The sequence below is a fragment of the Candidatus Villigracilis vicinus genome (genome assembly GCF_016702885.1).
Lineage (GTDB): Bacteria > Chloroflexota > Anaerolineae > Anaerolineales > Villigracilaceae > Villigracilis > Villigracilis vicinus.
Window position 1 is genome coordinate 115,344 of the sequence record NZ_JADJDD010000007.1, and the last position, 55,758, is coordinate 171,101.

Annotated in this window: 60 protein-coding genes, 3 tRNA genes and 1 pseudogene (2 of these 64 running past the window's edge); 35 read left to right on the plus strand and 29 right to left on the minus strand. The window is 51.4% G+C overall.

Translation table 11 applies throughout. The features are described 5' to 3' along the window. Both IPG80_RS07585 and IPG80_RS07590 read left to right on the plus strand, forming a co-directional pair. Positions 1-550 carry the 3' portion of an ABC transporter permease gene (locus IPG80_RS07585; protein ID WP_345104692.1) on the plus strand. It extends 410 nt beyond the left edge of the window, so 550 of the gene's 960 nt are visible here — the last part of the coding sequence; the start codon falls outside the window, past its left edge; its stop codon occupies positions 548-550. A gap of 13 nt (positions 551-563) precedes the next feature. Next, positions 564-1,526 carry an ABC transporter permease gene (locus IPG80_RS07590; protein ID WP_345104694.1) on the plus strand — a complete coding sequence of 321 codons (963 nt, stop codon included), beginning with the start codon at positions 564-566 and terminating at the stop codon, positions 1,524-1,526. 62 nt (positions 1,527-1,588) lie between these two features. On the opposite strand, the gene IPG80_RS07595 is transcribed toward IPG80_RS07590, so the two are convergent. The 3 genes from IPG80_RS07595 to IPG80_RS07605 are packed head-to-tail and all read right to left on the minus strand — an operon-like array spanning position 1,589 to position 3,001. Beyond that, a complete protein-coding gene (locus IPG80_RS07595; protein ID WP_345104696.1) occupies positions 1,589-1,723 on the minus strand; it encodes a hypothetical protein in 135 nt (44 codons plus the stop codon). Beyond that, positions 1,701-2,390, minus strand: coding sequence for a rhomboid family intramembrane serine protease (locus IPG80_RS07600; protein WP_345104698.1), 690 nt, complete (start codon positions 2,388-2,390; stop codon positions 1,701-1,703). The genes IPG80_RS07595 and IPG80_RS07600 overlap by 23 nt, the downstream gene beginning before the upstream one ends. Further along, entirely contained in the window at positions 2,387-3,001 is a 615-nt protein-coding gene (locus tag IPG80_RS07605) for a guanylate kinase (RefSeq protein ID WP_345104701.1), read from the minus strand. Before IPG80_RS07605 ends, IPG80_RS07600 begins: the two co-directional genes overlap by 4 nt. A 72-nt stretch (positions 3,002-3,073) precedes the next feature. Here IPG80_RS07605 and IPG80_RS07610 point away from each other — a divergent pair, with 72 nt between their 5' ends. From IPG80_RS07610 to nrfD, 7 genes are all read left to right on the plus strand, one after another. After that, the gene (locus IPG80_RS07610; RefSeq protein WP_345104704.1) at positions 3,074-3,445 is read left to right on the plus strand and encodes a hypothetical protein; all 372 of its coding nucleotides are present in this window, start codon (positions 3,074-3,076) and stop codon (positions 3,443-3,445) included. A 223-nt stretch (positions 3,446-3,668) separates the two neighbouring features. Further along, a complete protein-coding gene (locus tag IPG80_RS07615; RefSeq protein WP_345104706.1) occupies positions 3,669-4,148 on the plus strand; it encodes a collagen-like protein in 480 nt (159 codons plus the stop codon). Further along, a complete protein-coding gene (locus IPG80_RS07620) occupies positions 4,096-4,692 on the plus strand; it encodes a hypothetical protein (RefSeq protein ID WP_345104709.1) in 597 nt (198 codons plus the stop codon). Before IPG80_RS07615 ends, IPG80_RS07620 begins: the two co-directional genes overlap by 53 nt. Positions 4,693-4,912: 220 nt before the next feature. Continuing rightward, entirely contained in the window at positions 4,913-5,452 is a 540-nt protein-coding gene (locus IPG80_RS07625; RefSeq protein WP_345104711.1) for a hypothetical protein, read from the plus strand. 7 nt (positions 5,453-5,459) lie between these two features. Next, on the plus strand, positions 5,460-5,771 hold the full coding sequence (locus IPG80_RS07630) for a hypothetical protein (protein WP_345104714.1): 312 nt from the start codon (positions 5,460-5,462) through the stop codon (positions 5,769-5,771). A gap of 24 nt (positions 5,772-5,795) precedes the next feature. Beyond that, positions 5,796-6,623: a sulfate reduction electron transfer complex DsrMKJOP subunit DsrO gene (dsrO, locus tag IPG80_RS07635; protein WP_345104716.1), complete on the plus strand. Its 828-nt coding sequence runs from the start codon at positions 5,796-5,798 to the stop codon at positions 6,621-6,623. Then, entirely contained in the window at positions 6,620-7,882 is a 1,263-nt protein-coding gene (nrfD, locus tag IPG80_RS07640) for an NrfD/PsrC family molybdoenzyme membrane anchor subunit (protein WP_345104718.1), read from the plus strand. Before dsrO ends, nrfD begins: the two co-directional genes overlap by 4 nt. A 183-nt stretch (positions 7,883-8,065) precedes the next feature. Here nrfD and IPG80_RS07645 read toward each other — a convergent pair whose 3' ends face one another. The 5 genes from IPG80_RS07645 to IPG80_RS07665 all read right to left on the minus strand — a co-directional run bounded on the left by IPG80_RS07645 (position 8,066) and on the right by IPG80_RS07665 (position 12,202). Further along, the gene (locus IPG80_RS07645) at positions 8,066-8,779 is read right to left on the minus strand and encodes a zinc ribbon domain-containing protein (protein WP_345104721.1); all 714 of its coding nucleotides are present in this window, start codon (positions 8,777-8,779) and stop codon (positions 8,066-8,068) included. Between the two features lie 341 nt (positions 8,780-9,120). Then, complete coding sequence (locus IPG80_RS07650; RefSeq protein ID WP_345104724.1) at positions 9,121-10,017, minus strand: 2-dehydropantoate 2-reductase; 897 nt, start codon at positions 10,015-10,017, stop codon at positions 9,121-9,123. Then, positions 10,014-10,892: a 3-methyl-2-oxobutanoate hydroxymethyltransferase gene (panB, locus tag IPG80_RS07655; protein ID WP_345104727.1), complete on the minus strand. Its 879-nt coding sequence runs from the start codon at positions 10,890-10,892 to the stop codon at positions 10,014-10,016. The genes IPG80_RS07650 and panB overlap by 4 nt, the downstream gene beginning before the upstream one ends. A gap of 512 nt (positions 10,893-11,404) precedes the next feature. Continuing rightward, positions 11,405-11,920 (minus strand): 5'/3'-nucleotidase SurE, encoded by a 516-nt coding sequence (locus IPG80_RS07660; RefSeq protein WP_345104730.1) that lies wholly within the window; start codon positions 11,918-11,920, stop codon positions 11,405-11,407. 208 nt (positions 11,921-12,128) lie between these two features. Continuing rightward, a tRNA-Arg gene (locus tag IPG80_RS07665) sits at positions 12,129-12,202 on the minus strand. A gap of 91 nt (positions 12,203-12,293) precedes the next feature. Here IPG80_RS07665 and IPG80_RS07670 point away from each other — a divergent pair. Together IPG80_RS07670 and IPG80_RS07675 are read left to right on the plus strand one after the other, a co-directional pair. Further along, positions 12,294-12,366 (plus strand) — tRNA-Gly (locus IPG80_RS07670). Between the two features lie 78 nt (positions 12,367-12,444). Then, positions 12,445-12,517 (plus strand) — tRNA-Ile (locus tag IPG80_RS07675). Between the two features lie 64 nt (positions 12,518-12,581). On the opposite strand, the gene IPG80_RS07680 is transcribed toward IPG80_RS07675, so the two are convergent. From IPG80_RS07680 to hutI, 4 genes are read right to left on the minus strand one after another with little or no spacing between them, the layout of a single operon-like run. Next, complete coding sequence (locus IPG80_RS07680; protein ID WP_345104733.1) at positions 12,582-13,352, minus strand: inositol monophosphatase family protein; 771 nt, start codon at positions 13,350-13,352, stop codon at positions 12,582-12,584. Continuing rightward, positions 13,352-14,254, minus strand: a complete 903-nt coding sequence (gene rocF, locus IPG80_RS07685) for an arginase (protein ID WP_345104736.1) — start codon at positions 14,252-14,254, stop codon at positions 13,352-13,354. Before rocF ends, IPG80_RS07680 begins: the two co-directional genes overlap by 1 nt. 28 nt (positions 14,255-14,282) lie before the next feature. Beyond that, positions 14,283-15,233, minus strand: coding sequence for a GGDEF domain-containing protein (locus tag IPG80_RS07690; RefSeq protein ID WP_345104739.1), 951 nt, complete (start codon positions 15,231-15,233; stop codon positions 14,283-14,285). 5 nt (positions 15,234-15,238) lie between these two features. After that, positions 15,239-16,513 (minus strand): imidazolonepropionase, encoded by a 1,275-nt coding sequence (hutI, locus tag IPG80_RS07695; protein WP_345104742.1) that lies wholly within the window; start codon positions 16,511-16,513, stop codon positions 15,239-15,241. 363 nt (positions 16,514-16,876) lie between these two features. Between hutI and IPG80_RS07700 the strand changes: the two genes are divergently transcribed. The 3 genes and pseudogenes from IPG80_RS07700 to IPG80_RS07710 all read left to right on the plus strand — a co-directional run bounded on the left by IPG80_RS07700 (position 16,877) and on the right by IPG80_RS07710 (position 17,958). Continuing rightward, positions 16,877-17,032 (plus strand): Flp family type IVb pilin, encoded by a 156-nt coding sequence (locus tag IPG80_RS07700; RefSeq protein WP_345104745.1) that lies wholly within the window; start codon positions 16,877-16,879, stop codon positions 17,030-17,032. Positions 17,033-17,176: 144 nt separating this feature from the next. Further along, positions 17,177-17,299: pseudogene (locus IPG80_RS07705) on the plus strand (pilus assembly protein); the annotation flags it as partial. A gap of 503 nt (positions 17,300-17,802) precedes the next feature. Continuing rightward, entirely contained in the window at positions 17,803-17,958 is a 156-nt protein-coding gene (locus tag IPG80_RS07710; RefSeq protein WP_345104748.1) for a Flp family type IVb pilin, read from the plus strand. Positions 17,959-18,022: 64 nt separating this feature from the next. On the opposite strand, the gene IPG80_RS07715 is transcribed toward IPG80_RS07710, so the two are convergent. Continuing rightward, positions 18,023-19,168: an MFS transporter gene (locus tag IPG80_RS07715; protein WP_345104750.1), complete on the minus strand. Its 1,146-nt coding sequence runs from the start codon at positions 19,166-19,168 to the stop codon at positions 18,023-18,025. 7 nt (positions 19,169-19,175) lie between these two features. Next, complete coding sequence (locus IPG80_RS07720; RefSeq protein WP_345104755.1) at positions 19,176-19,784, minus strand: hypothetical protein; 609 nt, start codon at positions 19,782-19,784, stop codon at positions 19,176-19,178. Between the two features lie 567 nt (positions 19,785-20,351). Between IPG80_RS07720 and IPG80_RS07725 the strand changes: the two genes are divergently transcribed. Beyond that, positions 20,352-23,267, plus strand: a complete 2,916-nt coding sequence (locus tag IPG80_RS07725; protein WP_345104758.1) for a cation-translocating P-type ATPase — start codon at positions 20,352-20,354, stop codon at positions 23,265-23,267. Between the two features lie 64 nt (positions 23,268-23,331). Here the strand turns inward: IPG80_RS07725 and IPG80_RS07730 are convergent, their stop codons facing one another. Together IPG80_RS07730 and IPG80_RS07735 are read right to left on the minus strand one after the other, a co-directional pair. Continuing rightward, on the minus strand, positions 23,332-23,754 hold the full coding sequence (locus IPG80_RS07730; RefSeq protein ID WP_345104760.1) for a zf-TFIIB domain-containing protein: 423 nt from the start codon (positions 23,752-23,754) through the stop codon (positions 23,332-23,334). Then, entirely contained in the window at positions 23,751-24,536 is a 786-nt protein-coding gene (locus IPG80_RS07735; protein WP_345104763.1) for a TlyA family RNA methyltransferase, read from the minus strand. The genes IPG80_RS07730 and IPG80_RS07735 overlap by 4 nt, the downstream gene beginning before the upstream one ends. 28 nt (positions 24,537-24,564) lie before the next feature. Here IPG80_RS07735 and IPG80_RS07740 point away from each other — a divergent pair, with 28 nt between their 5' ends. The 4 genes from IPG80_RS07740 to IPG80_RS07755 are packed head-to-tail and all read left to right on the plus strand — an operon-like array spanning position 24,565 to position 27,764. Continuing rightward, positions 24,565-25,434 carry a decaprenyl-phosphate phosphoribosyltransferase gene (locus IPG80_RS07740; RefSeq protein WP_345104766.1) on the plus strand — a complete coding sequence of 290 codons (870 nt, stop codon included), beginning with the start codon at positions 24,565-24,567 and terminating at the stop codon, positions 25,432-25,434. Beyond that, positions 25,431-26,354, plus strand: a complete 924-nt coding sequence (gene mvk / locus IPG80_RS07745; protein ID WP_345104769.1) for a mevalonate kinase — start codon at positions 25,431-25,433, stop codon at positions 26,352-26,354. Before IPG80_RS07740 ends, mvk begins: the two co-directional genes overlap by 4 nt. Positions 26,355-26,360: 6 nt before the next feature. Continuing rightward, positions 26,361-26,972, plus strand: coding sequence for a CPBP family glutamic-type intramembrane protease (locus tag IPG80_RS07750; RefSeq protein WP_345104773.1), 612 nt, complete (start codon positions 26,361-26,363; stop codon positions 26,970-26,972). A 24-nt stretch (positions 26,973-26,996) separates the two neighbouring features. Then, positions 26,997-27,764 (plus strand): hypothetical protein, encoded by a 768-nt coding sequence (locus IPG80_RS07755; protein ID WP_345104775.1) that lies wholly within the window; start codon positions 26,997-26,999, stop codon positions 27,762-27,764. A gap of 39 nt (positions 27,765-27,803) precedes the next feature. Here the strand turns inward: IPG80_RS07755 and IPG80_RS07760 are convergent, their stop codons facing one another. Genes IPG80_RS07760 through IPG80_RS07770 form a run of 3 tightly spaced genes read right to left on the minus strand, consistent with a single transcriptional unit; the run spans position 27,804 to position 31,738 of the window. Further along, the gene (locus IPG80_RS07760; RefSeq protein ID WP_345104777.1) at positions 27,804-29,087 is read right to left on the minus strand and encodes an MFS transporter; all 1,284 of its coding nucleotides are present in this window, start codon (positions 29,085-29,087) and stop codon (positions 27,804-27,806) included. 52 nt (positions 29,088-29,139) lie between these two features. Then, complete coding sequence (locus tag IPG80_RS07765) at positions 29,140-30,363, minus strand: exonuclease SbcCD subunit D (protein ID WP_345104780.1); 1,224 nt, start codon at positions 30,361-30,363, stop codon at positions 29,140-29,142. Positions 30,364-30,376: 13 nt separating this feature from the next. Further along, positions 30,377-31,738, minus strand: a complete 1,362-nt coding sequence (locus IPG80_RS07770; RefSeq protein WP_345104783.1) for a C39 family peptidase — start codon at positions 31,736-31,738, stop codon at positions 30,377-30,379. Positions 31,739-31,910: 172 nt separating this feature from the next. Between IPG80_RS07770 and IPG80_RS07775 the strand changes: the two genes are divergently transcribed. From IPG80_RS07775 to IPG80_RS07790, 4 genes are read left to right on the plus strand one after another with little or no spacing between them, the layout of a single operon-like run. Continuing rightward, positions 31,911-32,435, plus strand: a complete 525-nt coding sequence (locus IPG80_RS07775; protein ID WP_345104786.1) for a hypothetical protein — start codon at positions 31,911-31,913, stop codon at positions 32,433-32,435. A 13-nt stretch (positions 32,436-32,448) separates the two neighbouring features. Further along, a complete protein-coding gene (locus tag IPG80_RS07780) occupies positions 32,449-32,841 on the plus strand; it encodes a hypothetical protein (protein WP_345104789.1) in 393 nt (130 codons plus the stop codon). Next, positions 32,841-33,785 (plus strand): FAD:protein FMN transferase, encoded by a 945-nt coding sequence (locus IPG80_RS07785; protein ID WP_345104792.1) that lies wholly within the window; start codon positions 32,841-32,843, stop codon positions 33,783-33,785. The genes IPG80_RS07780 and IPG80_RS07785 overlap by 1 nt, the downstream gene beginning before the upstream one ends. Continuing rightward, positions 33,769-34,497 carry a hypothetical protein gene (locus IPG80_RS07790; RefSeq protein WP_345104795.1) on the plus strand — a complete coding sequence of 243 codons (729 nt, stop codon included), beginning with the start codon at positions 33,769-33,771 and terminating at the stop codon, positions 34,495-34,497. Before IPG80_RS07785 ends, IPG80_RS07790 begins: the two co-directional genes overlap by 17 nt. Positions 34,498-34,501: 4 nt before the next feature. Here IPG80_RS07790 and ruvA read toward each other — a convergent pair whose 3' ends face one another. The 5 genes from ruvA to IPG80_RS07815 all read right to left on the minus strand — a co-directional run bounded on the left by ruvA (position 34,502) and on the right by IPG80_RS07815 (position 37,446). Next, positions 34,502-35,080, minus strand: coding sequence for a Holliday junction branch migration protein RuvA (gene ruvA / locus IPG80_RS07795; protein ID WP_345104798.1), 579 nt, complete (start codon positions 35,078-35,080; stop codon positions 34,502-34,504). Positions 35,081-35,134: 54 nt separating this feature from the next. Next, entirely contained in the window at positions 35,135-35,530 is a 396-nt protein-coding gene (locus tag IPG80_RS07800) for a GxxExxY protein (protein ID WP_345104801.1), read from the minus strand. Between the two features lie 51 nt (positions 35,531-35,581). Continuing rightward, positions 35,582-36,064 (minus strand): crossover junction endodeoxyribonuclease RuvC, encoded by a 483-nt coding sequence (ruvC, locus tag IPG80_RS07805; protein WP_345104804.1) that lies wholly within the window; start codon positions 36,062-36,064, stop codon positions 35,582-35,584. An 80-nt stretch (positions 36,065-36,144) separates the two neighbouring features. After that, positions 36,145-36,897, minus strand: a complete 753-nt coding sequence (locus IPG80_RS07810) for a YebC/PmpR family DNA-binding transcriptional regulator (RefSeq protein ID WP_345104807.1) — start codon at positions 36,895-36,897, stop codon at positions 36,145-36,147. Between the two features lie 84 nt (positions 36,898-36,981). Further along, a complete protein-coding gene (locus IPG80_RS07815; RefSeq protein WP_345104809.1) occupies positions 36,982-37,446 on the minus strand; it encodes a hypothetical protein in 465 nt (154 codons plus the stop codon). A 123-nt stretch (positions 37,447-37,569) separates the two neighbouring features. Here IPG80_RS07815 and folE point away from each other — a divergent pair, with 123 nt between their 5' ends. Continuing rightward, positions 37,570-38,205 carry a GTP cyclohydrolase I FolE gene (gene folE, locus IPG80_RS07820; protein ID WP_345104812.1) on the plus strand — a complete coding sequence of 212 codons (636 nt, stop codon included), beginning with the start codon at positions 37,570-37,572 and terminating at the stop codon, positions 38,203-38,205. Positions 38,206-38,217: 12 nt separating this feature from the next. Here folE and IPG80_RS07825 read toward each other — a convergent pair whose 3' ends face one another. After that, positions 38,218-38,574 (minus strand): dihydroneopterin aldolase, encoded by a 357-nt coding sequence (locus IPG80_RS07825; protein WP_345104814.1) that lies wholly within the window; start codon positions 38,572-38,574, stop codon positions 38,218-38,220. Between the two features lie 120 nt (positions 38,575-38,694). Here IPG80_RS07825 and IPG80_RS07830 point away from each other — a divergent pair, with 120 nt between their 5' ends. The 3 genes from IPG80_RS07830 to IPG80_RS07840 are packed head-to-tail and all read left to right on the plus strand — an operon-like array spanning position 38,695 to position 43,008. Continuing rightward, positions 38,695-39,771: an ATP-grasp domain-containing protein gene (locus IPG80_RS07830; protein ID WP_345104816.1), complete on the plus strand. Its 1,077-nt coding sequence runs from the start codon at positions 38,695-38,697 to the stop codon at positions 39,769-39,771. Positions 39,772-39,820: 49 nt separating this feature from the next. Beyond that, positions 39,821-41,902: a hypothetical protein gene (locus IPG80_RS07835; protein WP_345104819.1), complete on the plus strand. Its 2,082-nt coding sequence runs from the start codon at positions 39,821-39,823 to the stop codon at positions 41,900-41,902. Positions 41,903-41,955: 53 nt separating this feature from the next. Next, positions 41,956-43,008, plus strand: a complete 1,053-nt coding sequence (locus IPG80_RS07840) for a DUF5050 domain-containing protein (RefSeq protein ID WP_345104822.1) — start codon at positions 41,956-41,958, stop codon at positions 43,006-43,008. Between the two features lie 70 nt (positions 43,009-43,078). On the opposite strand, the gene IPG80_RS07845 is transcribed toward IPG80_RS07840, so the two are convergent. Further along, a complete protein-coding gene (locus tag IPG80_RS07845; RefSeq protein WP_345104825.1) occupies positions 43,079-43,663 on the minus strand; it encodes a hypothetical protein in 585 nt (194 codons plus the stop codon). Between the two features lie 294 nt (positions 43,664-43,957). Here IPG80_RS07845 and IPG80_RS07850 point away from each other — a divergent pair, with 294 nt between their 5' ends. From IPG80_RS07850 to IPG80_RS07875, 6 genes are all read left to right on the plus strand, one after another. Continuing rightward, complete coding sequence (locus tag IPG80_RS07850; protein WP_345104828.1) at positions 43,958-44,494, plus strand: sigma-70 family RNA polymerase sigma factor; 537 nt, start codon at positions 43,958-43,960, stop codon at positions 44,492-44,494. Beyond that, complete coding sequence (locus IPG80_RS07855; RefSeq protein ID WP_345104830.1) at positions 44,481-45,002, plus strand: zf-HC2 domain-containing protein; 522 nt, start codon at positions 44,481-44,483, stop codon at positions 45,000-45,002. The genes IPG80_RS07850 and IPG80_RS07855 overlap by 14 nt, the downstream gene beginning before the upstream one ends. A 43-nt stretch (positions 45,003-45,045) precedes the next feature. Further along, positions 45,046-45,531 carry a hypothetical protein gene (locus IPG80_RS07860; protein ID WP_345104833.1) on the plus strand — a complete coding sequence of 162 codons (486 nt, stop codon included), beginning with the start codon at positions 45,046-45,048 and terminating at the stop codon, positions 45,529-45,531. 246 nt (positions 45,532-45,777) lie between these two features. After that, positions 45,778-46,545 carry a hypothetical protein gene (locus IPG80_RS07865; RefSeq protein ID WP_345104835.1) on the plus strand — a complete coding sequence of 256 codons (768 nt, stop codon included), beginning with the start codon at positions 45,778-45,780 and terminating at the stop codon, positions 46,543-46,545. Next, the gene (locus IPG80_RS07870) at positions 46,538-47,842 is read left to right on the plus strand and encodes a DUF1800 domain-containing protein (RefSeq protein WP_345105026.1); all 1,305 of its coding nucleotides are present in this window, start codon (positions 46,538-46,540) and stop codon (positions 47,840-47,842) included. Before IPG80_RS07865 ends, IPG80_RS07870 begins: the two co-directional genes overlap by 8 nt. An 89-nt stretch (positions 47,843-47,931) precedes the next feature. Beyond that, a complete protein-coding gene (locus tag IPG80_RS07875) occupies positions 47,932-49,143 on the plus strand; it encodes a DUF1501 domain-containing protein (RefSeq protein ID WP_345104838.1) in 1,212 nt (403 codons plus the stop codon). A gap of 69 nt (positions 49,144-49,212) precedes the next feature. Here IPG80_RS07875 and IPG80_RS07880 read toward each other — a convergent pair whose 3' ends face one another. Genes IPG80_RS07880 through IPG80_RS07890 form a run of 3 tightly spaced genes read right to left on the minus strand, consistent with a single transcriptional unit; the run spans position 49,213 to position 53,457 of the window. After that, positions 49,213-50,235, minus strand: a complete 1,023-nt coding sequence (locus tag IPG80_RS07880; protein WP_345104841.1) for a CAP domain-containing protein — start codon at positions 50,233-50,235, stop codon at positions 49,213-49,215. A 53-nt stretch (positions 50,236-50,288) separates the two neighbouring features. Then, positions 50,289-52,487, minus strand: coding sequence for a hypothetical protein (locus IPG80_RS07885; protein ID WP_345104844.1), 2,199 nt, complete (start codon positions 52,485-52,487; stop codon positions 50,289-50,291). Between the two features lies 1 nt (position 52,488). Continuing rightward, the gene (locus IPG80_RS07890; RefSeq protein ID WP_345104847.1) at positions 52,489-53,457 is read right to left on the minus strand and encodes a glycosyltransferase family 2 protein; all 969 of its coding nucleotides are present in this window, start codon (positions 53,455-53,457) and stop codon (positions 52,489-52,491) included. A gap of 51 nt (positions 53,458-53,508) precedes the next feature. Here IPG80_RS07890 and IPG80_RS07895 point away from each other — a divergent pair, with 51 nt between their 5' ends. Both IPG80_RS07895 and IPG80_RS07900 read left to right on the plus strand, forming a co-directional pair. Further along, positions 53,509-54,660, plus strand: a complete 1,152-nt coding sequence (locus tag IPG80_RS07895; RefSeq protein ID WP_345104850.1) for a response regulator — start codon at positions 53,509-53,511, stop codon at positions 54,658-54,660. 14 nt (positions 54,661-54,674) lie between these two features. Next, positions 54,675-55,758 carry the 5' portion of an ATP-binding protein gene (locus IPG80_RS07900; protein WP_345104853.1) on the plus strand. It continues 365 nt past the right edge of the window, so only the first 1,084 of its 1,449 coding nucleotides appear in the window; its start codon is at positions 54,675-54,677; the stop codon falls past the right edge of the window.

Below are 55,758 nucleotides of genomic sequence, written 5' to 3' on the forward strand. Positions count from 1 at the left end.
TATCGGCTTTTCCATGCCAATATTCTTTATTGCATTGGGCTGTATCATGCTCTTTGCAGTGAAGTTCAAACAATGGGGGCTTCCGTATCTGCCAACGGGCGCGGATATTTGGGACACGAAAGACCCGATCGAATTAATTCGACACATGGTCATGCCGGTCTTCTGTTTGGTTACCATTCAGACCGCTGGTTATTCCCGTTTTCTGCGCACAAGCATCCTCGAAGTTTTGAGTCTGGACTATATCCGAACTGCACGGGCAAAAGGTTTGACCGAACGCATGACCCTTTATAAACATGCGTTCCGTAATGCCATCCTGCCGTTCGTCACTATCATCGGGTTGGATATTCCGTTTTTGATGGGTGGGGCGCTTGTAACCGAATCGGTATTTACCTGGCCTGGAATGGGACGATTATTCTGGGAATATGCAGGACGCGGCGATTACCCAGTGGTGCTGGGTGTGCTTCTATTGACATCCACAGGCGTGGTTTTCTTTACTATTATCGTAGACTTGCTTTACACAGTCGTCGACCCAAGAATTCGCTTAAGTTAAGGATATTTTGGATATGGCAGATACTTCTGAACTTACACAAAAAGCCGGTATTGGAACGATTGTTGAAGAACGAAAAGTCGTGCTCACCCCTGGACAGTTGATCTGGCGACGCTTCCGTAAACACCATATGGCGGTTGCTGGAGGCGTGGGGGCGATTCTGCTGATTCTCTTTATCGTTGGTGGTTCAATTATCTACCCCGAATCAAGATCCAATGAGACAGATCTTAAAGCCCGCCTTTCCCCGCCGAGTGCCACACATTGGTTCGGTACAGATAGTGTTGGACGTGACGTTTTCGTCCGTATTATCTATGGCGGTCAGATCTCCTTGTTTATTGGCGTGCTGGCAGTAACCGTATCTGTTTCGCTTGGAACTGTTGTCGGTGGAACTGCGGCTTATTATGGCGGCTGGGTGGATTCGCTCCTGATGCGTTTCACCGAAGCCATGCTGGCCATCCCCTCGCTGTTCCTGTTGATCGTATTGGCAAAATTCATCGGGCGCGAAGTGGGGCAAGTGTCCATCCTTGGGCGCACATTCAGCGGCAGTATCGGCATTGTGATCATCGTGATCGGTTTGACCTCCTGGATGTATCTGGCTCGTATCGTGCGTGCCAGTGTCCTTTCGATCAAAGAGTTGGACTATATCTCCGCCTCCCGCGCCCTTGGTGCCAGCGATACCCGATCTTTTTTCCGACACTTAGTGCCGAATACGCTTGGACCGATCATCGTTTCATCAACATTAGGATTGGCTGGCTCGATCCTCACCGAAGCTTACGTTTCCTTCCTCGGTCTTGGTGTGCAACAGCCGACCTCAACATGGGGTAACATGATGCAACAAGCACAGTCCTTTTTGACCCGTGGTGCGTGGTGGATGTGGGTTTTCCCCAGCCTTTTCATTGTGTTCATTATCCTGTGCGTCAACTTACTTGGTGATGGGTTGCGTGACGCGTTCGACCCCCGCAGCAATCGTCACTTGTAATAGAATTAAGAGACATGGAAAAGAGCCCGTCATTTTTGACGGGCTCTTTTTTTAAAAATTTATTAACCGTTTCCGGAGATAAGCGCCCATGCGGTCAGCCCGCCGAACACGAACAGCACCAGCAGTATTCCACTGATGATCTCGCGCGATTCGCGTTCATCTTGCAGGGAGAACTCAGGCGGGACCCCAACCGGCATCCATTTGGGACCGGCAAAACCAGGCAAAGATCGCACCGCCTAACAAGCCGCCAATATGTCCCCAGGTATCAATATTGGGCGCCAACCCGAGGAATAGGTTGATCACGATGATAAACACAGCATTGCTGATCGCCTGCCGCGCGTGTGAGCCGAATAACTCGCGATTTTGATAAAAGAAAATGGCTTCGGCAGCGATCAACCCGAATACAGCGGTGGATGCGCCCACGGAATATCCTTGTGTAAAAAGGAAGGACATCACATTCCCTGCGAATGCGCCTAGAAAATATAGGAGCAAAAAACGCCCGTGCCCAAAGTGACGTTCCAACAAAGTGCCAACGGAAAACAAGGCGTACATGTTGAAAAAGATGTGGGCAAAAGAGCCGTGTAAAAAGACCGGCGTGATCAGCCGCCACAATTGTCCTTCATAAATGGCTTCGCTGATGCGGGCACCGAAAAGAGTCACCCAATCAATGCCGTAGCTCGAGTCCCCCAAAATTGCCGAGCCAAGAAGTTGTAAGAGATATACGAATACGGTGAAGCCGATAATGATATATGTAGCAGTGGGCGGCAGAGACGGCATCCGCACGTAGGCAGGCTGACGGGTTGGGAGCGGTTCGGGCGGCTGCCCAGTGGATGGGTCTGGTAGAGAAGCAGGAGGCTGTATCACAAGGTCACCTTGCGATGATGTACCTTGTGGTGTTCGGCGTTGATGATCGCACGAACTTTATCCACCGTATCATCCAGATGAAAATCGTGGTTGACAATGACATAATCAAAGGCTTCGAGGCGTTGCAGTTCCTTGCGGGCAGTGGCGATGCGCAGAGTTAGAGAATCAGCTGATTCGGTCTTGCGTTCCCGCAGGCGGTGTTCGAGTTCCTCTTCGCTGTCGCAGGTGATGAAGATTAACAATGCTTCGGGTGCCAGCCTGCGCACGGTTTCGGCGCCTTGCACATCCACACGCATGATCACATCCTTGCCGCTTGCAAAGGCGTTGCGTACCTGTTCCTTGGGAATGCCCTTGTAATCACCGTAGACGATGGCATATTCGATCAGTTCGTTCGCGTCGATCATGCGTGCAAACTCATCCTTGGAAACGAAAAGATAATCGACGCCATGTGTCTCATTTGCGCGTCTCTCACGTGTGGTGGCCGTGACGACAAAATGAAAAGGGAAACCGCGATCTTTCATGCGCTGGACGACAGAGTCTTTTCCCACGCCTGATGGACCAGAGATGACGATCAGCAACGGATTGGGTTTACGGAGATCGAATTCAGACATCTGGGTATTGTACCAAACCCGCCTCTTGCCTGACCCGGCACTGACTCTGTAAAATAGACTGTATGCCTACCTATGACTTTATCTGCAATTCCTGCCAGCAGCGTTTTGATGTTTTTTCTGACTTATGCCGAATACGGTCAAAAAGAAGTGTTGTGCGTTCATTGCAATAGCAGGGACGTGCGCCGCCGTATGACAAAAGTTCGCATTGCAAAAACCGAGGAAGGCAGGCTTGAATCCATGGCAAATGATTTCACCGGGTTTGAAGGGATGGAAAATGACCCGGCGGAATTTGGAAAGATGATGAAAAAGATGGGGAGAGAAATGGGTGAGGACTTGCCCGCCGAATTCGACGAGGTGGTAGACCGCCTCGAAGCTGGTCAGAGTCCGGAAGAGATCGAATCGGCGCTGCCAGACCTGAGTGAGGGTGAGAACCCTCAGGAATAGAACTTTTTTAGCTGTATAATCACCGTAATCTTATCCAAATTGTTGTGACTTTCGTCACACGAAGGTGAGCGTATATTAACTAGGAATTAATCTTAAGCTTAAGTAAAATTCTTCATATCTGCTACAAAATGTTAAAGCAGTCATTTTCTTGATGAGGAGGCGCCTAGCTTATATACCGAAAATCAAGACATGGTTACTCAAAAAGTCAAAAGGAGAATATGCTATGAAATTTAATAAGAAGTTCGTTCTAACAGGCATCCTGATCATTGCCGCAGCATTTATTGCAGCTTGTGGCACCCCGGGTCCCCAAGGTCCTGAAGGACCCGCAGGTCCGCAGGGCGAGCCCGGCCCGGCTATGACAGCCGCCGATCTGACTTGTACCGAATGCCATAATGACACCGCCGTCATCAGCGGTAAAAAGGCGAATTGGCAAGAGTCACTGCACGGATCCGGCACCGCGTTCATCGAAGAAGGCGGAAACAAGAGCTGCGCGGGTTGTCACTCCGGCGCTGCTTTTAGCGAAATGATCGCTGCTGGTGGAAACTTCAGCACCCTCGAATCCGGTGATGCTGACCCGACTCACCAAGATTGCCGTACCTGCCACCAGATCCACGTGACCTACACGGGTGACGATTGGGCTCTCGAGACCAATGCACCTGTGGCTCGTTACCAGTGGTGCAACCTTCGATGGCGGCAGTGGTAACTTGTGCGCCAACTGCCATCAGGCTCGCCGCTACATGGTGAATTTTGTTGCCAAAGATGCCGCTGGAGCGCCGATTCCTGGTCAATATGCTGCTACCGCCCGTTTCAACACTCACTATAGTGTACAGGTCGATGTGCTTATGGGTCTTGGCGACTTTGGTGTGACTGGCGAACCCAGTGGACATTACACAAAGGTTGAAAATACCTGCGCAGGCTGTCATATGGGCGAAAGTGGCTCTCACAGCTTTGAACCTCAGTTAGCTACTTGTACGTCCTGCCATGAAGGCGCCGAAGACTTCAATATCAACGGCTTCATGACTGAGTTCGAAGAACAGTATGCCGAACTCGAAGCGGCTTTGCTCGCCAAGGGTATGCTTTCTAAGGCTGCGGATGGAACGATCTCCACAGTTCCAGGTACATACGAAGAAGGTCCTGCCCAGGCTCTATTCTTCTACAACCTGGTTCACGAAGATGGTAGTGAAGGTATCCACAACCCTGAGTACTTTAAGGCGTTGATGGAAAACGCTCTTGCTGCTCTGAAGTAAGAGAAAGTGCTTTGTTCAAAAAGCCCTATCCTGCACAAGCAGGGTAGGGCTTTTTCATAAAGCCAGTTTGGGAATTCTTAATTTGAAATCCCACAAAATGTGTCATAATTTGAGTGACATTAAACTTCCATTAAAATGACACGTTGCACTTGTTGACAAATTGACTTATGTTTACCATATTCAACAACACTAAAAAAGTATTAATACTGGAGGCTGCAATATGAGTGGACAGTTTGTTACTAAAAAACTCGGTTTGTTTTTCTTTGTGGGGGGATTTTTCATATTGGTTTTCGGTCTGATGGCTTTCCTGCCGAATGGTGAAGTTCAAGCACAACATGTTGACGCTCAGTTTACCGATGATTGCTCGGAGTGTCACAAGCAGGCGGTGGAATTACTTGCAGAGAGCAAGCATGCCGGTGTACCGTTAAGCTGCGATAATTGCCATACACTCATTCCCGGGGAAGAGGGCACGCAACACCCTGATTTATATTTTTCGACCGAAAGCGAAGAAAGCACCTGCGGTACTTGTCATATTGATGTGTACACCCAGTGGACTGAGAGCCAGCATGGTTTCCTCAGCATGACTTGCGCCTCCTGCCATGAATCACACTCTTTGCAGCAGAAACTGACAGAAGATAACAAGTTGATCTGTGAATCGTGCCATAAAGAACAGGTCACTGGCGGGCACGACTCCACGCATACGGCGGCGGGCACCACTTGCGCTACATGCCATCTTGGGAACGAGCGGGCATGCTTTTAATGCAACTTTGGCAACTTGTAATTCCTGCCATGAAGGTTTGCATGAGGCGAATCAATTAGTGGCAGCCGGGTTTGAGTTTGAGCCCATCCCAGCGGCGGAAGGATCGGAAGAAGCAGCCTCCAGCGAGGAATCTGCTGAAGCGGAAGAAACAACGACCCCGATGGATGTGGCGGAAGAATCCACTGCTTCTGAACCTGCCAAAGGTGGCGTCAACCTTCCATCCTGGTTGTTATTGTTTGCCGGTCTGTTGCTCGGCGGTGGTGTGGTGTGGGTGGTTGTTGGTAAAGACCCCGGCATTCCGACCGAAGATGAGAAATAACTTTAGCGAACTTGGAGGTCTATAATGCAGGCAGACTCTGAAAACAAAGCTGGCGAGAAAAACATAACTCGGCGCGACCTTCTGAAAGTGGGTGCAGCGTTGTTAGGCGCCGCCGGGCTGACGCAATTTGTTGGCTTGAATGATGTGCGCGTGCGCGGTAGTGAGACCGATCATGAGGGCGGACGCAAATGGGGTATGTTGATCGATATTAACAAGTGCATTGGCTGTAATTATTGCACCTATGCTTGTCAGGCGGTCAATAACCTGGCGGACGATATGCTTTACAACGTGGTCACTGCGGAAGAGACCCAGTCAGGCGAGGAGTTTTTTCTTTCGCGCCCGTGTATGCAATGCGCTGAAGCGCCTTGTGTGCATGTCTGCCCGGTGCAGGCGACGTACTACCGCCCGGATGGCATTGTAGCGATGGACTACGACCGCTGTATCGGCTGCCGATATTGTCAGGTGGCATGCCCGTATGGTGCGCGTGTGTTCAATTGGAAAGATCCCATCGAGCTTAGCCCGAAATCACCTGATTTCGGAATGCAGGAAGTGGAAAACCGTCCGCGTGGCGTTGTAGAGAAATGTCATTTTTGCTCGCACCGTATTGATAGAGGTTTGGAGCATGGGCTTACCCCAGGTGTGGATCATGATGCCACCCCGGCGTGTGTGGTCGCTTGCCCCACTGGAGCACGCGTCTTTGGCGACCTGAACGACTCTGAAAGTCCCATTGCCATTGCACGTGCCGAAGCGACAGTGACACTGCGGCTGCGTGAGGAATTAAGCACTGAGCCGCGCGTTTACTATATTCCACCCACACCAAAACCTGAGACTGATCAGGAGGCAGGATCATGATCAATAATATTCGTTACCCCAGCCTGCGTCTTGGCAAAGTTTCGATCGACCTATTTCCTTACTGGATCGGTCTCCTGATTGCTGGCTTTCTCTTTGGATTGGTAGGTGCTTTTGTTGTATTGCGGGACGGCTTGCAAGTCACCGGACTTAGCAATGCTGTGCCGTGGGGGCTGTGGATCTCCATTGACCTTTCCTCCATTTCCATGGGCGGCAGCGCCTTTGTGTTTGGTGTGATCGTTTACCTCTTACGCATTAAACGTTTTGAAGTGATCGGTAAACTTGCTGTTTTGCTAGGCTTTTTAGGGTATTCCACTGCTGGTATGGTGCTGCTCTTTGACCTGGGTCAACCGCTGCGTTTTTGGCACCCCATCGTATTCTGGCAGCCGCACTCCCTGTTATGGGAAGTGACCATGTGTGTGGTTTTATATCTCAATGTGCTGATCGCGGAAGTTCTGCCGATCGTACTTGAACACCCCATCTTCAAAACTCACCCATGGCTGACTCGCTTCAAGTTCCTTGGAACTTTGATGAAATGGGTATATGCTTTTTCCAATTGGCTTCACAAGGCGGGTCCAGTATTAGCAATTGCCGGGCTGTCGCTTTCCCTTTTGCATCAAGCCTCATTGGGCGCAACCTATTCCGTCCTTGCGGGACGCGGTATTTGGTTCAATCAAAGTGCGCCGGTGCAATTCGTCTTCTCTGCCATGAGCGGCGGCATTGCCTTGTTGTTCATCACTGGTGTATTCGTCTTTCGCGTCATGCGTCCTGGGTTGGTCAGCGACTCGGCTCTTTACGATGTGGCTCGTCTGGCTGGCGGCATCACCCTATTGCTTACCTACCTGCGTGTGTGGGATTGGGCAGTCACCAACTATTACAGTTTTGACCGCGAGATTTTCCTGCAAACCCAGATACTCGATACCATTGCACCATATTCGCTCACGTTCTGGTTGGGGCAGGCGCTCCTGCCCGTCATTGCGGGTTCCATTTTGCTGGCAGCCAAAAGCGTCAAGAACTTCCGCTACTTAATGGCTGCAGCGGTCATTCCGATCATCGCCGCCATCATCACCCGCTGGAACTACAACTTTGCCGGGTTGATCGCCTCTATCTCTTATGATCCATTTACGCCAAACATCGTGCTGAATTCCTATACACCCACCTGGGTCGAGTTTGCAGTTGGCACCATGGTTATCTGCTATTGGATGTTGGCGTTCAGCCTTGCTGCTCGCTTCCTACCGTTCAAATCGAACGAACACCATTAGGTTGACTTAACCGAACGCCCAAAGGATGTTACATCCTTTGGGCGTTTTTTCATTTTGGATAAAGCGCATCGCTTCCCCGTCCGAACCGGATACACCCACCTAAATTTTTCCCGAGAAGCCCTTATGCACTTAATTGAGCTATGAAAAGACCTCGCCATAGACGAGGTCTTTTCATAGCTTGTTCTAGTTTTCTTCGTGCCTCAGCCGTGCGCCGCAGGTTCGGCAGAACCTATCGCTGGGTTTGGCACGTGACCCGCATTGCGGACAATATACAGAGGTTGCATCGCTATCCACGTTCGCGTGCGAACGGCGGCGTGGTTTGCCGGAAGATCGCCGCCCCCATTGGAAGTAATACATCAACCCGCCCGCGATCATGATGATCCCCAAACCGCCGATGATATATGGCAGGCTGTTCGCCAATGAGACACGCCCGGGCGTATCTTCATTGACAGGCCCGGCGATCTGTACGGCTTGTGCATCAGAGACCAGTGTTTCGGTGGTCTTTTTATAGTTTAAGTTCAAGGTATATTGCTCACCTGCGGCAAGCGGCACTGCTGCGCCTTGATAGTAGTTCAAACCATTGGAGGTTTCTTGTGAAGCCTCAGTGGGCTCGAGGGTCACGTTGGTCACATCCAATGGTTCAAGGAAGAGATATTGGAAATTTTCGACCGCGTATCCATTATCCCAAAGATAGGAAAAGATTCGAGATTCGCCGTCGAATGCCAGGGGCTGATAGTATTCGAAGCGATATGGCTTGTTCTCCTCGACGACGAGGCTAAAGACCAGATATTCTCCATCTGCCACTGGCGCTTCGAAGGGATGATCCAGAAAACTGCCCGTTCCCGCATCAGAAGCAACTGCGATCAGGTTGGCATCGGCAGGGATGCGGAAGCTCAACGTGGCAGGAGTGCAGTATCCGCTGCTGCGTTCGAAAGTCGACGATCACCAGCATGCTGGGCTGGTCGTATTCAGGCATAATTGTACAGTGACAAAGGAAAGAGCCGTATCACCTTGTGCTGATACGGAGAATGGAAATGCCAAAAAGGCACCCAAAATAAATATCATTATCAGTTTGCGCATGAACGCCTCCAACGATAAAGTTTTCTTTTATCTTACCATGCGCCATTTTGAGAGGACAGAAACGAAGTCATGAAGGAAAGTGGATAAATGTCACCCCTTTTATTGCTGTATAAGATTGCATGGGCGGTTTGCAAACTGCCCATGCAATCTCACTGAAATCACATTGCTTTTACCAACTGCCAGCACGAACGGTTGTATGGTGTTGCGATGCCGTGCGCCTCACCACGCCGCGTTACGGCACCACAGATGGCATCGATCTCGGTCGGCGCACCACGGCGCACATCCTGGAACATGGACGAAAGGTTTTTCGCCGTTTTACGTGCTACTTCTTCTACGGCTTCGATCGGGTTGCTGAACGGCAGGTTCACCTGCTCAGCCTGCGCCACCTCTGCTGCTTCACGTGCCAGCGCACTCATTGCTTTGCGAGCCCACGGATGCGACAACAACTCGCCATTCGGCACTTGCAATAACGCCGTCAGCGGGTTGATCGCGGCATTGATGATCAGTTTGCCCCACATCAACGATCGCGCATCGTTCACGATCTGCAAATTAAAGTTGGATGAACGCAATGCCGCCTCAAGCGGACCGAGAGCCTGATTCTGTTCCAGTGAGATGACTCCTTCGCCGCCCACTTTGACGAGACCAGGCCCAAGCAATGTGGCTCCAGCGGTGGTAATGCCAAGGGCGACGCGCCCAGCCCCGAGGTCGCGGGCGAGCGTTTCGCGGTTGCCGAGTCCGTTTTGGAGGGTGAGTACCATTCCATCCGGTGCAAGGATTCCTTTAAGCTTTTCTGAAACACGTTTGGTCTGCCACGATTTGACGAGGATGATCGCGTGCTTCACGTTCGAAAGGTCGCCGGGGTTATCCGTGGCTTCGACATGGAATGCGTGTTCTTTCCCATCTATTTCGGTAACACGCCCACCATTTTGGTTCAAAGCCTGCAAGCCATCCTTCCATGTGCCCAGCATGGAAACGTGATGCCCCGCTGCGCTCAAACGTGCCGCAAATAAAGTTGATAATGCGCCCGTGCCAACTAATAAAATGTTCTCTTTCATTTCACTTCCTTATGGAAGGCTGCCCATTCTTCATCGCTCATTTCAACAGTGTGCTCTGCGGCAGGGAATTGTCTGGTGCTCACATCGTTGAGATATTCTGTAAATGCCTTATCCATCGTTTCGTGCAGATTTGCATACTGCCGGACAAATTTTGGCGTGAAGCGTTCGAACAGACCAAGCAGGTCGTGTGTAACGAGTACTTGCCCGTCGCAGCCTGTGCCTGCACCGATGCCAATGGTTGGAATGGAAATCTGTTTGGAGATGTATTCTGCCAGCCGAGCCGGAACCGACTCAAGCACGAGACTGAACGCACCAGCTTCTGCAAGGATTTGTGCATCTTCAAGCAAGCGTTTCCCTGCTGATGCCGTCTTGCCTTGTGCGCGGAAACCGCCGAGTTGATGCACCGATTGCGGCGTCAGCCCGAGGTGCCCCATGACGGGGATGCCCGCGCCTGTGATCGCACGTACGGCGTCTGCCCGTTCACGCCCGCCTTCGAGTTTGACTGCATCCATGCCGCCTTGTTGCAGAAAACGCCCGGCATTGCGTACGGCGTCTTCCACTGAAACTTGATACGACATGAACGGCATATCGCCAACGAGTAAAGGGGCTTTGGCTCCACGTGCAACAGCGCGCGCATGGTGGAGCATTTCATCCATGGTGACGGGCAGGGTGTTTTCATAGCCAAGCACCACCATTGCAAGCAGATCGCCAACGAGGATGGGATCAATACCAGCCTTGTCTATCGACATGGCGGTGGGATAGTCGTAGGCGGTTAGCATTGTGATCGGCTCGCCGCGTTCCTTCTTCTGACGGAACGTGAGAGTCGTCACCTTTTTACGAGTAGACGTGGTGGTAGCGATTGTGGTTGTTGACAAGGTACCCTCCGATAAAGGTAGAGTCCGAATTCTTGCCCCGTTCATTTCCTTTTCAAAAGATGAACGGGGAGTTGCTGGCTCCCTGATGTGCACACTATTTCGGTTGGTTTGGATTTTATCGTCGCGTTCACGAGGATACGCGCGACTTCAATATTATTACATAATCCTGTTGCTTTGCCTATAATAAATGTATCAGAGCTTTGTCTCAAAACCTATCAAATTATCCGCGCAGGTGTTTCTCGAGTTTATCAAAGTCTACGCGGGCGGTCATATCCAGGTCAATGGGGGTGACGGCGACCATTTTTTTGGTGCGCAGAATGTACACATCGGTGCCTTCTTTTTCATGCGGGAGATTGTTGTCATGGGCGTACCCGATGGGACCAGGTTAGTCCCATGAAGCGCGTTTTGAGGGTGTGGGGACGTAATAGCGAAGGCGTGAAAGCCTGCCAATTTCCCACTCCGTTTCCGGCGTGGCGTGACGCGGCACTTCCACTTTGAGCACATCCACTCCGTCAAAACTTTTCTTCTCTAATAGAATACGTGCAAAGTAGCCAGTGAAATATCCGGCTGTTGAAAATCAATGTCTTCTGAGTGGCTGAGGTGATAATGCGGGTCGGTTTCGAGTGAGATGGCAAGGGCAGGAAGCCAAGGTTGGCGGCTTCCATGGCGGCTCCCACGGTGCCGGAGATGGTGATTCCCAAACCGACATTCTCGCCGTAGTTGATGCCCGATACAACAAGGTCTGGCTTGTGCGGAACGATCTCGAGGACGCCATGTAGAACGGACTGCGCGGGCGAACCTCCCACGGCGTATACACTCCATTCCTGACCATTGACCTGAACCTGCTCCTTATGGATGATCCCGTCGGATGTGCTGGGCAGGCTGCGCCCCATACCGCTGGATTGATGGCGTGGTGCAGCAACAGTGACATAGCCGATCTTGGAGAGTTCACTGGCGGCTGCCCATAAACCAGGCGAGCGAATGCCATCATCGTTGGTAAGGAGAATGTGCGGTTTTTTCTTTGTCATGGTGGAGGGATTATAAACAAAAAGGAGTGGGGAGGTGTATTTCTGTTTCATGGCGAACTTAGTGATTTTCTTTGTGCGACCTGAAAACGAAAACCACCTCTCTGATGAAAGGTGGCTGCTTGTGCTCCCGGCAGGACTCGAAAAGTCCCTCGATGGGGCGTGCGACCTGAAAACGAAAACCACCTCTCTGATGAAAGGTGGCTGCTTGTGCTCCCGGCAGGACTCGAACCTGCGACCTATTGCTCCGCAAGCAAGCGCTCTAATCCACTGAGCTACGGAAGCGTTGTAAGCGGACGGTATTTTACTGTATTGTACCTAGTCGGTCAAGGTGCTTGACGGTCTGCCCGCCTGCATGTAAAATCAGCGTCGCTTTGCGGGAGTCGCCAAGTGGTAAGGCATCAGCCTTCCAAGCTGACATTTCGTGGGTTCGAATCCCATCTCCCGCTCTCATGTTTGGTGTCAAGTGTCAGGTTCTTCAGTGTCACGTGACACTTCTGCACTTGACACCTGATACTTTAAGTCACGGGCTCGTGGCGCAGCGGTTAGCGCAGGGAACTCATAATTCCTTGGTCGTAGGTTCGAATCCTACCGGGCCCACTTCAATGTATGCATGACGATTTTTGATTTACGAAAGCGGACGGCGATGAGCCGTCCGCTTTTATTATTTTAACTGTCCTTTTGTCGCTTCGTAAATTCCTGGTGTTGTCGCTAGAATGGATAAAGGCGAAGCAAGAAAATCTTCCCGCCCGTCAATGGAAGTGACAATTGCTCCCGCTTCGCGGGCGATCAAGCCTCCAGCGGCGACATCCCAAGGTTTGAGTTTGAACTCCCAGAAACCGTCAAAGCGACCTGCGCCGACGTAGCAGGCGTCTAATGCGGCGGAACCGAGGCGGCGCACGCCCTGGGTCTTTTTGGCGAGACGTTCAAAATATTTGAAGTTATCGAGTTCGGTGTTCCAGGTATCGTATGGGAAGCCGGTGACCAGCAGACTCTTTTCCAGTTCGGTTGTATTTGAAACGTGGATCGGCTTTCCATTCAAGGTTGCGCCTTTGCCTTTTTCAGCGAGGAACATTTCGTCACGCATGGGGTCGTAGACAGCACCAAGAGTCAATACGCCGTTCGATGCGAAGCCAATCGATACACAAAAAATGGGGATGTGATGTGCATAATTGACCGTGCCATCGAGGGGGTCAATATACCAGAGGTCTTCGTTGCTGCCTTGAATGCTTCCACTTTCTTCGGCGAGGATGTGCCCGCCAGGGAAATGCGATTTTATTTCGCCGAGCAGAAAGGCTTCAGAGGCGTGGTCGCTTTCAGTAACCAGATCAATTGTCCCTTTGTAATGAACCGTGTGTTCTTTGTTGTAGCCTTCACGGAGGATGGCTCCCGCTTCACGGGCGAGTCGTTCTACGTCAGATAGAGTTGGTTTCATTAGATTCCATTCCAGATGCGGCGACCAAGCGCCGAGAGAGCAAAGTCGGCGGCGAGCAGAGCGGTACGGTTTTGAATATCGAGGATGGGGTTGACTTCGACGATGTCCATGCCGATGAGCTTGCCGGTTTCGCCGATCATTTCACAAGCAAGGTGCGCTTCGCGTTGTGTCAGCCCGGCAGGTACGGGTGTTCCAACACCGGGTGCGTGTTCGGGGTCGAGCGAGTCGAGGTCGAGAGAGAGATAGATGCCATCCACATCACGGCTGACGCGTTCGATGGCTTTCTCAAGACAAGCCACCATGCCATAGCGGTCAATTTGTTCCATGCCCATCACCATCGCGCCTGCATCACGTAAATTTCTTTTCTCGCCTTCATCCAGATCGCGTGCGCCGATGATCGCAATATTTTTAGGGTCAATGACTGGCACGGGTTCGTCCCACAATTGCACGAGGCTTTTATCACCCAGTCCGCACAAGATGGCAAGCGACATGCCGTGGATATTGCCAGAAGGCGTGGTTTCAGCGGTGTTGAAATCGGCATGCGCATCGAGCCAGATGACTCCCAGTTTACGATCGCGCGCCGCGCCGCGTACCGAGCCAATCGATAAGGAGTGATCGCCTCCAATCACTAAGGGAAAGTTGCCAGCCTGGATCGAAGTGGACACTGCGCCGGAAACTCTGCGAGACATGGGTATGATGCAATCGATATATTTCAGTTTTGGGTTGGTGATCTTGCACATTTCTGCAATGGGCACTTCCACATTGCCTTCGTCGTTGACGGTGTAGCCGAGGTCTTCGAGCTTCTTTTGTAAATGGGCGTAGCGAATGGCGCTGGGTCCCATATCCACGCCGCGGCGGTCTGCGCCAAGGTCGATGGGTACGCCGATGATATCGATCTTCATATAATTTCTCCTAAAGTTGGATGGGGATTTACGACTTGATTAAGGATGAATACTTGGTGACGCGATTCCGCCCCTCCGCTTTGGACGCGTAAAGTGCCTGGTCTGCCAACCCGAGCAACGTCTCCCCTGAGTCCGCGTGAACGGGGAAGGATGCAACTCCTGCGGAAAATGTGGCGCGGATCTCTGTCCCCTCGTACATATTCACCATACTTTCAAATTTGTTTCTAAAAAGTTCGGCTCGTTCGTAGGCGTCTTCCAAGGGAGCATCGGGCATGAGCAGCACGAATTCTTCACCACCAAACCGACAGACAATGTCACTTCGTCTGGTGTTTTCCTGAAGGAACTTTGCCAGCGTTTGCAGGACCAGATCACCGCATTTGTGTCCATACGTGTCGTTGACTTTTTTGAAATGGTCCACATCCAATACGACAAGAGAAAAGGGAGAATTCTCGCGTTTTGCACGGGCAGTTTCATTATCAAGCGCTTCAGCAAAATAACGGCGGTTGAACACCCCGGTCAGTGGATCGCGGATGGCTTGTTCCTGCAATTGAATGCGTAGATGTTCGTTCTCTTTCAACTGAGTCTGTAAAGATTCATTGGCAGACTTTAATTCCTTCTCGAGATTCTTTCGTTCGGTCACATCATAGGCGAGGATGACTCTACCTTCCAATTCCTTTTTGCCATTGAAGATGGGCGTCATGATCGTCTCGAGGGTGCGGGGCGGGTCGCCTGGAATCTCAACTTCTTCACGCGTGTATTCCAAAAAGAAAAAGCGTTGAAGCAGTTGGGGCCATTCCTTGAATACATCCAGCGGGTCGCCGCCGAGGATCTGATCCAACGGTTTGCCAAGCCATTTTTGTGCGACGGCATTGGCGTCCACGATGCGTTCTTTTTCATCCAACACGAAGACCATTTCAGGTAATTGTTCCATGACCTTGCTGCGTGCGATGCGGATAATTCCAGTAGTTATAATGCTCATATCAGTTATGCCGTCCTGTAATAACCCACATCCACGGAATAGATTTGTCCACGTTTGATGACTTGTTTGACTAGGTTGGTCCCATAGCGATACCCGACCTGGCGATAATCGTTCACGGAAAGAATTAACATATCTGCCTGCTTGCCCACTTCGATCGAACCAATAGAGTCTGCTTGGCGAATGGCATGGGCGGCGTTAATTGTGGCAGCGGCAATGGCTTGTGCAGGTGTTAACTTCATATAGCGACATGCCAACGCAATGGCAAACTGCATCGACTCGTTCCAGGATGTGCCGGGGTTGCAGTCTGTGGCAATTGCAAGCAGGGCGTCGGCGGCGATTAATTTTTTTGCAGGCGTGTAATGCGGTTCCGCAAGTCCAAATGGAGTACAAGGAAGTGCGACCGCCACCGTGTCGGACTTGCCCAACGCTTCGATATCCGCATCAGACGTAACCACGAGGTGGTCTGCCGACGCAGCTTTTAACTCCGCTGCAAGTGACGCTCCGCCTAGGTTATCGAATTCGTCGGCGTGGATCTTGAGTGGGAATCCTAGTGATTGTGCCTGTGTGAGAATCTGGCGCGATTGATCAAGGGTAAAGGCTTTCGTTTCACAGAAGACATCGACGAAAGGCAGGCTGTGCCGCGGGGCATGGGTCTCCCACCAGCTTTTGAGCATGGGCAGCATGGTGTTGGTAACTTCATCCGTATAGCCTTGGGGGTTGTCTTTGAATTCTGGAGCAATGGCATGGGCGCCCAGAAAGGTAAATGCGAGATCCATTGGACTTTCGTCATTCAAGGCGATCAGGGCTTTTAGCAGGCGCAGCTCAGTCGCGGTTTGAAGTCCATAACCGGTCTTGGCTTCGGCAGTGGTGGTGCCATTGCGGAACATCCTCAACATACGCGGACGAGTTTCTGCCATCAACGTTTCAATACTGGCAGTACGTGTAGCTCTCACTGTGGAAAGAATCCCCCCGCCTGCTGCGAGAATATCCAGGTAGGGTGTGCCTGCCATTTTCTTTTCGAATTCATCTGCGCGATCGCCTGCCCAAATAAGGTGTGTGTGCGGGTCAACGAAGCCGGGCATAAGTACACAGCGCCCCGCATCAAGGGTTGGTTCGTCGGGATACGCATTGCGCAGTTCCTCGGTCGTGCCGACGGCGATGATCGTTTCGTCACGGATGACGACTGCGCCGTTGGGGATCACGCCAAGTGAGCCAAGCGCTTTTCCGCGCTGGGGTCCGCCTGCAAGTGTAATTAGTTGAGAGGCTGAATGAATGAGCATGAGCACCGGTCCAAAGTTGAGATGAATAATTTAACCACAGAAATACCCCTGTGGGCGAACAGCTTGGATGGTGAAGTGTCAATATACAAGACATTACATATTTTGGAGTTCCATATTATGGAAAAGGGTAATTTTGATGGTAGATATTTCCGGATATGGTAAAAATCAGGGATTAAATATGAGATGAGGTAAAATAATCTTGCCTGTTTTTCTTTTGAAGGATATACAGATATCCTCACCTTGCATAATTCTTAAGAATCTATTAATAGAAACAGTTGTAATTTTTTGATTTTTTTGCAAAATAGAAGATGCATTAATCCTGTTGGGGGTCAGGAAATCCATTAAGAAAGGAGGTAGAAAACCATGTTATTTTCACCCAATGAAAAAGGACAGGGCCTTGTTGAGTACGCGTTGATTCTTGTTTTGGTTGCCATTGTTGTTATTGCGGCACTGACGCTTCTTGGTCCATTTGTAGCCGGTATATTCAGTGATATCAATGCCAGTTTCCAAGGCTTTTAGTATGCCCCTTCAACTCTGTAAGGCTAACATAATTGTTAGGGATAACATCATCATACTACTTGCTTAATAATTCAGGACTATGTAAAATAAATTCAATCCTAGGAAATGCTTCCAAGGAAATCTGAAAGAAAGGAGAAATTTGCCATGTTATTCACCCCCAAGGAAAAAGGTCAGGGTCTCGTTGAGTATGCGTTGATTCTCGTTTTGGTTGCTATTGTTGTTATTGCAGCACTGACGCTTCTCGGACCGACCATCAGCGGTATCTTCGACCCAGATCAATACCACACTCGGCACCGTGTAATTGAATTGCCAAGTAATAAAAAGCCCCGTCTTACAAGACGGGGCTTTTTTGTATCCACTAGATGTTATTTTTGTTGCATTTTTCGCAAAGCCAGCACGCCCGCCACATTGAAGAGGATGGCGGTCAGTGCTACCAGGAAGAAGCCAAATCGCTGGTATATGAATGCGGCTAACAATACTCTGAGGGCGCACTAAAACGCATAACCTGAGCCATGTGTTGATTCTTGTTTTGGTTGCCATTGTTGTTATTGCGGCACTGACGCTTCTTGGTCCATTTGTAGCCGGTATATTCAGTGATATCAATGCCAGTTTCCAAGGCTTTTAGTATGCCTCTTCAACTCTGTAAGGCTAACATAATTGTTAGGGGATAACATCATCATACTACTTGTTTAATAATTCAGGACTATGTAAAATAAATTCAATCCTAGGAAATGCTTCCAAGGAAATCTGAAAGAAAGGAGAAATTTGCCATGTTATTCACCCCCAAGGAAAAAGGTCAGGGTCTCGTTGAGTATGCGTTGATTCTCGTTTTGGTTGCTATTGTCGTTATTGCAGCACTGACGCTTCTCGGACCGACCATCAGTGGTATCTTCACCACAATCAACGGCTCGCTCGGCACCGTGTAATTGAATTGCCAAGTAATAAAAAGCCCCGTCTTACAAGACGGGGCTTTTTTGTATCCACTAGATGTTATTTTTGTTGCATTTTTCGCAAAGCCAGCACGCCCGCTACATTGAAGAGGATGGCGGTCAGTGCTACTAAACCAAATCCGAATTGCTGATATATGAATGCAGCTAATAATGCTCCGAGGGCACGCCCAAGCGCATGACCTGAAACGTTCAGGGATAAGAGCGTAGCCCTTGCTGATGGAACAAGTTCTGTGACCATGGGGATATGGCTGACCATCACATATTCAAAGGTGATGTAAAAGAGAAAAAGCCCGACCAGCGCGCCGATCTGTGTTTGCCCGATGAAAGGGAGTAAGGCAGCTGCAAATGAGTTGGCGATCAGTCCGATGGCGAGCGCACGCGGTTTTCCAAGCTTGTCTGTAGTGAGCGCCACTAAACCTTCGCCGCTTAATTCCGAAAAGCCAATAACCGCCGATGCACCTGCCAGGGCTGCGATCTTTAGCCCGAACGAATCTTCAAGCCAAACACCGAAAATCACATTGACTAGTTCGTTTGCTGCACTCGCCCACAAGGCAATGGATATGCCTGCCAAAGCGGGCATCGACTTGAACACAGCAAGGTACCCATCACGCGAATTACTTACTGGCTCATGATGCGGGTCTTCGTTTGGGATAATTCGCCAAATGATGAAGAATGCAATCAGCCCAAGAAGTGTGAACAGCGGGAATGGTGCTGACCAGCCGAAACGGTCGATCAGGAAACCGGCAATGGGCACGCCGAAAATGAAGCTCAATGACCATGCTCCCTCAGTTACTGCCAGAGCAGTACCGCGTTGGTGATATGGGATTCGGTCACCAAAGTAGGCTTGCATGGCTGGGTCGAACATAAACTTGCCGATCATGGCAAGCCCAAGAGCGATGGCAAGCGACCAGAAAGACGGATGGACCGCTACAACACCAATGCCGAAAGTAAAAATGCCCAGTCCTGCCAGCATGCCAAATTTTCTGCCCCGCCGATCTGCTATGGGACCCAACAATGGGCTGGTTGCACCAAGCAATGACCTGCCCGTCATGAGCAGGGACATGGTGGATATATCCACGCCGAGACCGCGGGCGAAGATGGGGAGAAATGGATACACCATCCTGTGTGCTGAATTCAGGATGGTACGCAAAAACATAAAAACGATGAGTTGGAAGCGGATTCTCACGAGTGGCTCAATGATTAGGCTTGAGGTTCATGAGTGCGCGTGTGAGAAAATAGGCGGCAAGCCATGTCAGCAAATTTAAACCGACAAAAAAAGCAATGATCGTGTAGTTACCCGATTTAAAGATAGGCGATGGGGGCGGATGCATTATGTTTTCAGCGGAGGCAAAGATGACGCGCAAGGTGATGATGTAGAGAATGTTTGCCAGTGAGGTAAGCCAGGCGGTGTTGAATACCCACAAACCCAATTGAAGCAGGATGCCGGTAATGGCAAACATCAATGCCAGGCGAAAACGCGGCTCGGCAAGAAATAGTCCGTTCCAGTTGCTTTGCATGGCAAACATGGAGAGCGGCAGGTAACTGACCCAAAAGATGATCCCTGTGCGCCCGAGTGCGGCGCTCCATGTGTGGAAAAGGTCATGTTTCAGGAGCAGCCCTAAAAGTCCGGCAAGAGCCGCTGTGATGAAGGCGATCTCTGCAGTGAGTACCCAGGCGCCATGCAGGTAAACGATGCGGACGTTCGATCCCAGCGAACGTTCTTCGGGTCCTAGAAGAGATAGCAGGGCGATCAAACCAACTGTGCTGAAAAAGTAAACGATCAGTGATTTTGTATTTTTCATGACTTGGATTTTAACATTACAACATGGGTTTGATCACGGTAATTCCAAAGATTGGAGGAAAATCATTCGGGTTTGAGATAGAATCCATTCTTGCGAGTTACTCTAGGTGGAGCAATGCTCTTCTTCACAAGTTTTCTTGTTAACCCGGGGCCCCCCCCAAGGGATTTTCTCCATTTCGTCAAAACCCCCCCCCCCCCCCCTCCCCCCAAGGGAGGAGGAAACCCCCCCAACAAAAAAGGGAAAAAAGGGGGGGGGGGGGGGGGGTGTTGTGGGGGGGGGGGGGGGGGGTTTTTTTTTTTTTGGGGGGGGCTTGGAGTGTTCTTGTTGTAAATGCTCCCGCCCTTCTTTGCACAAACAAAACCGTTATGTCTTTTCCTTGACAGCGACTTTTGAAATCGAGTACACTCATTTCTGGTTGGGGAGTAGCCGCCTGTTCCCCACAGGATGGATTATCGTCAAACCATTGGTGTCTGTCACCATCGGTGATTCATGCGCAACATTGCGTTGGCAAGACCACCACGATGATTCGTGGTGGTCTTTTTTTCACTATATATCTGGAGATAATTAATGACAATGGCGAAACAGGAAAATGTATCTCAGGAAACTGCGTGGCATGCATTGGAAATGGAACAGGTGCTTAACGACCTGAAAGTCCATGATGAAGGGCTGACCACAGTTGAAGCCGAAAAACGGCTCGAACATTACGGACCGAATGAGCTGCAAGAAGCGTCACGCCCCGGCTTCCTGGTCATGTTGTGGGATCAATTGAATAACTTTGTGGTCATTCTTTTGATCGTTGCTTCGGTGATTTCCGCCTTGTTGGGTGATTACGTGGAAGCCATCGCCATTATGTCGATCGTAGTCCTGAATGCTGTTTTAGGCATTGTGCAGGAACAACGTGCAGAGCAGGCGCTTGCTGCTTTGAAGAAACTCGCTGCTCCGGAAGCGCAGGTAGTGCGCGATGGTTCACGTAAATCTGTACCTGCTTACAACCTGGTGCCAGGGGATATTGTCTTTCTTGAAGCAGGCAACTTCATCCCTGCCGACTTGCGTCTACTTGAAGCCGTGAACTTGCGCGTGGAGGAAGCCTCGCTTACGGGAGAGTCGCTCCCGGTTCAAAAGAATGCCGCCACTGTGTTGGATAAGAATGTCCCGTTGGGTGACCGCAAAAATACCGCTTTTATGGGAACGGTCGTTTCTTATGGGCGTGGGCGCGGTGTGGTGACCAGCACAGGTATGAATACCCAGCTCGGATTGATCGCCACGATGCTGCAAAGCGTTGAAACCGAAGAGACTCCTTTGCAGCGCAGGCTCGACCAGTTGGGCAAGTCGCTTAGCATTGGTTCATTGATTCTCGTTTTTGTTGTCTTTATTGTTGCTCTGTTCAATTACACCGAAGTCAGCGGGTTTTTCTCAGATCCGGCAGCTTACTTTAAGACCTTTGCAGAACAAATTACCGAAGTCTTCATCATTGCCATCAGCCTTGCCATTGCTGCCGTGCCGGAGGGGTTGCCCGCCGTGGTGACCATCTCACTGGCGCTCGGTATGCGTGAAATGATCCAACGCCATGCGCTTATTCGAAAGCTTTCTTCGGTTGAGACGCTTGGTTCCGCCACCATCATTTGTTCGGATAAGACTGGAACTCTCACACAAAATGAAATGACCGTTACCCGCATCTGGGCGGACGGGCAGTTTGTCAGCGTTTCAGGGACTGGATACACACCGAAAGGTGATTTTCAGGTGAATGGCAAGCCTGTGGAAGTGAAACAGTATCCTGCCATTCTTTCCACGCTTTGGCTGGGTGTTTTGAATAATGATGCCGAAATCGAAAGCACAGGCGAAACTGATTCTCAGCAGACTTATCGCATCGTCGGCGACCCGACGGAAGGCGCATTACTAATTGCGGCGGCAAAAGCTGGCGCCATCCATGTGGATATTGATGAAGCCTACCCGCGTGAAAACGAAGTCCCCTTCGATTCGGAACGCAAGCGCATGATCACCATTCATGATGTCACCAATCCAAATCCGGAAGATCCTTCGCCATTCTACGATAAGAAGCATAAAGACTGGGATGTCATCGCCATGAAAGGCGCGCCTGACATTGTATTGACGCTATGCTCGAAATATCAGGGCATGGACGATAAACCGCGCGAAATGACCGAAGAGATGCGCAAGAGCATCCTTGCCGCCAATGATGTCATGACCAAAGAAGCGCTGCGTGTGCTTGGTTTTGCTTATCGTGCGGATAAGAACATCCCCGATAATATCGAAGAGGTAAAGACCGAAGACCTTGAGAAAGACCTCGTCTTTGTTGGTCTGATGGGCATGATCGATCCGCCGCGTACCGAAGTGAAACCGGCGCTTGAACGTGCGCGCCATGCGGGCATCCGCACGGTGATGATCACAGGCGATTATCCGAACACTGCCAAAGCGATCGCTGAATCCATCGGGTTGCTGCGACCCGGCAAAGGCGTGATGACCGGAGCCGAATTGGATACCATCGACGATAACAAACTCAAGGTGGTCATCGAAGATACCGACGTCTTCGCCCGCGTCTCGCCGGAACATAAGATGCGCATCGTGGATGCTCTGCAGGCGAACGATGAAGTCGTTGCCATGACCGGTGACGGTGTAAATGATGCCCCTGCCATCAAGCGCGCCGACATCGGCGTGGCGATGGGCATTACCGGCACCGATGTTGCCAAAGGTACGGCCGATATGGTGTTGACCGATGACAATTATGCCAGCATTGTTTCGGCAGTTGAACAGGGACGCATTATCTACTCGAACATCCGCAAGTTCGTTTTCTTCCTGCTTTCCTCAAATGTTGCCGAGATCATGATCATCTTCCTTGCGACTCTTGCCGGTCTGCCTGCACCGTTGACAGCCATTCAATTGTTATGGCTCAACCTCATCACGGACGGCGCTCCTGCTCTGGCTCTTGCCATGGAAAAGGGCGACCCCGATATTATGGATCAGAAGCCGCGCGCCAAAGCGGAGCCGATCATCAACCGTTCAATGGGCGTGGGGATTTTCGTACAGACATTCGCTCAAACTGGTGCTGTGCTGACGGCCTTCGTGATGGGCTTGGTATGGCATCTCGAAGCAGGGGCGAGCATCCCGGATGGCGCAAATTTACTTTCATTCGTCCTCAACCACGACTGGCGCGGTGTGGATGTGCAAACTGCTGAGACGATGGCGTTTGTCACCCTCTCTATGGCAGAACTCTTCCGCGCGTACACTGTCCGTTCGGAGCGCGCTTCCATTTTCAAGATCGGTTTGTTCTCCAATAAATACATGCAATATGCGGTCGGGATCTCGATAACCTTGCTGCTTTTAGTCTGCGCCCTGCCTTTCTTGCAGCCTATCTTTAACACCCACTTCCTAAGCGGACGGGAATGGGGGCTGGTGGTGGGGCTGGCACTTATGCCTGCGATCGCAGAAGAGATCACCAAGTTCTTCATACGAAGAAACAATCACTAAAAAGATAAATCAACCGCCCCTTTCCAAACAGGAAGGGGCGGTTGATTTATTCGTAAACTTAGTCTTATTTCTTTTTTTTCAGGAAAGAATGCATATTTATCAGGGACTGCTTCCATTCCGCTTCGGCATTGACCTTCCTGCGCATTTCCCCTGCCCGCTTTTGCATGATCTCCATTACGCGTTCGTCTTCACCTGCATCCAGCCAGAACCCATGATCGTTGCGGGTGCAGGTATCGAGCCGCAGGTCGTATAAACGGTATTGAAATTCGTCCAGTTTCATTCCGCAGTGCGGGCATGGAAACTCTGTTTGGGTTTGGAAATGAATGAGCGAGCCTTTGTGTTCGTCTTCATCGAAGATCACGTCTTCGAGTTTATCCAGTTCATTGAAATCCAGCCACATGCCGCGGCAGTTTGGGCAGGCATCCACTTCGAACATGCCCTTATAATATTTTTTGGTTAATTCAGAGTTGCATTTGGGACAATTCATTCCTGCTCCAACGGTGGGATAACCCCATTCACCAGTTCTTCCACTTCTCCATCGTTCGGATGCATTTCCAGCCAGACCAGAAACTCTGTATTTCCCTTCGGACCCAGCAGAGTGGATCTCACCAAACCACGTACACCGAAGCCTTCTGCCTTTGCAAAGGTTAATACATCCACCAATACCTGCCTGTGAACTTCCGGGTCGCGGATGACACCATCGCCACGGGAGACCAGTTTTTTGCCAGCCTCGAACTGCGGTTTTATCAGAGCAACGATCCCATGTGCTGCGTTCCATTTTTTTATGACCGGCAGTAACGTTTTCAGTGAAATGAACGAAGCATCCACGGTCACGAAGTCTATTTGTTCGGGCAGTGATTCCACGAAGCGTGCATTGGTCTCTTCCATCACCACTACGCGTGGGTCGTTGCGCAGCTTCCAGTGCAAAATGCCTTTCCCCACATCAATGGCATAGATTTTCACTGCACCATGCTGAAGCAGGCAGTCGCTAAAGCCGCCAGTGGATGCGCCGACATCGGCACAGGTGAAGCCGGTCACGTCAATGGCGAAGCGGGTCAGCGCGCCTTCGATCTTTTCACCACCGCGCGACACGTAGCGCGGACCAGTATCCACCGTCAGCACGGCATCAGGTTGAACCGTCACGGCAGGCTTGAGTGCGACCTGATCCGCGATGCGTACTTGCCCCGCCATGATGAGCGCCTGGGCTTTGGCACGTGAGTCAGCCAATCCTTTTTCCACTAGTAAAACATCCAAACGAACTTTGGGCATGAAAATATTGTATCAGGTAAAATAAGGCATGTTAATTGCCCTGTTTAAAACCATGCGTCCACGCCAATGGACGAAGAATGTTTTCATCTTTGCGGCGCTGGTCTTCGACAAGCAACTGCTGGTCGTTGATTCCTTTTTACGAACCCTGGCGGGTTTTGCGCTTTTCTGCCTTATTTCTTCGAGTGTGTATATCTTCAACGACCTTTCTGATGTGGAAGCCGACCGCCAGCACCCTGAGAAGAAGAATCGCCCGATCGCTTCTGGAAAATTACCCGTGGGTGTTGCCTGGGCTGCCGGGATAATGATCGTGATCGCTACGGTCGCCTTGGCGTACTGGCTTGCGCCTGCCTTCTGTGCCGTGATCGTTGCGTATTTTGTTCTCAACCTTGCCTATACAAAGTGGCTCAAGCATATTCCGATTTTGGATGTACTGATCATCTCGGCTGGGTTCGTCCTGCGTGTGGGGGCGGGGGTTACGCTCATTCATGTTGAGCGGTTTTCACCCTGGCTTTATATCGTCATGTCTTTGCTTTCGCTCTTTCTTGGTTTTGGAAAACGCCGCGCCGAACTTGCCTTGCTCGCTCATGGTGCAGGCTCGCACCGCAAAGTGCTGGATGGTTACACCCTGCCGCTGCTTGACCAATACATCATGATCGTTTCGGGCACGACCATTGTGGCGTATTCGCTTTATACCTTCTCTGCGCCCAATGTGCCTGAAAATCATTCCATGATGCTCACCATTCCGTTCGTGGTGTACACCATTTTTCGCTACCTTTACCTGATTGAGGTTAAACATGCAGGCGGCGCGCCGGAGGAAGTATTACTCTCCGACCGTCCGTTCCAGCTTGCCATGTTCTTTTGGGCAGTCACCGTTCTCGCCATCTTTTACTTTTCATGAAAGCCACTGCACCCGGCAAGATCATCCTGTTTGGCGAACATGCTGTGGTGTATAACCGCCCGGCACTTGCCGTACCTGTGGAGCAAGTTCATGTGGACGTGGATGTTCTGGATGCGAATGAGCCTGGTGTATGGATCCATGCGCCGGTCATTAACTTGCAGGCTGAACTTTCCACGCTTCCATCTGACCATCCAATTGGTTCGGTGATCCTGAAAGTTTTTCAGCATCTCGGCATTTTAACATTCCCCAATATTTCCATCATCATCAACTCGACCATTCCTGTTGCCGCGGGGCTTGGTTCCGGTGCGGCTGTTTCGGTTGCCTTGGTTCGGGCTCTTTCTTCTTTTATGTCGCTTTCGTTGACCAATGAGCAAGTTAATCAACTTGTTTTCGAGATCGAGAAACTTCACCACGGCACGCCTTCCGGTATCGACAATACGGTCATTACCTACAATATGCCGGTCTATTACATGAAAGACAAGCCCATCGAAACCTTTAGATCTGGCAAGCCGTTTACCATTGTTGTCGGTGATACCGGCATTCCGGCGCCGACAAAGGAATCAGTGGGTGATGTGCGCCGTCTGTGGCTGAGGGACTCGAACCGTTTCGAGGTTATCTTCAACGAGATTGCGCAGATATCCCTGATCGCGCGCCGTTCCATTGAAAGCGGCAGACCCGAAATGCTGGGTGAGTTGATGGATCATAACCATGAATTCCTCCAACAAATGACAGTCTCTTCGCCGGAGTTGGATGTTCTCGTTTATGCAGCACGCAAGGCGGGGGCGCTCGGCGCCAAACTCAGCGGCGGCGGACGCGGCGGTAATATGATCGCATTGGTGGACCCAGCCTTGGCGGAGTCGGTTGCGGAGGGTCTTATGTCCGCTGGCGCAAAACGTACCATCATTACCGAGATCAAGTAGTATCAAATGCGTTCGAAATGGATTGTGTTGGTCCTGCCCTATTTCGCTGTTTGGGCGGGACTTTTCGTTCTTAAGAGCGCCTGGCTTGCGCTGATAGGTTTTCATTTGGCGATCTTGCTGACCTTGCTCTGGCTTCGCCAAGCGCTGCCTTTGGGTGTCTTTTTCAAGCCAGTCTCGTGGATGCGCGTCCTGCCGGGCGTGTTTCTCTGTGCCGCAAGCGGATTGGGCTTGTATCTGTTGTGGGATTTGTTTGGGGTAGTCCCTGACCTGCCTGCACGACTTCAGGCTCTCGGGTTGACTGATTCCACCTGGGCAGGGTTCATTACTTATTTTTCGATCATCAATCCATTCTTTGAGGAATATTTCTGGCGGTGCCTATTGGGCTCTGAAACCAGTGGATTTTATTGGGGAGATGCCGCCTACGCGGCGTATCACATCATGATCGTATGGGATAAGGCACACCCTCTTTCGGTTGCGTTCATCTTTTTTGTTTTGGTCTTTATCGGTTGGTTCTGGCGACAGTTATATCGCAGGGATGCCAGTTTGCTCGCGCCGCTGCTGGGACACATGATCGCGGATCTTTCGATCTTGCTGGCGGTCTTCCGCATGGCAGGTTGATCGTATGAATGGAAACTTGTTGATATGAACATACTCGCTCTAAAATTGATCCTTGCCCCGCTTATTATTGGCTCTGCCAGCCTTGCCGGACGTCGTTGGGGACCAGCCGTCAGCGGCTGGATCGTTGGTATGCCGCTGACTTCAGGTCCGGTCGTGTTTTTTCTGGCATTGAGCCATGGTGCGGTGTTTGCAGAAAATTCCATTCTGGGTGTGTTGAGCGGGGGAACATCCCTTGTGTTGTATGCGCTTACGTACTCCTGGCTTGCCACCCGCTTTCGCTGGCAGGTTGCCATTGCGGGGAGTATCCTTGTCTTTTCGCTGAACACTCTTTATTTGCAGACGATCATCATTCCTCTTTATATTGTGGTTCCCCTTGTCCTGCTGTTCAACTTTGCAGGGCTGAAGTTTATGCCGCAGGGTGCATTGGAGATGGGTGAAAGCAGGAAAAGTCAGTGGGATATTCCCGTGCGCATTTTGATCGGTACCAGTTTTATTTTGCTTCTAACCGGTATCGCGCCCTATATCGGTTCGCGCCTGACCGGGCTGCTGACGACCATCCCACTTTATGTCACCATTCTGACTGTCTTTGCGCATCGTGACCATGGTTCTGCTGCGGCGGCACATGTTCTGCGCGGGTTGCTCTATGGGTTGTTTGCCTTTTTGGGCTTCTTTCTGGTGTTGAGCTTGTTGATCGAAAAAACGAGCCTTGGGGTTTCGTTTGGGCTGGCAGCTTTGACGGCACTGGCAGTGCAGGGTTCCTCCCTTTTTATGTTGAGAAAAGTTCACGGCTAAAAACAACGGGCTTGGTCAAAACCAAGCCCGTTGTTTTTATTACATGGATTTCGCACGTTCTGCCATTTGATTGCGCAGGTCATGCGAGTCTTTGTCGATGGTGAAGATCGCACCAAGATAGAAGATAAAACACAAGCCCCATGCCACTGTGCAGATGAGCAGAATGGCGGTCTTGAGATCGTACATATCCGCTATGACGCCGGTGATGATAGGGGCAAAAGCGGCGCCCGCATTTTCTATGAAATACTCCACGGCTTGCGCAGTGGAACGGACTTCCGGTACGGTCACATCGTAGACGGTGGCGGTCACGTTCGTGGCAGAAAGCGGCATGAAGATGGCTGTAAGACACATGAAGACGAAGAACTGGTTCTTTGCTTCAATGGGGGTGGTGATGGCAAGGTACATGAAAAGCGCACCCATCAGAACGCCGATACAAGAGACAATAATGCGTCCCTTATTGGTACGCTTGAAGGCAAAGTCACCCAGTGCGCCGCCGATGAAGTATCCGCTGGCGAGGATCAGGATGACAGGCGCCATGGTAAAGAGAATGCCGTTTGCATCGTAGCCGCGTTCCTTCTCAAGATAGGCAAAGAAAAAGAAGGTAATGACATTCCACGGGAACACCCCTGCGAATCCCTGTAAAAAGACGAACCACATGGTTTTCTTTTTGAATATTTCTTTGGCTTCTGCCCATGAGAACTTGAAGGTCTGCATCTCTGTCATGTTCTCGAACTCGGGCTCGGCTTTGCCGCGCGGCATTTCTTTCACACCAAAAAAAATGAGAAGGGCAATGATCACCCCAAGTGAGCCGGTGATGTAGAACACAGAGCGCCACCCGCCAATGGCGGGTGCGACCATGAGCGCAAGGATCATTCCCAATAAATAACCGAGAGGCTGCGCCAATTGTAGTATGCCGAAGATCTTTCCACGCTGTGTTGGTCCGAAATAATCGGCGATGAGAGTATATAGACCGGGGTAGGAAGAATCATCAATGCCGGTGGAGGCGCGTGTGGCGAGAAAACCGCCAAAGCTGCGTACAATGGCATTCAACCAGGTGGTGGCGCCCCATATGAACGATGCCAGCGAAAGTAATTTGGTGCGCGAATAACGGTCGTATAAATAACCCCAGATCGGATACAAGATCGTGGCGACGATCAACGCGCCCGAATTTATCAGCCCCCATTGTTTATTATTGATATTGAAATCATTGCTGATCTGAACCTGCAGAGAGCCGATCATCAGTTTGTCGGTCTGATGCAGCAGCATGAAAAAAAAGAACACAGCAACGACGAACCAACGATACCTTGATTGTTCACTGGACATGACTACCTCGCGTGATTAGGATGCCCAAGTATCACGTTTCAAGTAACAAGTGTCAAGAGTCCTGCGAATCTTCGGTGATGATCTCCTGCGCCAGAGCTTTCAACTCATCTGCATTTGAAACCTTCGATGCATCAAAATATTGTCCCAGCAGGTCCAACGGACTCAAACTGCTCACCACCTGCCCTTCATCAATGCGCACACGCGACTCGATCTGCGGGCGTTTGACAAAATGGAACTCAAAGGCTTCTGCCGTATATTTTCGCAGGGCAGCTTCGTCAATGAGGGCATCCCATTCTCTTGGATATTCCACCACCAGCCGGATGATCGCTTCGGGCATTTCCTTTGGGCTGGGTAATGCCGCTTTGAGAGTCTCGGTCACGTTCTCGCTGGACTTTAGAACTGCGCGGCGGTCTATGAACCTTCTCACTCCTGTGAGTTGGATCCACTCTACTTCCGTATCCCGCCCTTTTTCCACATCGGCAACAACGAAGAAACGATCTTCCTTCGCTTCGCCAAAGTCCACCCGCTCTATGGAACCTGGGTAGATCACCGGCGGCTGATGTCCTTCGTTCACATCCTGAGGCTTGTGAATATGCCCCATTGCCACATAGCTTAATTTGGGGTTCTTCACCAATGAACCGGTTAGCACCAGATCATTGCCCAACATGACGAGTCTTTCTCCGCCAAACTTTGCCCCTTCAATGGAGGCGTGGGCTGTCAACACGATCGGCAGAGCTGGGTCGCTGTCTTCGATCCAGCTGCTGATCAAGTCACCGATGTTTTCTTCGATGCGTGAGAACGCCTGTGTGGAATCCGTCTCGCCGGTGGCAGCCATTAACCCTGAACGCGCCACCCACGGCATGGCAATGACTTGCAGAGGCAGCCCCCACAGGTCTTCTGGTGTGAGTAGTTGAGGGGCATCCAGCACTTTTACGAACGGCACATTCAGAGTCTTGAATTCTTGCAGAGCATGCGCGCGCCCAATGGATGGGGAAATATCGTGGTTGCCCACCAATAGCAGCGTGGGTATCTTCGCCTGTGAAAGTTTCATGATGCGCCTGCCCCACTCGCGTTGAAAGGTCGGAGCCGGAGAACGATCTTTGTAGGCATCGCCCGCAAAGATGACCAGGTCCACCTTGCGTTCGATGGCAGTATCCACGATCGTGTCGAGCGATTTGAGAAAATCCAACACACGCAGCGGCAGCCCGGAGACCGGGTCATGCCGTCCGTAGTTCGTCATATCGATATGGGCATCTGCAAAGTGTAATAGTTTCATGGTGTAGTGTGGCTTATGGTTGCAATCCCAATTCTTGCAACGCCTGTACCGCCGGGAACCAATCCGCATGGACTTGGAGTGCAGCACGATAATCTGCCACGGCGGCGTTGGTGTCGCCGATCATGGAATAGGCGCGCCCGCGCCAAAGCAGGGATTCTTCCAGAGTGGGCTTCGAGATGGTTTTTGTGAGGGTGGTGTTGGCGAGGTCGATCACATCCTGGTAACGCGCAGAGTAGTAATATGCAAAATAAGGACCCGTTTGATACCACATCATACGAAAGGGTCGGTTGCCTTTGGCTGTGTCCCATTTGGAATATTGATTGAACGCCTGGTCATAGGCGATGGCGGCATCAGCATATTGATTCAGGATGACCTGACTGGTGCCTTTGTTGAAATAAACAAAGAACAAGTCGTTGCCTTTTAGTTCAGTAAGTTCTTGATTTGCGAGTTCGAGGGCGTGAGTGGCAGCCCAGGTCTCATCTTCCCAGGGACCGAGAAGGTTCAGCACCTCTGTTTCACGGTCGGCGGGATATACCACCATGAATAAATAGTTGAAGGAGCGCCAGCCATCTTGATATTCGTCATATTTGCTAAGCAGGTCTTTGCCGGGTTTTAGGTAGGCATCCTGCACAATGAATCCGCCGCGCGCATCGTCGTAGCCGGTGGTGAAGAGATAATGACCAAGCCAGTCGATCTTGCCGGTGTAATCGCGTTCGTAATAGCCTTTTTCTACAATAACGGGGAAACCTGCCGCGATAAGTCGTTTGAGCAGGTCCATGTCGCCGCCGTAGCGTGAAAGGGCGCGGTATTCCGTGGTCTGTATGTTGACGAAATCCACCAACTCGTAGGGCATCACGTTCTTGTCGGGCAGTCCGCGTTCGATGAATTCCAGGTTGAGGTTTGGCGAGCCGGGTTTTACCACTTTGGCAATGTCGTCACGGTCACCGCCCCAGCCCCAGAATTTCAATGCCATCGTTAAATTGGCAGGACCGCAATAGTTCCACCGTCCATGTTGGTCAACGTAGATAACGTCCGGCAGGATCGCTGTATCAGGCACGGGTGTCGTAGTGACCGTCGGCTTGACTGTGGGTCCCGCTTTTGGTGTAGATGTCGCCTTGGGAGTCAATGTCAACAGCATTTCAGCGCGGGCAGTTCCAACTGCGGTTTCAATGGTTAATGGGTTCGGTTCACTGGGTTCAAAAACAGCTTCGCTGGGAGGGTTGAAGAAATAAACAATGCGTGTGCGCAGGAGTTCATATTGTGTTGAGAGTCGGCTTCTCACGGGTGGCAGTAAGGCAATACCAACCCCTAGCACAATAATAACGATCACCGCCAAAATAAACCAACGCTTGTCGATATTTTTCAATTTATTCATATAAAAGATTATAAAGCAAAACCCACGGCTCTTTCTTTGTGATGTATTTCTTTTACAGTCTTTTTGAAGCATTCTCTAATAAATCATTAATTTCATCCCCATAACCAATTCACATCGATTTCGACTTTTCTATGTAGACGGAAATTATCAATTCAGATAAAAGGAGTGTGAAATGAGAAAAAGTACTTTATTCATCTCGGCAATGTTGACCATGTTTCTAATGGCGACCATGTTTGGTGTGGCTTCGGCGTATCAAACCGTAGTGAAGAATGGCGGTATGAGTGTGTTCAACAGTCAGCCGCCCAAGCAGGTTGCATCGCAATCGGTGGATGGGCAACTTGTGAATGTGCCGGTCGCCTCTTCAGAGCCGCAGGTGGTATCTCCTGATCAGGCCACGAACATTGCCGTTGATTTCCTTGGTGACCCGGGTGTGTATAGTGTGGAAGTTGTGAATTACGAGGGCGCTTCTGCTTATCTGGTCACGTTCAGTTCTGGTGATCTGGTGTATGTCAGTTCAACTGGGGTTGTGCTTACAAATAATAAAGTTCAGCCTGTGGTGGTTGTAGCGGCATCTAACGTTGGGGCGGGAGCGGGCTCTGGTACTAGCGGCTCAAACCAAGGTTCCAACTCTGGAAATTCTGGCGGCGATGAATCCAGTGAGCATGAAGGCGGCGAGCATGACGAGCACGATGATTAGGAAGGATATCTAAATGGCTCCCAAATCGAATGGAAATAAATGGTCTGACATACAATTTGCAATTGCTGCGATCTCGATGACATCTGTGATCGCGTTCTGGAACATGTTCGCCGGACCCGATAGGGCAAAAGCGGATCAAAAAGCCGCAGAACAGCAGGCGTTATTGCGCCTTGTGGAGAAATCGTCCACAGCGGCTGAATCTCCCACGCCTGTGGTGACCATGCCCCCGGTCGGTTACACCATTTTATTCGGCGGTAAAGCTCCGCAGCCGCAAGTTGTTGTGATTAGTAAGCCAAAAGGAAATGGTGGTGGAGGGGGCGGTAATGAAGACCCTGGTGATGGTGGCGGCGGAGGTGGTGGTGGACCTGCGGCTGCGCAACCAGCAACATCCACTTCTTCATCCTGATGCTGCACCGATACCCTTTCCGTGCCATGGGCAGCGATATGCTTGCCATCCTCGAACTGGATTCGGATTCTGCGCCGGATATTTTGCAGGATATTCCGCTCTGGTTCGAGGAATGGGAGCAAGCCCTCAGCCGCTTCAGGCTGGACAGTGAACTGTCTCGCCTCAACCGAACCTTCGACCAGCCGACACCGGTCAGCGAGGCGCTCTGGGGCGTCTTCCAGACCGCTTTGTGGGCTGATGAGCTAAGCAATGGACTGGTTACCCCCACTGTGCTGGATGCGATGCTTACGGCAGGGTATGACCTTTCCTTTGATGAACTTCCGCGTGCGCAATTCAACGGCATGACATTCGGTAATTCGGAAATTCATCCGCTTGCCACGGTAGTCGTGGACTCTAAAAATCGCACCCTCACATTACCCCAAGGCGTTCGCCTTGACTTTGGCGGTGTTGCCAAAGGCTGGGCCGCACATCAGACTATCGAACGCTTGCAGGCGCTTGGTCCCTGCTTGATGAATGCAGGCGGCGATATTGCAATTAGTGGTCCACGCCTGGATGGCAGCGCCTGGCAGATCGGCGTATCCAGCCCTTTTGAAGCTGGAAACGATTTTGACATTCTACATGTGTATAAAGGCGGGGTTGCCTCATCTGGAAAAGACCGCCGAAATTGGAAGCGCAACGGCATCTTGCAGCATCACATCATCCACCCCGGTACCGGTCTGCCAGTGGATACGGATGTTGTGCGTGCCACGGTCGTTGCCCCAACGGTGATGGAAGCCGAAGCTGCGGCGAAGACCGCGTTCATCCTTGGCAGTGAACTGGGGCTCGAGTGGGTCGAGTCACATCCATCTTGTGCGGGAATGTTGATCATGGAATCCGGCGAGGTGTATATCAGCCCGTCAATGCCGGAATATTTGCAAGGAGCTATGCATGCAATCTCAAAATGAATTTAACGAATCCTCGGTTAGTATCCAGTCGTTTCTGCTTTTTCTTTTCGCGTCTCTCATGGGGGTATTGATCGCAGCATTGGTGCTGCCTTTTGTATTGCCGAATATGGCGTTCTCGTTAAGCGGCGAAGGACCGAAAGCCTACTGGTACCTTTCGCGCGGCACGGCTTTTGTTTCGCTTTCTCTTCTTTGGCTTTCGATGGCGTTGGGTTTGGGTATCACCAACAAAATGGCGCGGTTTTGGCCCGGCATGCCGGCTACCTTTGCGATCCATGAGTATGTCAGTTTGCTGGGGCTGGCGTTTGCAATCTTCCATGCCGTTGTGCTGCTTGGAGATCACTATATCAATTTCACCCTGCTGCAATTGCTCATCCCTTTTAGCACAGCGGGGTATAAACCTTTTTGGGTGGGGGTGGGGCAGATCGGTTTTTATATCTGGCTTGTTGTAACGCTTAGTTTTTATATCCGCCCTGTGATCGGTCAAAAAACCTGGCGCTTGTTACATTACCTGAGCTTTGCCATGTACTTCGTTGGCATCTTTCACGCCATCTTCAGCGGAACAGACTCAAATATGAGTTGGGCACAGAACTATTACTGGTTCTCTGCAGGAAGTTTGCTCTTCCTGCTCTTTGTGCGCATCGTCAGTGTTGTGGCTGATTCGATGTTTCCTGAAAAAAGATCTGCCCCTGCTTCACGCCCAACACGCGGCTAAAGACTTATCTGCCGATATATTGCAAGGCGAGGCGCAGCCGTTCTTCAACATCCTTGGGGGCGTCTTTGGGTAATGCTTGCAGTGCGGCTTGTGCTTCAACCACAGAATATCCCAGCGCGGTGAGCGCGGCAAGGACTTCACTGTCGTAATCTGTAAGCGCCGCGATCCTGCCAAGGGCATCGGTGGGCTTGAGTTTATCTTTGAGGTGAATGGCGATCTTCTGCGCGGTCTTTTTGCCCACACCGGGAACCTTGCCGAGCAGCTCTTCTTCATCGGCAAAGATGGCGCGCTGAATGGTTTCCAGCGTGAGTGTGGATAACACGGATAATGCAACCTTGGGACCGACTCCGTCCACGCCAAGCAGGATGTTGAAAAGATCGCGGTCTGATTGAGATTCAAAGCCGTAGAGCGTCAACGCATCTTCCCGAACGACGAGGTGTGTGAACAAAAAAAGAATTTCCCCCGCCTTGGCATTCGTACGTACTGGTGCCGGGACAAATACTCTCAATCCCACACCGCCCACTTCGACGATGATGGCATTATCTTCAACATGTGATACTTCTCCGCGCAGGGTTGCAATCATGGGCTTATTTAACCACAGATGAACACGGATAAAAAGGATATTTGGGAGGGATTATTAATTTGAGGCTTTCCAGTTATTGGAGGGGCGAAGACGTTTTAGCTCAACTTTGGTTGCACCAAAGTTGATGAGAAGACAAATTTCTGCACCGGTTGCGCGCAAATAATTCAAAGCTTGCGCTGTGTGCTCATCTTTAAGCATAGAAACAGCCTTTAATTCGACCAAAATCCGATTCTTAACCAATAGGTCAGCAACAAATTCACCTACTACAATCCCATCGAAATTAACTTTGATAGGATACTGCTGAACTACATGTAAGTCTGATTTGCGAAGTAAATGAGCGAGTGCGTTTTCGTAGACTTTTTCGACAAATCCAATCCCTAGTGTATTGCTAACTGTATATGCACAGCCAATGATTTTCTCTGTGATTGCATTACCTTCCATTGTTGGCATGTCAACCTCCCTTTCATAGAAGCCAAGGTTCATCCGTGTTTATCTGTGGTTTTAATCGTATCGAGCTGTATTCAAATGCGTGATGGCAATTGCCAGTGCATCGGCAGCATCGTCGGGTTTTGGGATTTTTTCCAGCTGCAATAAAGCCCGCACCATTTCCTGCACTTGTCGTTTTTCCGCGGAACCGTACCCTGCCACGGCTTGTTTTACTTCGTTGGGGGTGTATTCGTAGGTTCTAATTCCCGCTTTTTCCAATGCCAGCAAGATGACCCCGCGAGCCTGCCCCACGGCAATACCGGTAGTGACATTTTTCGAGAAGAATAATTTTTCGACGGCGGCGGTTTCGGGTTTATGTTTTTTCAGGATCTTGTTGAGGTCGTCGAAGAGCATCACGAGCCGTTCAGAAGCGGTGGCTTCCTTTGGGGTGAGGATCACGCCAAAGTCAACAGCGACCAATTCTCCGTCTGGCATGAGGCGGACGAGTCCGTAGCCTGTGGTGGCGGTACCGGGGTCAATTCCGAGGGCGAGAGTCATAAACCCATTTAACCACAAAGGGCACGAAGAACACGAAGGAAAATCCTTCGTGCTTTTCGTGCCCGTCGTATTTAATCTTCTTATGCGTTTTCGAGGGCTGCGAGGGCTTCGTCAGATACTTTGACGTTGTGATAAACGTCCTGCACATCATCGAGATCTTCGAGGTTTTCGACAACCTTCATGACTGCCATGATCTCTTCCACACCGAGGTCGATCTCTTGCTTGGCGATTAAGCGCAGACCAGCTTCTGCAGGTTGCACTTTGGCTTTACTAAGAGTATCCATGATGGTTTTGAAAGCATCTACGGGACCAAAGATTTCGATCTCTTCGCCGCTGTCCACAACATCATCGGCACCAGCTTCCACACCGAGTTCGAAGGCTTTATCGAATGCCATGGCGCTGGAGGGGAAGGAGAAATACGACTTTCGGTCGAACTGCCAGCCCACGGCTCCCGCTTCTGCCATATTGCCGCCAAATTTGCTGAAAATGTGACGCACATCTGAAACGGTGCGTACGCGATTATCGGTGACGCATGAGACCATCACTGCAGAGCCATGCGGACCGTAGCCTTCGAGGGTGAGTTCTTCGAATACGGCGGCATCTTTATCTTCGCCGGTGCCTTTTTTTATGGCGCGCTCGATATTGTCTTTGGGCATGTTCTCGCCGCGGGCTTTTTCCACTGCCAGGCGCAGGCGGAAGTTGGTATCGGGGTCGCCTCCATCGCGGGCGGCAATGGTGATCTCACGCGCCAGGCGGGTGAAGATGGCGCCGCGTTTGGCATCCGCTACGCCTTTTTTGCGTTTAATAGTGGACCATTTTGAATGACCAGACATGTCGTTCTCCTTCAAATAATAACCAGATTGGTTGAGAAATTATGAGATTTAGGCGGCGAAATTATACCATTCCGATTTACTAACCTAGTGCTTCGCCTTGAGGTTTTCTACGTCTCTTGGCTTGAGGTTACGCCCGCCGACCCAGGCGCCTACAGCGGTGGCAAGGACCGAGAGCAGGAAGCTGATCAGGATCGCCGCTTCGAAGCGCCCGGAAAAGATGACATTCAGGATGAGCACATCCAATGCCAATACACTCTGGCGAAAGGTCTCAGGAATGAAGATACCGAAGATCAGCCCAAGGAATGCGCCGAACGCCATGCCTGAATATGCGCCTGCACTGACCCCGCCTGTTGTCCCTGCTGTGCGGACGACGAGCATGCCCGTCAGTGCGCCGGTGACGGCTCCGCTTACAGCCCCGATGATGGCAGCCGTGAAGACACCATCCCATCTGCCGCTGATCGCACCCGTGCCTGCCCCAAGGATCGCTCCAAGCAGGATACCCAGCAAGGTGCCAAAGAAAATGCTTTTTGAAGTAAGTTCATTATTCACAGGGTTCCACTCCAATTTGACAATGTACCTCATATTGTACCTGTTCGAAAAGAGCCCACCCATGCACCGTACTCGCAAATCAGATACAATCGGAAAACCCCAACTTGTTTACTGGAGCCCCCAATGATAGACCCGGAAACCTACGAAGATTTTGACGAGCGCCCAACTTTTAACGAAGAGATTGATACGCACGCCATTGAAGCATCCATCCGAGCGATGCTGGAAGCTTTTGGCGAAAACCCAGACCGCGAGGGGCTGCAAAATACGCCCAAGCGGGTGGCGCGTATGTATCCCGAATTGCTAAGCGGATACCGTACAGATGTGGAAAAACTTGTCAACGGGGCGATCTTCAATGTGGGCTATGACGATATGGTGATCGTGCGGGATATTGAATATTTTAGTTTGTGTGAACATCATATGCTGCCGTTCATGGGGCGTGCCCATGTTGCCTACATTCCCAATAAACGTGTGATCGGTCTTTCCAAGATCCCCCGGGTAGTGGATATGTTCGCCCGCCGCCTGCAAGTGCAGGAACGCATGACCCGCCAGATCGCGGATTTCATTAATGACCTGCTCAAGCCGCAAGGCGTGGGGGTGGTGGTGGAGGGGCTGCATTTGTGTGCCATGATGCGCGGCGTTAAAAAACACGATGCCCGCATGACAACCTCGTCCATGCTGGGCACCTTTCGCAAGAGTATCAACACCCGCCAGGAATTTTTAGATCATCTTAATCGCGGTGCAGAACCTTTGCGGATCTAACCGGACCATTGCCTACTCGTCGCGTTTGCGTTCCACTTCCACGCCAACAGATTTGGCAAAACGCACTGCGCCGGGCTTTTCCACGCGCACAACCGCTTTTTTCACCAACGGCACCTCAAGGCAGATCTTTGCCAGGTCGTTTGCCAGCGCTTCCACTGTCAGGCGTTTTGCTGTTTTGGCATGAGTCTGCACCTTTGTTGCCAGCGCACTGTAATCTACGCAGTCTATGATATCGTCCGATTCTGCTGCACGGAGAGTGTCGGTATAGACCGTCACGTTGATGAGAATATCCTGCTCCACGTCACGCTCCCAGTCGCGGATACCAATAATGCCTCGCACAAGCAGATCTTTGATGAATATTTTGTCCATTCGTTCTCCTGTTCTACACCCGGCGATTTTATCATTTTGCTTTTTGTAGAACCCCTGAAAGAGTACACTTAATTTTGAGACAAGCGATAAAATGGACTTAGGTTCCCGACACAGACAGCCATGCCAAGACTTTCTATCTTGATCCCGGATGGAGAAAGCCCCTTTGCTTTGCATGTGCTTGCCTGCCTCGCGCGGAATCGATCCCTGAGCGTTCATCTTATCTCTACAAAAGCCTTTCCACTCGCCCGGTTTTCCGGGATGAAACACTCTTTCCATTTGCTTAAGCAGGGTCAGAGTCTATTGGAAGGGGTTGCGGATGTTCGAAAAAAACGTGCCATTGATCTTTGCATGCCAGTGGACACCAACAGCATCTATTATTTTGCACAGTGCCGTGAACAAGCGGAAACACTGGCAAAACTTTCGATGATCGAGTCTACGCACACGTTCCGCACTGTATGGGATAAAGGCTTGTTGGCTGATTTTCTTTTGGATCATCATCTGCCTCATCCTTACACAATTACCAGCCGGGAACAGTTCGAAAAGGAAGGTTCAAGTTTAGGGTTTCCGGTCTTGATCAAGCCGCGGCTGGCAGGCGGTGGGACGGGGATCGAGAAATTCACGGAACGTGCCGCGCTATTGGAAAAGATCGGGGAGGAACCGCTTTTTTTTGAACATTACATTATTCAACAATACGTCGATGGTGGGGATATTGATTGCAGTGTGCTCTGCAAAGATGGGCGTATTCTGGCATATACGATACAGAAGGGTTTGTATGCAAGTGCTCTCGAGTCTTTTCAGGCTCCGGATGCGATTGAATTCCTCCATCATCCTGAGGTTCTACAGGTGACCAGCGAGCTTATGGCGGCACTTGGTTGGAATGGTGTGGCTCATGTAGACCTGCGCAGACAAGACGGAGACGGGCGTATTGTGGTCATTGAGGTGAACCCTCGATTTTGGGGCAGTTTGGAAGGTTCTTTGCATGCCGGTGTGAACTTTGCGCAGCTTGCCATACAAGCAGGGCTGGGAGAAACCTTTCCCTTGCCAGAATATGCGGATATCCGTTATGCAAGCGCACTTTCTGCCATTAAAAGAAAACTACGAAACAAACCCGCCGTGGAGTTGTTTCGAGAGACCAATTTAGGTTATTATTTTAGAGATCCGCTGCCGGTTTTTGCCCGTCTGGCTGGAGTGGACTGAATGGAATTAGAAAATCTTTCGATCACGTTTATCTTTTAAGGAGACCATTATGGCAAGTGCACCTAACTTTCAATGGCAAAACGAGATACTACTTAAAGATATTTACCCCATGCGTCTGCAAAAACTGCGTGACTTCCTGATCTTTTTCAAGGAGGCTGATCTTTGGGCGGAATACAAGAGTAAGGACATTTCCACTCTGGCAGCCGATGTTGCCGAATATGAAAAGGGAATGGATGATGCCCGCACCGCTGACTTTAAAAGGTACTCTACGCTTAAGAATTATTTCATGACCAAAGAAGTGAAAGGCTACTTTGTTAAGTACAAGCCGATCGAAGAAGAGGCAATGGCTCTCATCCAAAAGAACCATGACCTCTTCGCTTCCTCCTGGCCCAAGGATATCCGCGGCGAGCGCACCTTCATTCAGAGCCGTATCGAGTCGTTCAAGACCCAGCTTGGCTTCCTGCGTGACCGCATCCGCTATTTACAGCGTCAGCTTGATGGAATGGCGGCGGAGCACCCCAACCGCACCAAGGTGGAAACGGAGTTCAAGCTAAAGAACGAAGCCGCTTTACCAATGGTGTTGGAAGAGATGGAGAAACTGCGCCAGTTCGATGAAACCTACAACAAGGTCGAAACGCCCAAACTGGAATGGTACAAACTTACCAAGGCAGACCCGAATTACAAGACATCTGAAGAGGAATTTCTTGTCCATTATGACCCGAAGGTGCCCGTCACCGTAAAAGACATTGTGCGTTTGAAGGTGGAACAGTTCGCCAAGTCGCTTGAAAGCAAGGATCAATACCAATTACTGACGGATATCCGTGCGCGCTTTGAGAAGGAGCCTAAACGCTTCCCCACATGGCTGCAATACATGGTGATCCATTTTTCGGGCATGCGTTATAAATCTGCGCATGGTTCGTGGGCAGATCCCAAAGACCTGTTGGTGCGCCTGCGTGTGGACGAGGTGAGAAAGGCACAAGCCGCACTCAGTGATGCGGATGTAGCCGCGAAGTGTGCCGAGAAGGTCGCCCAATATGAAGGTGCAGACGCAAACAAGCCTGCTCTTGCCAAAGCCGCTGATAAAACCTGGAAGGATAAAGTCGCTCTGCACATGCAGGGTGTCAAAGCCAACGGACCGAAGACCAAGCGTGCCGGTCTTGCCGGTTTGGTGGAAGAAGAAGCCAAATACGAGTTCATGTCCATGACGACCGATCAGGCTCTCGTCAAGTTGGAGGCGATGAAGGGTCAGCTTCCAGCCTGGGCGTGGAAAATGATCGTCATGCTCACATCACTGCGAGTCAAACATGTCACCGCTGCCGGGTGGGAAACTTTCACCCCCGATGAAGATAAGATCCGCTTTGCTGATACCACCCTTTACCCGATCTTTAGCAAATGGGCATCAGATAACACCGGCATGTGGCGCCCTGAACACGGACGTACCCAAGAGGTCATTGTTACCCGTGCGGTCTGTAATGAGACTGCAGAACATGCTCAACATATTCGCGGACATCTGCCGCCCGGCGGTCTGACGGATAACGCTGCCCGTTATGTGAAAGCCGCTGCCGAAAAAGTGCCCGGCGCATACTTTATCAAACCAACGGATGCAAAGCCTTACACCCAAGGTGCGAGCATCTTCTGGCTGCGTTATGTCAACACCGAGCCAAGCGTGTGGCAGATCCCCAAACCCACCGAAGATGCTAATGGGGTTGGTCTGGTTCCTGCGGAATACCTGGGCAAGCGCGCCCAACCCAAAGCGGCGAAGAACGCGTCTGCGCCCGCTGTACCGTGGGAATATAAAGGCGGCGGCTTCACCCGCACCCGCACCACCATCGATGCGGAGAAAAAGAAATCCACACAGGCTCAATGGCTGCGCTGGATCCATGAAGCCACAGTCATCGAAGTTGTTGACACCGCCGATGGCACCTACGTCTACACCTTTGAAACATCCCTGCCCGATGACTTCCGCGGCACCTCCTGCCTGGGCGTTTTCCGCAACACCCTGCGTTGGAATCTCGACGACGGCAGCGAAGATAACTACAATCGCTCCTTCGTTGGTTATGTGCCCGAAGGCAAAGCTCCGGTTGAAAATCTCAAACCGCTGATGGATTGGAACAAGATCATCCTGAAATAAAAAATGTAGGTCACGCTGCAAGCGTGACCTACAACTTTATATGCACAGCATTCATGCGTAAATTATCTATTATCGAATCGTCTCTTCTTATTGGTTTAGCCGTTGGCTTTTTGGGGTTGTGCCTGCTGATCGGTTATGCAATCATTGTCGTTGCAAACGAACCTGTGAGAACACCCACACCGATTCTGGATCTGCCTCTCATCAGCTCTCCCACCGCCGAAAGCGGACTCCTCCCTACTGACTCTGCCGCGCCTCTTTCTACCCCCAACCTGATTCCCACCATCGAATTTATTCCAACGCCGAATCCTTCCTTCAACGACACTCCACCGCCCAGCGGAAAGATCGCCTTTGCCTGCTACGTAAAACAGATTGACCAGATCTGCCTGCTCAACGCCGACGGCAGCGGACGAATCCAACTCACCAATTTCAATGCCACTGCATTCTACCCGTCCGTTTCGCCTGATGGTGGCACAGTTTTCTTCTCTTCAAGCAAGAGCGGCAACTTTGAGATTTACTCCATTGGCATCGACGGGAACAACCTGCAAAAACTAACAAACGGAATCGGTTCCCTTTACGCCCCCGAACTTTCCCCCAATGGGGAATGGGTTATCTTCACCAACAACGGCAATGGACTCTGGCTGATGAAACCCGATGGTTCCAATGACCACGCCCTCACCAATAAAGATGATATCGACCCATCTTGGTCGCCCGATGGTTCGATGATCTCCTTTGCTTCCTCACGAGCAGGCGCACGCCAATTATTTGTGATGAATTCTGATGGCACCAACATTCGCCAAGTCACCGACCTCAACAACATGGGCGGACGCAACACCTGGTCACCCGATGGCACGAGACTCGCCTTCTATCGTGGACCCAAAGGCGACCGCAATATCTACGTCATCAACGTGGACGGCACTGGCTTGGTCAAGCTCACCGACGGAGGCGACAACCTCGGTCCCTCCTGGTCTCCCGACGGCAACTGGATCGTCTTCACGTCATTTCGCGATGGCAATAACGAACTCTACATCATCCACCCCGATGGGACAGGATTGACGCGCCTGACGAATAGTCCCATTTCGGATTGGCAGCCGAGGTGGGGGAAGTAATAGCTGCAATAAAAAATACCAGCACCGTAACGGTGCTGGTATTTTTTATTGGCTTTACAGGCTATTCTTATTAGCACGGACCGTAGAAGCCATCTCCGTGGTCAGTGTAACCTCCTGGGCACATACCAATCCAAGAGGAGGCATCGTAATCATAAATGAATGGGCTTACTCCCCAGTACGGGTCATTGTACAAGAAGCTCCAGACATCATCCGTTGGGTCGCAACGGGTACCGATATGAGCATAATCTGTTGGGCTATTGGCATCATTACTCCCGAAGATGGGGTAACAATAAAGACCAGGTTGTTGTCCTCCTACATGAGGTTGAGGCATCTCTCCACCTTCCACCCAATAGGTCGAGCCTCCAAATCCAACGGTCACCCCATTATGGATCGCCCCCGAGGTATGACACACAACGGTGAATTCATCTTTTTGAGCGCAGTTGAGATCGTACGATTTTCCACCTTGTTCTTGCACATACCCACCCTTAAGCTGGCTGGGCGATAAGTAACCCGTTACTGTGAAAGTAAAGGCAAGCCCGCCGTTACGAGACACACTCATCCCCGTAACAGTACCGTCTGCCAAGGCACTTCCTGTGTTGACCACTAACAATGCCAACAAAGCCAAAACTGAAAATAACACTTTTTGTTTCATCATTTGCTCCCTTTTGTAATGGATTTGAAATACTTACACTATTACTATACTAGTACTTAAGGTGGAGAATCAAGGGGCAAACTTTGCAGATGGTTTGCAAACACCTTGCACCGTAATTACAAAAGCAACTTTTTTGCCAAGTGTGATTCTTGACAGAAAAATTCCCCATGCACCCATATCAATGGGATTGGCAGTTGAGGTTACAAGTAGAAAGCGTCTTGAGCATTTTCACTTCCCATCACCAACCGCCCCGCCCTTGCAACTTTTTCCCCGCCCCGCCTGTATTACACTCTAGCCATGAATGCGCCCACCGACCGCGACCTGATCCTGCGAGCCCGTCGCGGCGACGCTGAAGCCTACGGCGACCTCGTCGCCCGCCACCAAACGAGCGTGTTCAACGTCTGCTACCGCATTCTGCACAACCGCGCCGATGCCGAAGACCTCGCCCAGGAGACCTTCATCCGCGCCCTCGACCGTCTGCACACCTTCGACCTCGAACGCGAATTCAGCCCGTGGATCCGCCGCGTCGCCGCCAACTTGTGCCTGAACCATATCGAGTCGCACAAGCCCAGCGCCCCGCTCGACGAAGAACGGGACGAAGATAAAACTCAAGGTCCCAGCGAACAGGTCGAGGTCAGAGAAAGAAGCGAGCAGATCCGCAGCGCGCTCGCGTCCCTGCCGCCGCATTATCGTCTCGTCGTCGAACTGCGGCATTATCAAGAACTATCCTACGACGAGATCGCAAGCGAACTCAACATCCCCCTCAGCGACGTGAAGAGCCATCTCTTCCGCGCGCGCAAACTTCTCGCGGAGAAACTCCATGCACCTGACTAACGAGCAACTCAACGAATATTTGGATAACGCTTCAACCGAACGCGCCTTCATCGAAACGCATCTCGACTCATGCGGCGAATGCGTGGCGCGACTCTCCAACCTCCAAGCCTTGTTCGCGGATTTGGACTCTCTGCCCGAAGCAACCTTATCTCGCGATATCGCCGCCCGCTTCAGACCCCGCCCAAGCCTGGCTTCCCAACTTCCACGTTGGCTCACGTTGACAGCGTCTTTGCAAGCCGCTTCCGCACTGGTTGCGCTCATCGTTGCCATCCCATTCTTCTCCATCATGCTCCCCAAAGTGGAGCTGCCATCCTTCACCACCTGGTTCTTCGAAATTCAATCCCTCTGGACTTCATGGCTTGACCAACTTTCTACATTTCAAATGCCAACCTTCCAACCTTCAAACATTCCAACCCTCGAAATGTCAACGCTTTTCATTGCCCTCGCCATCGTTTCCATCTTTTGGATTTTTGGAAACGGATTGCTGTTGAGAAATAATCGCTCGTAGGGGCGACTCGCGAGTCGCCCCTACCATTATCCAAGGAGAAATCATGACCGACATCCTTCGCCTCACCCTCATCGTCCTCTTGCTGACCGTCACCCTCGCCGCCTACTTCCTCGTCATCGGCGCATTGTTCACCAACCGCGTCGCCAAGACTCAAACCAGCCTCAACCTCACGCCGGGGCGATCCTTCGGCTTGGGCATGGTCAACTTTTTCTTCTTCGGCTTGATCGCCTTCGTCATGCTTTCGCTTGCTGAGAATGCAGGCTCCTTCGTCAAAGGGATACTCACCATCCCCGCCTTGCTGATACTCGCCTTTCTCTCCGTCCTCCTGAGCCTCGGGCTCACCGCCACCGTCCAACACCTCGCCGAACGCCTCTTCCCAGACATGTCCACGTGGAAGCGCAACTTGTGGAGCTCCGTGATTCTCTGCATCGCCTGCGCCTTGCCCTTCGTTGGCTGGTTCCTGTTATTGCCTTATGTCGCCTTCACCGGAATTGGCGCAACGATCCTGGGATTCTTCCAAAAAAGTTAAAGTCCAATCCGGTGTTCTTGTTGCCTCGCGTTTTTCGCGAGGCGTATCGAACCCCACCCATTTACTTACCTTTCGTCATTGGTGGCGCTCTTGTTCGGCGCCCGAACAGCCCTCCTCAACCACCGGATGCGAAAGGATGCTCTTCGGGCTGTCGCCCTCCTCGCAATGACGAAATAATTCCCTGCAACTTTCTCCACCCCACCCCTGTATCCCTTACATCAACCAAACCTGAAAGGACATATCCCAATGGCTGACATTTCCGCCTTCTTCTTCATCCTCTTAATCATCGGAACCGCCTTCCCTGCCATGCTCACCGCATGGTGGCTGTTGTTCCCGTCCCTGATTGCACGCGCCCAAACCCGTGTGGACAAGACTCCCTGGGGCACCTTCTGGCTGGGACTCATCCTCGTCATTGCCGTGACCATTCCCATCGTCATCCTGCTTGCGCTTCCATTCGGACCCGCCAAATTCATCGGCTGGATTCTGCTTGGCGCGGCGCTCGCCATCTCCACCATTGGCTCGGCTGGCATCGCCGCTCACCTCGGCGCGAGACTCACCAAACATAGCAACCTAACTCCATTGAACGGATTCATCCGCGGTGCTGTCATCCTCGAACTCGCCGCCTTCTTCCCGCTCATCGGCTGGCTCTTCGTGTGGATTCCCATCATTCTGATTTCCTTCGGCGCAACAGGATTTGCCTTGCTCAATTGGTCTCCGCGTGAGAAGACTCAACCTTCAGGAAACAAGCCCACTCCCCGCAAAGCGCTAAGTAACTCTAATTCGTATTTCATCAGCATCACTTTCTACTGTTCACTGATTACTGGTTACTATGACCCTTTCTCGAAGAGACTTCCTCAAGCTCGCCACACTCCTCTCCGCCAGCGCCGCTCTCAACGCCTGCGCTCCCGCCGTGCGACGACTCACCAACGACTTGCCCGCCGTCCCGTGGAGTCCGCTCAGCGCTGCAGATTTCACCGCGCTGAATCGCATCACCTTTGGCGCAAGAGTGGATGAACGCGCCCGACTCGCAGAGATCGGCTTGGCAAACTACATCGAAGAACAACTTGACTTCGAAACCATCAACGACTTCGCCTTAGACCTGCAACTTTCACCCTTCAAAACCTTGGGCATGGCAGCCAATGAGATCGAAGCCGTCACCAATCAACTCTTCGACGGCTATGACCGCGAACGTCCCATCAACGAATTGCGTCAAGCCACCTTTTTGCGTCAACTCTACAGCAAGCGTCAACTCTACGAAGTGATGGTGGATTTCTGGAGCGACCACTTCAACATCTTCATCGAGAAAGAACCCATCTTCTATCTCAAAACCGTCGACGACCGCGACGTGATCCGCAAACATGCCCTCGGCAACTTCCGCGACCTTGTGTGGGCGTCCGCGCATTCGCCTGCCATGCTCACCTATCTCGACAATCAAGCCAACGTCAAAGGCACGCCCAACGAGAACTACGCCCGCGAGTTGATGGAACTCCACACCCTCGGCGTGGACGGCGGCTATTCTCAAAACGACGTCATGCAACTCGCGCGTTGTCTCACGGGTTGGTCGGTCAAGGAACATTTTTGGTTGGGCGATTTCGTCTTCAAGGAAGATCAACACGAACCCGGCGAGAAAAATGTTCTGGGTCTCGCGATTCAAGAATCGGGTCAGAGTGAGGCGGAGCAAGTCATCGAGCATCTCGCCTTGCATCCATCCACTGCGAAATTTATCTGCACCAAACTCGCGCGTCGCTTCATCGCCGATGAACCGCCGCAAGAAATTGTTGAGAAGGCATCTCAAACTTTTCTAAACACCGAAGGCGATATCAAATCGGTCTTGCGCGTCATCCTGCTCGATGGTCTCGCCTTCGCGCAGCCCAAATACAAACGTCCGCTTAATTTTGTGCTTTCCGCACTGCGCATGCTCAACGCCGAAACCGATGGCATTGCCATGCACGACCCGCTCATGCAAATGGGTCAGTTGTATTTCAACCTGCCCACGCCCGATGGCTACCCCGATCGCAGCGACGCCTGGCAAGGCAGCCTCATGCCGCGCTGGCAATTCGCCTTTGCATTAGTTCGCAACGAACTCAACGACACGACTCACAATCTCAACTCTTTATTGGATGTCGCTTCGACTGGCAGTTTACACACCGATGTGGATTCTCTCGCCTCATTGCTTTTAGGCACGCCGTTAGATCGCCTCACCCGCGACGGGATGATTGATACCGTCCATTCGGCGGGTGCCACCGAGGAAGAGACTCTGCAAATCATCGCCGCGAGTCTGATCGCGTCACCCGCATTTCAGTGGAGATAACTCTGCGAGGGGGCGCTCCCGACGAAGCACTGCAGGTGTGGTTGCTTGGGCGAGGGCCCGCATGACGGGAAAATTTAATGGAGATAACTATGTTAGAAACCTTACCCGTACTTCATCAAATCCCAACCAAAACCTGGATGCCGCGCCTGTCCTTCGCGCCGAAGAACACTGCCCCGCGCGGAGATACACTAGTAGTCGTCTTCCTGCGCGGCGCCGCGGACGTGCTCAACATGGTCGTGCCGCATGGCGAAGATAATTATTATTCACTGCGCCCCACGCTCAACATTCCACGACCGGATGATCCAAGAAGCAAGAAAGAAGAAAGAGTTGTAGATTTGGATGGTTTCTTTGGCTTTCATCCGAATATGAGTTCCCTGCTCGAAGCCTGGCAAAGCCAACAACTCGCCATCATCCATGCCTGCGGCGCACCCGACGAATCGCGCAGTCACTTCAAGGCGATGGAACTCATGGAGCGCGGCGTGGACGATGAACGCGGTCCCGCCTCGGGTTGGATCGGGCGTCACCTCGCCACCTTGAACACCGGCAACTCATCGCCATTACGAGCCATCGGCATGGGCACCCGTCCACAGCGTAGTTTGAGCGGAAGTGTCCCTGTCTCCGCCCTGCGCTCCATCGCAGACTTTCACCTCGGCGGCGATCCACGCGCCTTGCAGCAAATGCGCGCCGCGTTAAACTTTGTCTATCAAGATGATGTATTAGGACAAGATACTTTGTCCATTATGGATACGCTGCAAAAACTCGACCCTGCCAATTACCAATCTTCAATTGCTTATCCCGATTCCGAATTCGGTCTTGCCCTCAAACAAACCGCCATGCTCATCAAATCCGAAGTCGGTCTCGAAGTCTCAGCCATTGACCTTGGCGGTTGGGACACGCACTTTACTCAAGGTTCAATGACTGGACTCATGCCAAATCTAATGAAAGACCTCGCCGAAGGTCTCGCCGCCTTCCATGCCGATATGGCAGACCACATGAACAAACTCACCACCGTCACCATGTCTGAGTTTGGGCGGCGCGCTTACGAGAACGGCAGCCTCGGCACCGACCACGGTCACGGCAGCATGATGATGGTCTTGGGCGGCAACGTGGACGGCGGCAAAGTCCACGGGCAGTGGCCCGGCTTGGGCGAAGGTCAATTGATTGGTCCCGGCGACTTGGCGGTCACCACCGATTATCGCGACGTGCTTTCAGAGGTTTTGATAAAGCGCTTGAACAACACTGCAACGAGTGACGTTTTCCCTGAATATCAGCCGGTGATGAGGAGTATTCTTAAATCGTAACAGCACGGTCCTCGCGCACACTTGTAGGATAGGGTCTCTTGGATGGGGTAACCTCACCCCTACGCGAACTTACGGGCTTCCCAGATCTACTGCAAAGTAATCGCCATATGAACCGTTGGCGAAGTAGGCATATCCCACTCCCATTTCAGTGGACTTGGGGTTGAGAATGGCATCACGGTGAATTTGGTCGCTCATCCACCAGCTCATTGCCGCTTGTGGACCGCCGCCACCGTAGATGATTTCCTCAGAGTAGGAAGGCGAGTATCCCGATGCGAGGATGCGCGAATACGCTGAAGAACCATCTGAACCCGTATGGCTGATGCGCCCGCTGCAAGCCATGTCTGCGGCGTGAGCTTGGGCAGAATTCGTCAGTGTGGAATTGATCGTCAGAGCGGGGAGCCCGGCATTGGCACGTTCCTGATTGATCGCAGAAGCGATCTGATTCACATAGCCTGCGTTTTGCGAATAATTACAATTCCCACCTGACACCACAGAGGTGGTTGGGGCGTTGCCTGAAACTGTCGCTTGTGGTGCGGAGCCTCCGCTGCTTACGATGATCTTTACCCAAAAGGTCTTTTCAATGCCAATCGGCACATCTTTGCCATTCGTATCATTGAGTGTGAAGTAGCCCGTATAGGAACCGTTCGTGGTTGGGGCGGTCAACTCCACAGAGACTTGCACCTTCTCTTTTAGCAGCGTCTCAGCCACGGGCGCGGAGAGAGGCGCACCCATCTGGTCGCCAGCGGCAAACTTGAGGGTGTATCCGATCCACGGGCAGGAGCCGTTGTTGAGGAATTCCCAAGTCTTGGTGAATTTTTCGCCGGGCTTCACCAATGTCCCATCCAGGATCGTCACATCACGGAGCAGCACCGCGCTTTCGGTGCAGTTCGGGTCGATGGTGACCGCGAAGGTGGGGGTGAGGATGACCTCTGGCGTGGGGGTAAGTGTTGATGGCACAAATCCAGACTTGGTCGGCGGCAGGGTTGCTGTGACAAAGTTCGAAGGAACAGGCGTATTAACTTCCTGCGTCTCCACTGAGATACAGGAAGATAGCAGAAGCACAAGAAAAAGAAGGGGGAATATTTTTTTCATAAGTTGATATCTTTTGAAGATCATGGTCTATCGTCCACGGTCCATTGTTATACCTAAAACATCATCATCTGTCCCGTGGATTTTTCTACGGGGTCGCTGGCGATCTGCTCATTGAAGGAATCACGCGTCAAGATCGGAAGATCGAGCAGGCTACGTACCAGACGGTATTTCACCAGCCGGTAATTTTTTAGCCGATCTTTTAGATCAGGGTCGCGATCCAATTTATAGGCTGCTAGTGCTGCGCGCCCGCCAGGGATGACGATCGCGGTCTGTTCATCGGCGGTTTCCAATGCGCGATGGATCAATGCCGATGCCAATACATGAAATTTCCGCACAGGTTTGCCATTCTCAAGCCATATCAACGTTTTTTCTTTCACAGTCGTTTTAAACTCAAGTCGTTTGCCGATCTCCTCAAGCTGCGTGAAGACTGTCTTCATTTCTTCACGCCGGGCAGTTGCCAGATCTTCCTTGCGCAACACCCAACTCCCGCCATCTTTTTCGGCGTACGAATTCAAGACTGCATAGATCAAGCCCTTGGAGGGAGTCATCAGCCCGGTGAATTGTTTATTTAACTCTTCTTCCACTTCCAGAAAAATAACTTGCGGATTCTTTTGCAGATAGGTCACAATGGCAACTTCGATCTTATCGGATAGTGATTCGTGATCTCTCTTTGCCAGCCCCCACATGCCTGTATCTATGCCTTCACCGGTTGAATAATGGATGAATTCATGGCTGTCTTTCAATGCTTGTTCCATCACACTTTGTGTTTTGCGCATGGCAAAATCAAATTCATCTTCCGCTTTTTTCAAGGCATTTACTTCTGCCAGCGCTATCAAAGCGGCTGTATGCAAATGTAAATAACCCACCGGTTCACCACGAGCTGATAAATAGTCATGCAGCGCTTTTCTTGCGACTCCAACTTCCATTTCAGTGGGTGCAGATTTCTTTCCGCTTTTCCAGGTCACTTGGGCTGGGTCATGCTCTGTGCGTATGGCAACACTTTCCAACTTGAAGCCGGTGATCGATGCGGCGGTCAATGCCGAAGTCATGAATGGTGCTTCAGGTTCAGGCATCACACCAAAGACAGGCACACCATCTGCAAGCAACTCATCGAGGTGGCTGAACATCGCGAACAACGCCGTGGCGCTCCATGCCCAATCATAGCGTCTGCGGCGCAGCGCAACTTTATACGGCTCCACCGCCTCACTGCCCCATAGCCAGCCAGCCCACAACGCCGAGAGAGTCCAGAACGCCTGATTGGGTCTTGGAACGGAACCAATCACTGCCGCAATCGGAATCTCTCGTTTGACTTCATGTGCCAGATCTTTGAGGCGACCCTCATAGATGCAGATGCCGCCCGTCTCAGGGATTTTCTTGGGCCACGCCTCTATCACAACGGGTGAGCCTGCTTGCGCAAACAAGCCGACTCCACGCTCAAGCATGGTCCATAAATTATCTTCGCGGAATTGACTCGGCGTGCTCAACTGTTTTGGTCGCGGGCGTTCTGCCGGATGCGCCCAAAGGGTATTGCCTGCATCACATGCCAGCAACAGCAAGGCGGTCAATGCACGTTTGCGGGTCGCGGAGAGATTTAAACTATCGAGCCGATTCAGGATCGTCCCCAGCACATATAACGGACGCGGTAGATAATGCTCGATGGCTTCCTCGGCATACATGCGGTCTTCATCTTTGAGCGAAACCACGCGTTCGAATAAACGCGTGCGATGCAGTGTGTCTGTCCCGGCGATCTGCATGGCGAGCTCTTTATCTGAATCTGTAGCGATGCGTTCGCCTGAGTCTTTGCAGTGCGGGCATTCATAGATTTTTGCATACGGTACATCCTCGCCTTTGCGCCACAAAAAGGCTTGGGCATGGATCTGTTTTTCGCATGTTTCACATTGAGTCAGGTAAAGGGATTGCAAATGTTGTTCGAGCCGTTCATCCCCTTTTTTGATGGCGCCCAGATCGGCGAGCGCGGCAATGAATTCCGACTCTGGCGGCGGGTTTGCAAATATCTCCAGCAGAAAACGTGTGATGGGATTATTCGCTGTGACTAGTACACGGTATCCGCTGCGGGCGGCTTCAAGCGCCAGCTTCGGCGAGAATCCGAATGGGTCGAGCAGCCAGTTCCCGGTTAGTGTCTGACGCGAAAGCCATCCTGAGATAACTCCATCTTCCAGCGCAGGCAAAAAACGTGCGAGGGGTCCGGCGTCGGCGGGTTTAAATCCGGGAATATAAGGTTGGTAGTTCATTTCAGACAAGTGTTTTACTGATGGCTTTTCGCGGGGCGGCGTTGAGGTCGATCTCGATGGCGGAAAGCAAGATTTGGATCGCGAGGATGACCGATAGAGTCGGCAGGATGACCGTGCCTGTGGGGGCGGCGATACCCAACTCGGCATACTGGATCCATTTGGTGATGCCGAAGATGAGACCAAAGAGCAGTAATGGAATACCGGTCAACAAGTAAATGGACATCATCGAAAAGTCGAAGATGAAGTATTTGAGGACGATCCGTTTGACAAGAGTGCGGGTGAGTTTGAACGGAAATTCAAAAAGTACACGGCGGATGGAAAGGCTGGATACTTCCCTGCCGTAACGTGCTGGGATGGTCACATCTTGCACGACGGCGTCGAGCAGATAGAGACGCGAAAGCATGGAGGTTTCAAAGTAATAGCCTTTGTCTATGTGTTCGAGCGGCAATTGCGCCAGCACTTCAGCTCGAATGGCGAAGTAACCGTTGGTAGGGTCAAAGATGTTCCAATAGCCGGTGGCGGCTTTTGTGAGGAAACTCAACCCCAAATTACCGACGCGCCGGACGAACGGCATTTGCTTCAGAGAGTCAAAATTACGAAAGCGATTGCCTTTAGCATAATCAGCTTCACCCAAAATGAGCGGGGTGATGAGGGCGGGAATGTATTGCGGGTCCATCTGACCGTCGCCGTCCAATTTGATCACAATATCAGCGCCGAGAGCCAGTGCTTTTTGAAAGCCGGTTACCATTGCACCACCCACGCCCTGATTCTTCTCATGACGGAGGAGTATGATGCGCTTGTCTCGTTTTGCGGCGGCGCTGACAAGGTCGGCACTGGCGTCAGGGGAGGCGTCATCCACCACGATGATGTGCCGGATGAAAGCCGGGATGCCCTTTAAGACCTGGCGGATCTCGCTTTCTGTCCTGTATGAAGGGATGACGATGGCGGTCTTGAATTTCGAGAAATTCATGCTCAAAATTGTAATCGAAAAGGTGATAGAATTTCCGCAAGGAGTACATTCATGGCCACCGGGGAACGTATCCTCATTGTTGAAAATGATCCAGATATTGCCGATCTTATCGGGCGACAGTCTCTCCAACCGCTTGGTTTTCAGGTGGTGGTGGTAGGGGAGGCTGGTGCTGCGTTAAAAGTTGCGGTTCAAACTCCGCCGGATCTGATCCTGGCTAATATCAATTTACCCGGCCTGAGCGGCAAGGATCTGTTGGCAGCGCTCAATTCCCAAAATATAAAATCTCCCGTGATCGTGATCGCTGAAAAAGGACAAGAGCATGACGCCATTCAGGCATTTCGCCTGGGAGCCATGGATGTCTTGTTCTGGCCCCTGCGCGATGCTGAAGTGGTCTCGATCGTGGAACGTGCCTTGCGGCAAACTCAGGAAACACGTGAACGCCAAAAATTAGACCGCCAATTAAAGGCGACTAACGAAGAACTGCAAAAACGCCTGCGCGATATGACCACCATCCTTTCCATTGCAAAAGCGGTGACATCAGTCACCGATCAGCGCTATCTCTTTGACAAAATCCTGGAGAGTGCTTTGCAACTGGGTGAATCAGAGATGTGTTGGCTGATGCTGCGTGAAGATAAGGGCAATAATTATATACTTCGTGCCCAGCGTGGACTGCCGGATGCCTGGTCAAAGAAAATGAACCAGCCGGTGGATGACGGTATCAGTTCGTTGGTGGCGCTTTCGGGGGAGAGTCTGTTCATGAACGGGACCCCCATGCAAAAATTCAAGATCGCAGCGTTGGGGAAGGCTGCCGGTGTGGTGCCCATCAAGATCAAGAATGAAGTGATCGGTTTGATGATCGTGGTTCGAAAGGCAGACCGCGAATTTTCGCGCGATGCGCAAACCATGCTGGAAGCCATGGCAGATTACGCCTCGATCTCGCTGGTGAACGCACGGTTATTCCGCGCCCTTGAGCAGACTGCAGAGAGCGCACGTACCGGTGAGAAGACCCGCCATGCTTCTCTTGAATCACTGCGCAAGTCCATTCGTACTGAGGTGGAAACGGCGGCTTACCCGCTGAATTTGATCTTGACGGAAATGCCCGGTGCGCTTAACCCTGAGCAGAAGAAGGCGCTTGAAACGGTAAAGTCTGCTTTGCAGCGGCTTTCACACTCTTCTGAGAATACGGTCACCTCGCCGAAGTAAGCAGCAGGGATTTGATGCCAAAACACGATCTAATTCTGCTGGCAATGGACGCATCGCCAACACTGGATTTGATGGAGCGGGCTTTGCACGCTTCTGATTATGAACTTGCGACGACACATGACCATGCAGGTCTGGATCGGATCGTCCAGCAATCCATACCAGCATTGATGATCATCGGTGAGCACCTTGGGGGGGAAGATGGCTTTTCCATTTCCATGGATGTGCTTGAACGTTTTCCAACCATGCCGATCATTTTGTATTCCGAAAAGACTGGTTCCGATGCAGCGGCCAAGGTAATCAGGGCAGGCGTTAGCGGTTTCCTGCACCCGCCATTACGGATCAACGATATTGTAGAAGAAGTGCAACGCAACCTGAGCCGCGCCAGCAAACTGGGGGATTGGCTTCGTCGTGAAGTGAAACGAACCACGGCGTCACTGGAGCAAAAGGCAAAGATATCGGAGGCAGAACGGGGGAAGTTGGAGGCGATCATCTCCAATATACAAGACGGCGTGATCGTGCTGGATGAAAGTCACCATATCTTGCTGGCGAATAAGATCGTTCAGGAGATATTTAACTTGAATGGTGCGCCTATTGTGGGTGGATATTTGAAGGATATCATTCCCAATGCCGATCTGAGTGCTCTGATTGATCGGGCGCGGAACGGGGCATTGAAATACCACGAGATCAATTTTGACGACGGCCGCGTTTTTAATGCCCAATATACACCTTTGCCGCGCATTGGCAGTGCGGTGACGATGCAGGATATTTCTTATCTGAAAGAAATCGACCGTCTGAAAAATGACTTTATCCATACTGTGTCGCACGACTTGCGTTCGCCTTTAACATCCATTTTAGGGTATATGGAATTGATCGGACGCTCTGGACCGCTGAATGACTCTCAGCAAGAATTTCTGGGGCGGCTGCAAGCCAGTGTTCAACATATGACCAGCCTTGTAAACGATCTACTGGACCTTGGAAGACTTGAATCCGGTTTTGATACGCGCCGCGAAACGGTCGACCTATGTAATGTGATGGAATATTCGTTGAATGTTTTCGACAGCCAGATCAAAAGCAAGTCTTTGCAGGTGATTACCGAAT

Coding starts and splice junctions, on each gene's coding strand:
- IPG80_RS07590 (WP_345104694.1), top strand. CDS start 564: ATGGCAGATACTTCTGAACTTACACAAAAAGCCGGTATTGGAACGATT.
- IPG80_RS07595 (WP_345104696.1), bottom strand. CDS start 1,723: ATGCCGGTTGGGGTCCCGCCTGAGTTCTCCCTGCAAGATGAACGCGAA.
- IPG80_RS07605 (WP_345104701.1), bottom strand. CDS start 3,001: ATGTCTGAATTCGATCTCCGTAAACCCAATCCGTTGCTGATCGTCATC.
- IPG80_RS07610 (WP_345104704.1), top strand. CDS start 3,074: ATGACTTTATCTGCAATTCCTGCCAGCAGCGTTTTGATGTTTTTTCTG.
- IPG80_RS07615 (WP_345104706.1), top strand. CDS start 3,669: ATGAAATTTAATAAGAAGTTCGTTCTAACAGGCATCCTGATCATTGCC.
- IPG80_RS07620 (WP_345104709.1), top strand. CDS start 4,096: ATGCACCTGTGGCTCGTTACCAGTGGTGCAACCTTCGATGGCGGCAGT.
- IPG80_RS07625 (WP_345104711.1), top strand. CDS start 4,913: ATGAGTGGACAGTTTGTTACTAAAAAACTCGGTTTGTTTTTCTTTGTG.
- dsrO (WP_345104716.1), top strand. CDS start 5,796: ATGCAGGCAGACTCTGAAAACAAAGCTGGCGAGAAAAACATAACTCGG.
- nrfD (WP_345104718.1), top strand. CDS start 6,620: ATGATCAATAATATTCGTTACCCCAGCCTGCGTCTTGGCAAAGTTTCG.
- IPG80_RS07650 (WP_345104724.1), bottom strand. CDS start 10,017: ATGAAAGAGAACATTTTATTAGTTGGCACGGGCGCATTATCAACTTTA.
- IPG80_RS07660 (WP_345104730.1), bottom strand. CDS start 11,920: ATGACAAAGAAAAAACCGCACATTCTCCTTACCAACGATGATGGCATT.
- IPG80_RS07680 (WP_345104733.1), bottom strand. CDS start 13,352: ATGAAACCAACTCTATCTGACGTAGAACGACTCGCCCGTGAAGCGGGA.
- rocF (WP_345104736.1), bottom strand. CDS start 14,254: ATGAAGATCGATATCATCGGCGTACCCATCGACCTTGGCGCAGACCGC.
- IPG80_RS07690 (WP_345104739.1), bottom strand. CDS start 15,233: ATGAGCATTATAACTACTGGAATTATCCGCATCGCACGCAGCAAGGTC.
- hutI (WP_345104742.1), bottom strand. CDS start 16,513: ATGCTCATTCATTCAGCCTCTCAACTAATTACACTTGCAGGCGGACCC.
- IPG80_RS07700 (WP_345104745.1), top strand. CDS start 16,877: ATGTTATTTTCACCCAATGAAAAAGGACAGGGCCTTGTTGAGTACGCG.
- IPG80_RS07710 (WP_345104748.1), top strand. CDS start 17,803: ATGTTATTCACCCCCAAGGAAAAAGGTCAGGGTCTCGTTGAGTATGCG.
- IPG80_RS07720 (WP_345104755.1), bottom strand. CDS start 19,784: ATGAAAAATACAAAATCACTGATCGTTTACTTTTTCAGCACAGTTGGT.
- IPG80_RS07725 (WP_345104758.1), top strand. CDS start 20,352: ATGACAATGGCGAAACAGGAAAATGTATCTCAGGAAACTGCGTGGCAT.
- IPG80_RS07730 (WP_345104760.1), bottom strand. CDS start 23,754: ATGAATTGTCCCAAATGCAACTCTGAATTAACCAAAAAATATTATAAG.
- IPG80_RS07735 (WP_345104763.1), bottom strand. CDS start 24,536: ATGCCCAAAGTTCGTTTGGATGTTTTACTAGTGGAAAAAGGATTGGCT.
- IPG80_RS07740 (WP_345104766.1), top strand. CDS start 24,565: ATGTTAATTGCCCTGTTTAAAACCATGCGTCCACGCCAATGGACGAAG.
- mvk (WP_345104769.1), top strand. CDS start 25,431: ATGAAAGCCACTGCACCCGGCAAGATCATCCTGTTTGGCGAACATGCT.
- IPG80_RS07750 (WP_345104773.1), top strand. CDS start 26,361: ATGCGTTCGAAATGGATTGTGTTGGTCCTGCCCTATTTCGCTGTTTGG.
- IPG80_RS07755 (WP_345104775.1), top strand. CDS start 26,997: ATGAACATACTCGCTCTAAAATTGATCCTTGCCCCGCTTATTATTGGC.
- IPG80_RS07760 (WP_345104777.1), bottom strand. CDS start 29,087: ATGTCCAGTGAACAATCAAGGTATCGTTGGTTCGTCGTTGCTGTGTTC.
- IPG80_RS07765 (WP_345104780.1), bottom strand. CDS start 30,363: ATGAAACTATTACACTTTGCAGATGCCCATATCGATATGACGAACTAC.
- IPG80_RS07770 (WP_345104783.1), bottom strand. CDS start 31,738: ATGAATAAATTGAAAAATATCGACAAGCGTTGGTTTATTTTGGCGGTG.
- IPG80_RS07775 (WP_345104786.1), top strand. CDS start 31,911: ATGAGAAAAAGTACTTTATTCATCTCGGCAATGTTGACCATGTTTCTA.
- IPG80_RS07780 (WP_345104789.1), top strand. CDS start 32,449: ATGGCTCCCAAATCGAATGGAAATAAATGGTCTGACATACAATTTGCA.
- IPG80_RS07785 (WP_345104792.1), top strand. CDS start 32,841: ATGCTGCACCGATACCCTTTCCGTGCCATGGGCAGCGATATGCTTGCC.
- IPG80_RS07790 (WP_345104795.1), top strand. CDS start 33,769: ATGCAATCTCAAAATGAATTTAACGAATCCTCGGTTAGTATCCAGTCG.
- ruvA (WP_345104798.1), bottom strand. CDS start 35,080: ATGATTGCAACCCTGCGCGGAGAAGTATCACATGTTGAAGATAATGCC.
- IPG80_RS07800 (WP_345104801.1), bottom strand. CDS start 35,530: ATGCCAACAATGGAAGGTAATGCAATCACAGAGAAAATCATTGGCTGT.
- ruvC (WP_345104804.1), bottom strand. CDS start 36,064: ATGACTCTCGCCCTCGGAATTGACCCCGGTACCGCCACCACAGGCTAC.
- IPG80_RS07810 (WP_345104807.1), bottom strand. CDS start 36,897: ATGTCTGGTCATTCAAAATGGTCCACTATTAAACGCAAAAAAGGCGTA.
- folE (WP_345104812.1), top strand. CDS start 37,570: ATGATAGACCCGGAAACCTACGAAGATTTTGACGAGCGCCCAACTTTT.
- IPG80_RS07825 (WP_345104814.1), bottom strand. CDS start 38,574: ATGGACAAAATATTCATCAAAGATCTGCTTGTGCGAGGCATTATTGGT.
- IPG80_RS07830 (WP_345104816.1), top strand. CDS start 38,695: ATGCCAAGACTTTCTATCTTGATCCCGGATGGAGAAAGCCCCTTTGCT.
- IPG80_RS07835 (WP_345104819.1), top strand. CDS start 39,821: ATGGCAAGTGCACCTAACTTTCAATGGCAAAACGAGATACTACTTAAA.
- IPG80_RS07840 (WP_345104822.1), top strand. CDS start 41,956: ATGCGTAAATTATCTATTATCGAATCGTCTCTTCTTATTGGTTTAGCC.
- IPG80_RS07845 (WP_345104825.1), bottom strand. CDS start 43,663: ATGATGAAACAAAAAGTGTTATTTTCAGTTTTGGCTTTGTTGGCATTG.
- IPG80_RS07850 (WP_345104828.1), top strand. CDS start 43,958: ATGAATGCGCCCACCGACCGCGACCTGATCCTGCGAGCCCGTCGCGGC.
- IPG80_RS07855 (WP_345104830.1), top strand. CDS start 44,481: ATGCACCTGACTAACGAGCAACTCAACGAATATTTGGATAACGCTTCA.
- IPG80_RS07860 (WP_345104833.1), top strand. CDS start 45,046: ATGACCGACATCCTTCGCCTCACCCTCATCGTCCTCTTGCTGACCGTC.
- IPG80_RS07865 (WP_345104835.1), top strand. CDS start 45,778: ATGGCTGACATTTCCGCCTTCTTCTTCATCCTCTTAATCATCGGAACC.
- IPG80_RS07875 (WP_345104838.1), top strand. CDS start 47,932: ATGTTAGAAACCTTACCCGTACTTCATCAAATCCCAACCAAAACCTGG.
- IPG80_RS07880 (WP_345104841.1), bottom strand. CDS start 50,235: ATGAAAAAAATATTCCCCCTTCTTTTTCTTGTGCTTCTGCTATCTTCC.
- IPG80_RS07885 (WP_345104844.1), bottom strand. CDS start 52,487: ATGAACTACCAACCTTATATTCCCGGATTTAAACCCGCCGACGCCGGA.
- IPG80_RS07890 (WP_345104847.1), bottom strand. CDS start 53,457: ATGAATTTCTCGAAATTCAAGACCGCCATCGTCATCCCTTCATACAGG.
- IPG80_RS07895 (WP_345104850.1), top strand. CDS start 53,509: ATGGCCACCGGGGAACGTATCCTCATTGTTGAAAATGATCCAGATATT.